Annotated in this window: 51 protein-coding genes and 1 pseudogene (1 of these 52 running past the window's edge); 32 read left to right on the top strand and 20 right to left on the bottom strand. The window is 64.7% G+C overall.

Translation table 11 applies throughout. The features are described from left to right. Positions 1 to 497, bottom strand: a pseudogene (locus tag VJ673_RS00055) (PEP-utilizing enzyme); the annotation flags it as partial. A 453-nt stretch (positions 498 to 950) separates the two neighbouring features. Between VJ673_RS00055 and VJ673_RS00060 the strand changes: the two are divergent. The 4 genes from VJ673_RS00060 to VJ673_RS00075 all read left to right on the top strand — a co-directional run bounded on the left by VJ673_RS00060 (position 951) and on the right by VJ673_RS00075 (position 5072). Further along, the gene (locus tag VJ673_RS00060) at positions 951 to 2654 is read left to right on the top strand and encodes a sigma-54-dependent Fis family transcriptional regulator (RefSeq protein ID WP_324123957.1); all 1704 of its coding nucleotides are present in this window, start codon (positions 951 to 953) and stop codon (positions 2652 to 2654) included. Beyond that, positions 2651 to 3118: a pyridoxamine 5'-phosphate oxidase family protein gene (locus VJ673_RS00065; RefSeq protein ID WP_324123958.1), complete on the top strand. Its 468-nt coding sequence runs from the start codon at positions 2651 to 2653 to the stop codon at positions 3116 to 3118. Before VJ673_RS00060 ends, VJ673_RS00065 begins: the two co-directional genes overlap by 4 nt. A gap of 74 nt (positions 3119 to 3192) precedes the next feature. Continuing rightward, on the top strand, positions 3193 to 3867 hold the full coding sequence (locus VJ673_RS00070) for a phosphoribosyltransferase (protein WP_324123959.1): 675 nt from the start codon (positions 3193 to 3195) through the stop codon (positions 3865 to 3867). A gap of 20 nt (positions 3868 to 3887) precedes the next feature. Next, positions 3888 to 5072, top strand: coding sequence for an SRPBCC family protein (locus tag VJ673_RS00075; protein ID WP_324123960.1), 1185 nt, complete (start codon positions 3888 to 3890; stop codon positions 5070 to 5072). 5 nt (positions 5073 to 5077) lie between these two features. On the opposite strand, the gene VJ673_RS00080 is transcribed toward VJ673_RS00075, so the two are convergent. Next, complete coding sequence (locus VJ673_RS00080; protein WP_324123961.1) at positions 5078 to 6148, bottom strand: ribokinase; 1071 nt, start codon at positions 6146 to 6148, stop codon at positions 5078 to 5080. 43 nt (positions 6149 to 6191) lie between these two features. Between VJ673_RS00080 and VJ673_RS00085 the strand changes: the two genes are divergently transcribed. Then, positions 6192 to 6947, top strand: coding sequence for a DUF5602 domain-containing protein (locus tag VJ673_RS00085; RefSeq protein ID WP_324123962.1), 756 nt, complete (start codon positions 6192 to 6194; stop codon positions 6945 to 6947). A 377-nt stretch (positions 6948 to 7324) separates the two neighbouring features. On the opposite strand, the gene VJ673_RS00090 is transcribed toward VJ673_RS00085, so the two are convergent. After that, positions 7325 to 9616: a diguanylate cyclase gene (locus tag VJ673_RS00090; RefSeq protein ID WP_324123964.1), complete on the bottom strand. Its 2292-nt coding sequence runs from the start codon at positions 9614 to 9616 to the stop codon at positions 7325 to 7327. A gap of 255 nt (positions 9617 to 9871) precedes the next feature. Continuing rightward, complete coding sequence (locus VJ673_RS00095) at positions 9872 to 10807, bottom strand: LysR family transcriptional regulator (protein ID WP_324123965.1); 936 nt, start codon at positions 10805 to 10807, stop codon at positions 9872 to 9874. A 153-nt stretch (positions 10808 to 10960) separates the two neighbouring features. Between VJ673_RS00095 and VJ673_RS00100 the strand changes: the two genes are divergently transcribed. The 3 genes from VJ673_RS00100 to prpF all read left to right on the top strand — a co-directional run bounded on the left by VJ673_RS00100 (position 10961) and on the right by prpF (position 14553). After that, on the top strand, positions 10961 to 11740 hold the full coding sequence (locus tag VJ673_RS00100; RefSeq protein ID WP_324123966.1) for a 3-oxoacyl-ACP reductase family protein: 780 nt from the start codon (positions 10961 to 10963) through the stop codon (positions 11738 to 11740). Between the two features lie 201 nt (positions 11741 to 11941). Beyond that, entirely contained in the window at positions 11942 to 13273 is a 1332-nt protein-coding gene (gene qhpG / locus VJ673_RS00105) for a flavin-dependent monooxygenase QhpG (protein ID WP_324123967.1), read from the top strand. Between the two features lie 86 nt (positions 13274 to 13359). After that, the gene (gene prpF, locus VJ673_RS00110; RefSeq protein WP_324123968.1) at positions 13360 to 14553 is read left to right on the top strand and encodes a 2-methylaconitate cis-trans isomerase PrpF; all 1194 of its coding nucleotides are present in this window, start codon (positions 13360 to 13362) and stop codon (positions 14551 to 14553) included. A 9-nt stretch (positions 14554 to 14562) separates the two neighbouring features. Here the strand turns inward: prpF and VJ673_RS00115 are convergent, their stop codons facing one another. Continuing rightward, positions 14563 to 15189, bottom strand: coding sequence for a LysE family translocator (locus tag VJ673_RS00115; protein ID WP_324124019.1), 627 nt, complete (start codon positions 15187 to 15189; stop codon positions 14563 to 14565). 234 nt (positions 15190 to 15423) lie between these two features. Here VJ673_RS00115 and VJ673_RS00120 point away from each other — a divergent pair, with 234 nt between their 5' ends. The 5 genes from VJ673_RS00120 (at position 15424) to VJ673_RS00140 (ending at position 20767) form a co-directional block, all read left to right on the top strand. Further along, positions 15424 to 16002: a peroxidase-related enzyme gene (locus tag VJ673_RS00120; protein ID WP_324123969.1), complete on the top strand. Its 579-nt coding sequence runs from the start codon at positions 15424 to 15426 to the stop codon at positions 16000 to 16002. A 147-nt stretch (positions 16003 to 16149) separates the two neighbouring features. Next, positions 16150 to 16581, top strand: coding sequence for a VOC family protein (locus VJ673_RS00125; RefSeq protein ID WP_324123971.1), 432 nt, complete (start codon positions 16150 to 16152; stop codon positions 16579 to 16581). 41 nt (positions 16582 to 16622) lie between these two features. Then, complete coding sequence (locus VJ673_RS00130) at positions 16623 to 17372, top strand: HAD family hydrolase (protein ID WP_324124020.1); 750 nt, start codon at positions 16623 to 16625, stop codon at positions 17370 to 17372. 127 nt (positions 17373 to 17499) lie between these two features. After that, positions 17500 to 20112: an aconitate hydratase AcnA gene (gene acnA / locus VJ673_RS00135; RefSeq protein WP_324123972.1), complete on the top strand. Its 2613-nt coding sequence runs from the start codon at positions 17500 to 17502 to the stop codon at positions 20110 to 20112. 229 nt (positions 20113 to 20341) lie between these two features. Then, on the top strand, positions 20342 to 20767 hold the full coding sequence (locus VJ673_RS00140; RefSeq protein ID WP_324123973.1) for a DUF1801 domain-containing protein: 426 nt from the start codon (positions 20342 to 20344) through the stop codon (positions 20765 to 20767). Here VJ673_RS00140 and VJ673_RS00145 read toward each other — a convergent pair. From VJ673_RS00145 to VJ673_RS00185, 9 genes are all read right to left on the bottom strand, one after another. Continuing rightward, positions 20753 to 21049, bottom strand: a complete 297-nt coding sequence (locus tag VJ673_RS00145; RefSeq protein ID WP_324124021.1) for a DUF5710 domain-containing protein — start codon at positions 21047 to 21049, stop codon at positions 20753 to 20755. The genes VJ673_RS00140 and VJ673_RS00145 overlap by 15 nt on opposite strands. Positions 21050 to 21057: 8 nt before the next feature. Continuing rightward, positions 21058 to 21915 (bottom strand): type I methionyl aminopeptidase, encoded by an 858-nt coding sequence (gene map / locus VJ673_RS00150; RefSeq protein WP_324123974.1) that lies wholly within the window; start codon positions 21913 to 21915, stop codon positions 21058 to 21060. Further along, positions 21915 to 22148, bottom strand: a complete 234-nt coding sequence (locus VJ673_RS00155; RefSeq protein ID WP_324123975.1) for a ParD-like family protein — start codon at positions 22146 to 22148, stop codon at positions 21915 to 21917. Before VJ673_RS00155 ends, map begins: the two co-directional genes overlap by 1 nt. Before the next feature lie 238 nt (positions 22149 to 22386). Next, positions 22387 to 23094, bottom strand: coding sequence for a DUF2894 domain-containing protein (locus tag VJ673_RS00160; protein ID WP_324123976.1), 708 nt, complete (start codon positions 23092 to 23094; stop codon positions 22387 to 22389). Next, the gene (locus VJ673_RS00165) at positions 23087 to 23725 is read right to left on the bottom strand and encodes an OmpA family protein (protein ID WP_324123977.1); all 639 of its coding nucleotides are present in this window, start codon (positions 23723 to 23725) and stop codon (positions 23087 to 23089) included. The genes VJ673_RS00160 and VJ673_RS00165 overlap by 8 nt, the downstream gene beginning before the upstream one ends. Before the next feature lie 2 nt (positions 23726 to 23727). Continuing rightward, positions 23728 to 25938, bottom strand: a complete 2211-nt coding sequence (locus VJ673_RS00170) for a DUF802 domain-containing protein (protein WP_324123978.1) — start codon at positions 25936 to 25938, stop codon at positions 23728 to 23730. Then, positions 25935 to 26705: a DUF3348 domain-containing protein gene (locus VJ673_RS00175; RefSeq protein WP_324123979.1), complete on the bottom strand. Its 771-nt coding sequence runs from the start codon at positions 26703 to 26705 to the stop codon at positions 25935 to 25937. Before VJ673_RS00175 ends, VJ673_RS00170 begins: the two co-directional genes overlap by 4 nt. An 81-nt stretch (positions 26706 to 26786) precedes the next feature. Beyond that, positions 26787 to 27374: a peroxiredoxin gene (locus VJ673_RS00180; protein ID WP_324123980.1), complete on the bottom strand. Its 588-nt coding sequence runs from the start codon at positions 27372 to 27374 to the stop codon at positions 26787 to 26789. A gap of 48 nt (positions 27375 to 27422) precedes the next feature. Next, the gene (locus VJ673_RS00185; RefSeq protein ID WP_324123981.1) at positions 27423 to 28319 is read right to left on the bottom strand and encodes an NAD(P)-dependent oxidoreductase; all 897 of its coding nucleotides are present in this window, start codon (positions 28317 to 28319) and stop codon (positions 27423 to 27425) included. A 190-nt stretch (positions 28320 to 28509) separates the two neighbouring features. On the opposite strand from VJ673_RS00185, the gene VJ673_RS00190 reads away from it, so the two are divergent. Together VJ673_RS00190 and VJ673_RS00195 are read left to right on the top strand one after the other, a co-directional pair. Then, complete coding sequence (locus tag VJ673_RS00190) at positions 28510 to 29412, top strand: fructosamine kinase family protein (protein ID WP_324123982.1); 903 nt, start codon at positions 28510 to 28512, stop codon at positions 29410 to 29412. A gap of 2 nt (positions 29413 to 29414) precedes the next feature. Next, positions 29415 to 29690, top strand: a complete 276-nt coding sequence (locus tag VJ673_RS00195) for a DUF2164 domain-containing protein (protein WP_324123983.1) — start codon at positions 29415 to 29417, stop codon at positions 29688 to 29690. A 24-nt stretch (positions 29691 to 29714) separates the two neighbouring features. Here the strand turns inward: VJ673_RS00195 and VJ673_RS00200 are convergent, their stop codons facing one another. From VJ673_RS00200 to VJ673_RS00210, 3 genes are read right to left on the bottom strand one after another with little or no spacing between them, the layout of a single operon-like run. Beyond that, positions 29715 to 30449, bottom strand: a complete 735-nt coding sequence (locus VJ673_RS00200; RefSeq protein ID WP_324123984.1) for a cytochrome c3 family protein — start codon at positions 30447 to 30449, stop codon at positions 29715 to 29717. Further along, positions 30446 to 31024, bottom strand: coding sequence for a hypothetical protein (locus tag VJ673_RS00205; RefSeq protein WP_324123985.1), 579 nt, complete (start codon positions 31022 to 31024; stop codon positions 30446 to 30448). Before VJ673_RS00205 ends, VJ673_RS00200 begins: the two co-directional genes overlap by 4 nt. Further along, positions 31025 to 32302: a 2Fe-2S iron-sulfur cluster-binding protein gene (locus tag VJ673_RS00210; protein WP_324123986.1), complete on the bottom strand. Its 1278-nt coding sequence runs from the start codon at positions 32300 to 32302 to the stop codon at positions 31025 to 31027. A 334-nt stretch (positions 32303 to 32636) separates the two neighbouring features. Between VJ673_RS00210 and VJ673_RS00215 the strand changes: the two genes are divergently transcribed. Then, the gene (locus VJ673_RS00215; protein WP_324123987.1) at positions 32637 to 32924 is read left to right on the top strand and encodes a hypothetical protein; all 288 of its coding nucleotides are present in this window, start codon (positions 32637 to 32639) and stop codon (positions 32922 to 32924) included. Between the two features lie 130 nt (positions 32925 to 33054). Here VJ673_RS00215 and VJ673_RS00220 read toward each other — a convergent pair whose 3' ends face one another. After that, positions 33055 to 34065: an AraC family transcriptional regulator gene (locus VJ673_RS00220; RefSeq protein WP_324123988.1), complete on the bottom strand. Its 1011-nt coding sequence runs from the start codon at positions 34063 to 34065 to the stop codon at positions 33055 to 33057. Between the two features lie 227 nt (positions 34066 to 34292). On the opposite strand from VJ673_RS00220, the gene VJ673_RS00225 reads away from it, so the two are divergent. The 4 genes from VJ673_RS00225 to VJ673_RS00240 are packed head-to-tail and all read left to right on the top strand — an operon-like array spanning position 34293 to position 41403. Then, complete coding sequence (locus VJ673_RS00225) at positions 34293 to 35933, top strand: fatty acid--CoA ligase (protein WP_324123989.1); 1641 nt, start codon at positions 34293 to 34295, stop codon at positions 35931 to 35933. A 28-nt stretch (positions 35934 to 35961) separates the two neighbouring features. Beyond that, a complete protein-coding gene (locus tag VJ673_RS00230; protein ID WP_324123990.1) occupies positions 35962 to 38358 on the top strand; it encodes a 3-hydroxyacyl-CoA dehydrogenase/enoyl-CoA hydratase family protein in 2397 nt (798 codons plus the stop codon). A 22-nt stretch (positions 38359 to 38380) separates the two neighbouring features. Continuing rightward, positions 38381 to 39577 carry an acetyl-CoA C-acyltransferase gene (locus tag VJ673_RS00235; protein WP_324123991.1) on the top strand — a complete coding sequence of 399 codons (1197 nt, stop codon included), beginning with the start codon at positions 38381 to 38383 and terminating at the stop codon, positions 39575 to 39577. Positions 39578 to 39606: 29 nt separating this feature from the next. After that, the gene (locus VJ673_RS00240) at positions 39607 to 41403 is read left to right on the top strand and encodes an acyl-CoA dehydrogenase (RefSeq protein ID WP_324123992.1); all 1797 of its coding nucleotides are present in this window, start codon (positions 39607 to 39609) and stop codon (positions 41401 to 41403) included. Positions 41404 to 41485: 82 nt separating this feature from the next. Here the strand turns inward: VJ673_RS00240 and VJ673_RS00245 are convergent, their stop codons facing one another. Further along, positions 41486 to 41782 carry a DUF2502 domain-containing protein gene (locus VJ673_RS00245; protein ID WP_324123993.1) on the bottom strand — a complete coding sequence of 99 codons (297 nt, stop codon included), beginning with the start codon at positions 41780 to 41782 and terminating at the stop codon, positions 41486 to 41488. A gap of 276 nt (positions 41783 to 42058) precedes the next feature. Here VJ673_RS00245 and VJ673_RS00250 point away from each other — a divergent pair, with 276 nt between their 5' ends. Further along, positions 42059 to 42217, top strand: coding sequence for a DUF3309 family protein (locus VJ673_RS00250; protein WP_324123994.1), 159 nt, complete (start codon positions 42059 to 42061; stop codon positions 42215 to 42217). A gap of 2 nt (positions 42218 to 42219) precedes the next feature. Next, positions 42220 to 42948: an alpha/beta fold hydrolase gene (locus VJ673_RS00255; protein WP_324123995.1), complete on the top strand. Its 729-nt coding sequence runs from the start codon at positions 42220 to 42222 to the stop codon at positions 42946 to 42948. 72 nt (positions 42949 to 43020) lie between these two features. Here the strand turns inward: VJ673_RS00255 and VJ673_RS00260 are convergent, their stop codons facing one another. Next, complete coding sequence (locus VJ673_RS00260) at positions 43021 to 43929, bottom strand: LysR family transcriptional regulator (RefSeq protein ID WP_324123996.1); 909 nt, start codon at positions 43927 to 43929, stop codon at positions 43021 to 43023. 151 nt (positions 43930 to 44080) lie between these two features. Between VJ673_RS00260 and VJ673_RS00265 the strand changes: the two genes are divergently transcribed. The 10 genes from VJ673_RS00265 to VJ673_RS00310 form a co-directional block, all read left to right on the top strand. Next, entirely contained in the window at positions 44081 to 45586 is a 1506-nt protein-coding gene (locus tag VJ673_RS00265) for an aldehyde dehydrogenase family protein (RefSeq protein WP_324123997.1), read from the top strand. Between the two features lie 64 nt (positions 45587 to 45650). Further along, on the top strand, positions 45651 to 47147 hold the full coding sequence (locus VJ673_RS00270; protein WP_324123998.1) for a purine-cytosine permease family protein: 1497 nt from the start codon (positions 45651 to 45653) through the stop codon (positions 47145 to 47147). Between the two features lie 35 nt (positions 47148 to 47182). Continuing rightward, positions 47183 to 48865, top strand: coding sequence for a choline dehydrogenase (betA, locus tag VJ673_RS00275; RefSeq protein WP_324123999.1), 1683 nt, complete (start codon positions 47183 to 47185; stop codon positions 48863 to 48865). A 94-nt stretch (positions 48866 to 48959) separates the two neighbouring features. Then, entirely contained in the window at positions 48960 to 49697 is a 738-nt protein-coding gene (locus tag VJ673_RS00280) for a TorF family putative porin (protein ID WP_324124000.1), read from the top strand. Between the two features lie 26 nt (positions 49698 to 49723). After that, positions 49724 to 50713 (top strand): agmatinase, encoded by a 990-nt coding sequence (gene speB, locus VJ673_RS00285; RefSeq protein WP_324124001.1) that lies wholly within the window; start codon positions 49724 to 49726, stop codon positions 50711 to 50713. Between the two features lie 240 nt (positions 50714 to 50953). Next, a complete protein-coding gene (locus VJ673_RS00290) occupies positions 50954 to 51985 on the top strand; it encodes a GlxA family transcriptional regulator (RefSeq protein WP_324124002.1) in 1032 nt (343 codons plus the stop codon). A gap of 156 nt (positions 51986 to 52141) precedes the next feature. Next, positions 52142 to 53275 carry an ABC transporter ATP-binding protein gene (locus tag VJ673_RS00295; RefSeq protein ID WP_324124003.1) on the top strand — a complete coding sequence of 378 codons (1134 nt, stop codon included), beginning with the start codon at positions 52142 to 52144 and terminating at the stop codon, positions 53273 to 53275. A 142-nt stretch (positions 53276 to 53417) separates the two neighbouring features. Then, positions 53418 to 54518, top strand: coding sequence for an ABC transporter substrate-binding protein (locus VJ673_RS00300; protein ID WP_324124004.1), 1101 nt, complete (start codon positions 53418 to 53420; stop codon positions 54516 to 54518). A gap of 78 nt (positions 54519 to 54596) precedes the next feature. After that, a complete protein-coding gene (locus VJ673_RS00305; RefSeq protein ID WP_324124005.1) occupies positions 54597 to 55856 on the top strand; it encodes an ABC transporter permease in 1260 nt (419 codons plus the stop codon). A 4-nt stretch (positions 55857 to 55860) separates the two neighbouring features. Further along, on the top strand, positions 55861 to 56666 hold the 5' portion of the coding sequence (locus VJ673_RS00310) for an ABC transporter permease (RefSeq protein WP_324124006.1). It continues 25 nt past the right edge of the window; the window shows 806 of its 831 coding nt (coding positions 1–806); the start codon lies at positions 55861 to 55863; its stop codon lies off the right edge, out of view.

Raw genomic sequence — 56666 nt, forward strand, 5'->3', positions numbered from 1 at the left:
CCGTCGGTCACCACGCTGATATCTTCGAGATCGGGCAGGCGCGGAATCGACAGATCCTCGACTTCCTTGATGACCCGCTTCATCTTCTCTTCCCACTTTGCTTCGAGCTCGTTCCAGTTCTTGTAGTAGTAACCGGCCCGTTCCATGAAGTTCGGGACGCGTCTGCCAATCTCCTCCGGGTCCATTACCGGCACTGGCGAGATATAGACGTAGCCGTTGATGATGCGATGGTCCACGCCGCGCACCGGTGGCACCATGAAAATGCGGTTGTTGAACTGGGACAGCGCCAGGTACCAGGCCTCATCCCAAATGGTGTCGAAGGGATACAGCGGCTCAGGATAGTGCAGACCGTCGTAGAACCAGAAGGTCTCCTTCTCGTACTGATTGCGCTCGGCGTCGTCGGTGACGAACTGGTACTGGTACGGATACATCCGCTCCCAGCCTTCGGTCCCCGGGATCGTCTTGCCCTTCACGTCGTGTGGAACAGGAAACTTCATGTTTGTGTCCCCTCGTGCTGTGTCGTTTTTTGGATTTGGCCGGACGGCATTTCGCGGCCGGTTGCCGGAGAGCCATCGCAACCGCTGTGCCAGCTGCTTATGACGCGGTGCAATAACGCGTCATGCCGTTCGGGTTGTTCGTGGTGTCGCAAGGGCCGCTGTGCATGGCGAGGAACGCGTGACGCAGTTGCAGAAAAAATTCTTCCAGGAGGGCGCGAAATCCCTTTCGCCGCGCGGAATTCGGCTTCTCGGCGAAAGCCCGCCCTTGATCATTTGATGAGCTTTCGGGGGGTGTTCACCAGGCGTTTGATCATTTGGTGAACTCGGTCCAGGACCCCTTGAATTGCAAGTAAAAAGCACGAGTCCAAATCGTTTGATTTGGGTCAATACGGCCGAGCGGGACGGCGCGTAGAAGGAACGATCCACGAGGAGACAGCACATGAGGACCAGGCAATGACCAGGGCCCAGACAAAGTCGTGTATTCAGGCGGACGACCTGCGTGCACGCGTCCATTTCTGCGCCGATACCGGCCAGATCTGGCTGCACGAGCACCGGATGCTGCTGGTGCACGCCGAGGCTCAGTCCTCGCTTCGCAAGGAGCTGATCGACACGCTGGGCATGACGCGCGCACGCGGACTGCTTCTGCGCATGGGCTATGCGTCCGGCGTGCGGGATGCGGAGCTGGTGCGCACGCGCATGCCCGAACTGAGCGAAACGGATGCCTTCATGACCGGCCCGCAGCTGCACTCCCTGGAGGGCATCGTCGGCGTGATCCCGCTACGGGTAGAAGTCGATCGCGCGGCCGGCACTTTTCACTGCGAGTTCCGTTGGATCAACTCCTGGGAAGGGCAGTCGCACCGGCGCCACTTCGGCAAACATCACGAACCCGTGTGCTGGACGCAGATCGGCTATGCCTGCGGCTACTCGTCCGCCTTCATGGGACGGCAGATCCTGTACAAGGAAGTCGAATGCGCCGGCATGGGCGACGAGAGTTGTCGCATCGTCGGCAAGCCGGTCGAGGAATGGGACGACGCCGACGAGCACATGCGCTACTTCGCGCCGGACCCCATCGTCGACCAACTCATCGAGCTGCAGACGCAGGTCGCGCAGCTGCGTTCGACGATCGCCGAGAAGGAGAACTTGCCGGCCGACATGATCGGCAATTCGCCCGGCTTCCGGCAGGCGTTGGAGCTCCTGAAGCAGGCGGCGGGCGGGCAGATCACGGTGCTGCTGCTGGGTGAGACGGGCGTCGGCAAGGAGCTCTTCGCGCGGGCGCTGCACGAGATGAGCAACCGTCGCGACAAACCGCTCGTCGCGATCAATTGCGCGGCGATCCCGCACGATCTCGTCGAATCCGAGCTTTTCGGGGTCGAGAAGGGCGCGTATACGGGGGCCCAAGTGTCGCGCGCGGGCCGCTTCGAGCGCGCCGACGGCGGCACGCTCTTCCTCGACGAGATCGGCGATCTGCCGCTCACCGCGCAAAGCAAGCTGCTGCGCGTGCTGCAGGAAGGCGAAGTCGAGCGCCTCGGCGACGACAAGGTGCGCAAGATCAACGTCCGGCTCGTTGCCGCAACCAACGCGGGCCTTGCCCAGCTCGTCAAGGAAGGCCGCTTCCGCGCCGACCTCTACTACCGCCTCAACGCCTTCCAGATCAACATCCCGTCGCTGCGCGAACGGCGCGACGACATCTCGCCGCTCGCGAAGCACTTCCTCGAAAAGTACGCCGCGATCAACGGCAAGAAGCTGCTCGGCTTCACCGACAAGGCGAAGAAGGCGCTCGTCGGCTACGCGTGGCCGGGCAACATCCGCGAGTTGCAGAACACCGTCGAGCGTGGGGTGATCCTCGCGCCGAACGGGGGACGGGTCGAGATCGACCACCTCTTCCTGTCGCGCGGCGAGGAGACGGTGGAGGAGCTGGGCCTCGCACCCGACGGCAAGCTCGACTTGGGCGGCTCGAAGCCAGCCCGCGCGCTATGCGATGCGGTGTGCGGCGGTGAAATGACGCTCGACGAACTGGAGGCGATGCTGCTCGAATCGGCGATGGACAAGGCGCGCGGCAATCTGTCGTCCGCGGCGCGCATGCTCGGACTCACGCGCCCGCAGCTCGCTTATCGGCTCAAGCGGCTGCATGAGGACGAGGTCGGAGACGGGGCGTGACCGACGAGGAACTGCGCCCGCGCGTTCTCGGCTACCTGCAGTCCCACCATACGATGACCATCGCGTCGCAGGGCGAGGAGGGCGTTTGGGCGGCCACCGTGTTCTATGTGAACGACGGCCTGCGGCTCTACTTCCTCTCCGCCCCGACCACCCGTCACAGCCGCAACATCGCGCGCGATGGCCGCATCGCGATCACGATCCAGGAGGATTGCGCCGACTGGCCGCAGATCAAGGGCATCCAGGCCGAAGGCCTCGCGGTCGAGATCGGCGGCGACGAGGAGCGGCGTGTGCGCGAACTCTACGGCGCAAAGTACCCCGTCGTCGGCAAGCTCGCCCAGGCGCCCGCCGCGATCGTCAAGGCGCTCGCGAAGGTCCGCTGGTATCGCTTCGAACCCGAACGCCTGTTCTTCATCGACAACTCCCTCGGGTTCGGCCGGCGGGACGCCGTGGAGTGCCGCAACTAGCGAGGAGACCCGGGCACACCGTTTGCACGCCGCTTCAGTCCCGGCCGCCCATTCGGCAGCAAGAGGAGAAACGGATGCATGAACGGTTTTTCGATCGCCGCGAGGCCGGACGCCGGCTCGGAGAGCGGCTGCTGTCTTATGCGGGTCGGCCGGATGTCCGTGTTCTGGGCCTGCCCCGCGGCGGCGTGCCCGTCGCATTTCAGGTCGCGCAGCGGCTGCAGGTGCCGCTCGATGTCCATGTCGTCCGCAAACTCGGCGTAGCGAGGCACCCCGAACTCGCGATGGCGGCGATTGCGAGCGGCGGCGTGCTCGTACTCAATCACCGTTTGGTCGACCGGTGGGCGATTCCGCCGGAGGACATCGATCGCGCCGCCCTTCTGGAATCCGAAGAACTGGCGCGACGCACCCGGGCTTACCGCGGCGGCCGCGCTCCACTCAATGTAAAAGGCTGCACCGCGATCGTCGTCGACGACGGGCTCGCCAGCGGCATCACGATGCGCGCCGCCGTCGCCGGCCTGCGCCATGCCGGCGCCCACCGGATTGTCGTCGCCGTGCCGATCGGCACCGGCTACGGCTGCATCGGGTTGTCGGGCGACGCGGACGAAGTGGTCTGCATGGAGATGCCGGTCCCGTTCCGCGAGCTTGCGCGGTGGTACCGCAATTTTCCGCAGGTCGAGGACCACGAGGTTCGCGACCTGCTCGACCGCGCTGCGGGCGAGAACTTGCAAGTCGATGAAATCTTTACCTGAGCGACGCAAGGAGGTGTGCCATGAAACGAGAGGTGATGGGTGGCAGGCACGGAGCGATGACCGCACTCGGCGTCGCGGGTCTGAGCATGCTGGCAATGTATCTGCTGGACCCGCAGGCCGGGCGACGGCGGCGCGCGCTCGTGACGGACAAACTGCGCAGCGGCGGCACGCAGGTCGGACGCGTGGCCGAAGTGGCATGGCGGGACGGCGTCAATCGCAGTCGTGGTCTTGCCGCTCGCGTCCGCTCGCGCATGACGGCAGACCACGATCTTTCCATTCCCCGACTGGAAGGGCGGGTGCGTGCCCGCATCGGCCGCGCCGTGTCGAATCCGCATGGAATCCACGTGCTGGCGAGCGATGACGGCACGGTCGTGCTCGAAGGGCCGATCCTCGCCGACGAGGTGGGGAAGCTGATGGGAGCGGTGTGGAGCGTGCGCGGCGTCACGAAAGTCGACGACCGCCTCGACGTCCATGACGAGCCGGGCAACATTGCCGCGCTGCAAGGGGTGGAAACCGGCCGACACAGGTCGCGCGTACCTGAGAACTGGCCGCCGTCGCTGCGCATGCTGGCGGGAGGTGCCGGAATTCTCACGGCCCTGCTGAGCCTGTCGCGCGGCCGGGCGATCGGTGCCCTCGGCACGCTCGCGGGGGGTGCCCTGGTCGCGCGTTCCGTCACCAACCAGCGCCTGGGCGAAATCGCCGGACGGCGCGGAACGCGCAGCGTGCATCTCGACAAGGAGCTCTTCATCGCCGCGCCGCCCGAGCAAGTATTCGACTTCTGGAGCCACCCCGAAAACTTCCCGCAGTTCATGCGTAACGTCGAGGCCGTGCAGATGACCGGCGCCAACCGCTGGCACTGGAAAGTCGCCGGCCCGCTGCGCCCGGTCGAATGGGACGCCGAGATCGTCGAGCGCGACGAGAACCGCCGCCTCGTCTGGCGCACCCTGCCCGGGGCCGCGGTCGAAAGCGAGGGGAGCATCGACTTCGAGCCCGACGGATCCGGAACGCGTCTGCGCGTGTCCATGAGCTACACGCCGAAGGCCGGGATTGCCGGTCATGCGGTCGCCCGGCTCTTTGGACGGGACGCCAAGACACAGCTGGACGAAGACCTGATGCGGGTGAAGTCCTTCCTCGAGACCGGAATGCCGGCGCGCGACGCGCACGCGACACGCCAAGCCGAGAGCGAGCGGACCATCCTGCACTGAGCCGCTCAACGTGAAGAGCGCTCTTCCTCCCCGGGCATCAGCGCCATGACCGCGCTGCGGTCCGGGTAGGAAGGCTGAGCTCCATACGCCATCACCGCCGCCGTACTGGCGGCCACTGCAAAGCGCGCCGCTTCCGGGGGGGCCCGGCCTTCCAGCAACGCGACCGCGAACGCGCCGGTAAAGGCGTCTCCGGCGCCCGTCGTATCGACCACTTCCACGTCGACGGACGCAACGCGCTGCTCCTGCTTACCCACCAGGAGAAGGCAGCCGCCACCGTCCAGCTTGATGCAGACGACCCGCGGCCCCCGCGCTGCGAGCGCCCTCGCGATGTCGCAGATCGCGCCCGCGCCGGCCAATTGATGCGCCTCTTCTTCGTTGGGCGTGATCACGTCGGCCATCGCCAGCAATTCATCATCGACCCGGTCCGGGAAGGTCGGGTCGAGCACGACATGCATGCCATGCCGCCGCGCACAGCCCGCCGCCGCCTTGACGACACGGGCAGGAATTTCGCAGTTGCAGACGAGCACGCTGCCCGCCGGCGCCAACTCAATGCCGTGGCAAACCTTGCCGATCTCTTCGTCCGACCACTCGTCGTTGGCATTGGCCGCGACCACGATGTTCTTCTTTCCGGACCGCGGCACCAGGACCATCGCGAACCCGGTCTGGCCTCCGGCGCGACAAACTTCAGATAGATCGACGCCGACCTCCCGCAGCGGCGTTAGCGCCTGCGCCGCCAGGTCGTCATCGCCAACCCGGCCGAAGAGCCGCGCGGCGCGTCCGAGCCGTCGCGCAAGGAAGGCTACATTCGCCGCCTTGCCGCCTCCGAGCCGACGGAAATCGTGGGCGAGCGCCAATCCGGCCGAACCCGCCGGCTTGTCGATGCGGACCTGGAAATCGGCGTTGATGCTGCCGAGAGCAAGAATGACTGCTTCCATGCTTCCCTCCCAGACGGACGTCGGAGAAGCCGAGCAATCGGGAGTCCCGAATCCCGCGTGCCGCTCGCCGAGCAGCGTTGAAGTCTTTGCGCCATGGGCTAGATTGAAACGCCGGGGTGGGAAAACAAGGGGTGCGATCATGATTCGGACTCGTGCACAAATCTGGCAGCTGCCGATGATTGCCATGGGGGCGACCGTCGCCGCACTGCTCTCGCCGTCGGCGATCGCGCAGATGAAGGCAGCGGCCTTTGAAGGCCCGCCCGTGCGGATCGGCCAAGGCGACGCCCGCACCGTCGTCCGCACCGATGCGGAGGGCAGGGTGGCTTCGATCGGTGTCGTCTTTGGCGCCGCCGCGCTCGAGGGATTGCCGAAGCCTGACGCCGGAGCCCATCCCAATTTCGCCTACCTTCTGCCGATGCCTTCCGACGGCCCGCCGACCTTGGTCGATCATGTCGTGATCAATTGGGAGGCAGCGGGTCATCCGCCGCCCCATGTCTACGATGTCCCGCATTTCGATTTCCATTTCTACTTCGTCAGCCATGCGGAGCAACAGCAAATTGCCTTCGCCAGCCCGCAGGAATCGGGCGATGCCAATCAGCAGCCGCCGCCGGAGCTCATGGCGGCAGGCTATGTCGTGCCGCCGGGCACAGCCGTGCCGCAAATGGGGGTGCATGCGGTCGATCCCAAGGCGCCGGAATTCCAGGGTCAAGGCTTCACGGCGACCTTGGTCTACGGCTATTACAAGCAGCGATTCATCTTCATCGAACCGATGGCGTCGCTCGAATTCCTCAAATCGAAGCAGTCCTACGTAGCCTCCGTGCCCCGGCCTGCGGGTTATTCGAAGGTGGGCGCGAAGACCGATGTCTTTCCGTCGCTGTATAGCGTCAAATATGACGAAAAGAAGATGACCCACGAGGTCATGCTCGAGGGATTGAAGTAGGACGAGTCAGGACACAGTCGTTCAGATACTTGCCGAAGGGGCGCCGTTCGAGTGCGCGCTCTCCCAGCCGCGTGCGCCGCGCGCTCTGGCGCTTTCCTCCTGCCTCGTACCGGTCGGCCTGCTCGGTCGCTTCGTCGTGGCGGACCAGACATGGGCTGACCGACTCACCTGCCTGGGCAGTCTGGCGATGAGCTTGTTTTCCTCGGTGCTGGTGCCGACCGTGCTAAGCCATGCCGTCCTGTTGGCCGCCGATGCTCCGTCGCTCACCGACGGCTTCGGGGGGCTGCCGGCCAGCGCCGCGACCGGATCGCTGCCCTGCGCCCCGTTCAGTTCGACGATTCTGTCGGCGATCGACAAGCCGCGGCGGCGGTCACGCTTTATGAAGATACCTTCAGATCACGAATTTCATCGTTGGATTGAGGCTGTCGGTCGTAGCAATGCGTTCTATTGCGACCGCTCGTCTTGGCTGCATACAAAGCCCGATCCGCTCGAGACAGCAGCGTCTCGAGGTCCGGGGTATCAGTCGAAAGACAGGCAATGCCGACGGAAATAGTAATGGGGACGATCGTTCCCGTATCCGAAGAGGTTTCAGCAACGGAGACCGCGTGACGTAGGCGCTCAGCCACATCCTCCGCTTGCTCACAAGACGTTTCAGGCAGGATGACCGCGAATTCCTCGCCGCCGACCCGGCCGATGATATCGACGGCGCGAAGCTCCTTCTGGCTCAGCTCTGCGAAATTCTGCAGCACGAGATCCCCGGTTCGATGGCCGTGGGTGTCGTTCACTTTCTTGAAGTGATCGATATCCACCATCAGCACGGAGAGGGGGCCTCCATATCGCTGTGCACGGGAAAATTCGAGTTCCGCCAGCACCGTGAAGTGCCGGCGATTTGCCACATTGGTCAAAGCGTCCGTCTCGGCCAGGCGCTTGAGCTCCTGCTCCGCGTTCTTTTGGGCAGTGATGTCTCGGGTGACCGCAAGTTGCCCTTTGATATGTCCATCGTGGTCCCGCAACGGCGCGGCATGAGTATCCACCCAAAGTCGGCGCCCCTTTAACCCCACGATCTCGAATTCGAGAGATCCGGACTCTCCTGAGCAGACTCGCTTGTTAAGGTCGATGAAGGACTCGCGGTATTCGGGGGCGATCAGTCGAGTTACATCCTGCCCAACAACTTGATCCTCAGAACTGGCCTCAATCATTTCAAGTCCGGCTCGGTTCATCTGCATTAAGGTCCCGTCCGGAGCGACCACTTTCACGCATTCGGGGTCGGTCTCGACAATAGTCCTCAGTTTCCGTTCGCTTTCGACCAACGCAGCCGTCGTCCGCTTGAGTTCGGTAATGTCCGATACCAGGACATAAAAGCCGAGTACACCACCGTCCGTGGAGACGTCGGGGATGTATTGGGCCCAGGTATGGCCGACGGTCCCGTCAGCCTTCGTCAGCGTGCGCTCGAAGCACTGGCGTTCGCCGCGAAGCGCGCCGCGGATGAAGGGTTCGTTCTTGTGGAATAGGGACTCGCCCATCAGATCCTGGATGCGAATTCCACGCATTTCCTCTGGAGCCTTTCCGAACCATTCCAAGTATCCCCGGTTGGCGAACTGGCAGCGCAGTTCGCTGTTCCAGTAGCCCACCATGCTCGGAAGGTTGTCTGTCAGGCTGGTGAGGAACCGTTGATGGGCTGCCAGAGCTTCCGCCGCTTCGGCCTCTCTCTTCGCGAACTCGCGTTGCCGACGCTGGAAGGCATACAGCCCGAAGACTGAGCCAATGGAGAAAAGCGCAAACAGGCCGCCTTGTTCGTAGGCATCCTGTCGCCAGCTCGCATAGATTGCATCCAGTTCGCGCGCCACGGCCACGATCAGAGCACGATCCTGCCTCACGTTTTGGGGTTGAATGGTGCTGAGAGCAATCATGAGCTCTCGGCCGGTCGCGTCTGTCGTACCGGTCATTGCACTGACCTCCCTACCGCTTTCCCGGTGGCGCGTAAAGAAGGATTCCAGTTGATCAAGATTCTTGCCTTGTGGGGCTTCCGCTGCCGGTACCATCAAAAACTGAACGCCATCTTCGTGCGCTATGGCGCTCAGCATGTCATTTGCGTAGAGCACCGAGATCATCAACGTCTTGAAATATTCTGGATCGAGTGTGGCGACGACTACGCCGGAGAAAGAACCGTCAGGTCCTGGGATGATCTTGGCTACAGTCACGCTGAAGACGCCAAGCGTGCTCTGGACGGGCGGCAAGACAAATAAGGTCGCCGGGTCGCCGACCTGCAAAGGCCGCTTGTAGTAGTCGCGATAGGCGAAGCTAGCGCCGATCAATTCGGGACGGTTGGAAGCAGTGCTCACGCCTTGCTTGTCCAGTATCCGGAGGGTGCGGACACCGGGCATCGCGTCGGTAAGCACTTTGAGGCGACCAGTCGCGCGCTCCTGGGCGCCGGGCTCTGACCATTCCTTGGCGAGATCCTCGAGCACGGAATTGACCGAAGACAGATTTGCGACCAGATTCTCCTGGATTACTCGTGTCTGCGTCAGGAGTCGACTCTGCTCCCTATCGCCCGTGCGCGCACGCTCGACCCAGAGATCGAAGCCATTCGCACACCCGATGATTAGCAGCGATATGGCCAAGAGCAGCCATTGTGCGGAATAGGGAGACTTCTTGACCCGAGGCTTCATGGAAGAATAGCGGCCGATGCGGGTGGCTCTTCGCCAAGGAGAATTGTGTCTTCATTATACTCGTGCAGCCAAGCCCTTCTTCTGCTTCACATACTATCGATCTGACAGCCAGCCACATCAATGTGGAATGATCTGCCATAAAGAAAAGTTTTTGCTGTGTCTTTCCGAGTCGTTGACACCTGGGTCAGCTCAAGACGCCTACCGCCGATAAATGCAAAGCAGTCCTTCAAGGCGACTACAAGATGCCAGTGCGCTTTAATACGCGCTGAAGCGCTGTGCCATCCTGTGCTTGCGGAAATAGGACACAACGAAATCGATGAATGCGCGGGTCTTGGCCGGCAGCAGCTTTTGCGCCGAAAAGTAGAGCGAAAGGGCACCAGCATCGGCATACCAGTCGGGCAGGACGCGAACGAGGCGTTTGGAGGCGAGATAGGGCTGGGCGTTGGGCATGCTAATGACGGCGATGCCCAGGCCCTGCTCCGCCGCTTCGAGCGAAGCGGCGGGGTCGCTCATCGTCATGCGGATCTGCATGTCTATCGGCATCTGTTCCTTGCGGCGAGGGTCCTTGCCGTTGATCAGCGCCCACGGGCGGATACGCCCGGTTTGCGGCGAGCGAATGAAAATGCCGGAGTGCTGCTTGAGTTGCTCCGGATGCGTAATTTCCGGTCGATCCGCGAGGTAGGCCTTGGAGGCGAGCAGCACGACGTGCGCCGGGGCCAGTTCGCGGGCGACGACGCCGGGTGGAAGCTCGAAGCCACCGCCAATGGCGGCGTCGAAGCCTTCGGCGATCAGATCGACCTGGCGATTTTCGAAGTGCCAGTCGGGCACGATGGCCGGGTGCAGGGCGAGAAAGTCGCTTAGCAGCGGCAGGATGTGCTCGCGCCCGAACGCGTTGCCCATGCTGACCTTGAGCGTGCCCGCGGCTTGTCCTTCGGCATCGGCGAGATTGGCGACCGCGTTCTGTATGGTCGCCAGGCTACCGCTGACCTCGGCCAGGAAGCGCGTGCCCGCTTCGGTCAGTCGCAGGCTGCGTGTGCTGCGCTGGAACAGACGTATGCCCAGGCTGGCCTCCAGTCGCGCGACGTTCTTGCCTACGGCGGCAGAGGTCAAGCCCAGGCGCCGTGCCGCTTCGGAGAAGCTTCCGGCTTCAGCGCTGCGAACGAAGCATTCGATACTTCCTAATGTTTCCATGCGCTTTTCCGGACCATTTTGGCCGGTTCATTTAAAACTTTTGGTTTAAAAAGCATAAACAGATTGGTGTCTTATCACAATGCAATGAACGGCGGATAGTTCTCTCCATGGCGCAGCGATATTGCGAAGCCAAGCCCCTCAAGGAGAAACGTCATGTCGAGGCAAGCTCAAAGCGTACAAGCTCAAGTCAATCATCTGGCCGGTAAGGTCGCCTTCGTTCAGGGTGGTTCGCGCGGCATTGGCGCTGCCATTGCCAAGCGGCTGGCTCGTGACGGTGCCGCCGTGGCGTTGACCTACGCCAGCTCGGCTAATCAGGCGCAGGAAGTCGTCAAGGAGATCGAAGCCGCCGGCGGTCGCGCCATTGCAATCAAGGCCGACAGTGCGGATGCCGCGCAGATCAAGGCCGCCGTGCAGGTGGCCGCCGACACCTACGGCAAGATCGATATCCTGGTGAACAACGCGGGCGTGCTGGCGCTGGGCAATGTCGCCGAAGCGGAGATCCCGCTCGAAGACATTGATCGCACCCTGGCCGTGAATGTGCGCAGCGTGATCGTCGCCTCGCAGGCGGTGGTCAAGCACATGGACAAGGGTGGCCGAATCATCACCATCGGCAGCACCAACGCCGACCGCATGCCCTTCCAGGGGGGCTCGGTGTACGCCATGAGCAAGTCCGCCATCGTCGGTCTGACGAAGGGGCTGGCGCGCGATCTCGGTCCGCTCGGCATTACCGTCAATAACATTCAGCCGGGCCCCATCGACACCGAAATGAATCCGGACAGCGGGGATTTTGCGCAGACCTTGAAGGGCCTGATGGCACTGCCGCGCTACGGCACGGTGGAGGAAGTGGCGAGCTTCGCGGCTTATCTGGCCGGCCCCGAGGCCGCCTATATCACCGGCGCCAGTTTATTGATCGATGGCGGATTTTCTGCCTGATTCGTCACGGGAACGCCGGGTGCAGGAGCAGCGTACTCGGCGCCCATTAGGCGGACGGGCGCGGCGTCGCGCGGCGGAGGGAATTGCCGATCCGGGCTAACTCGCATTCGCGACGCCTCATACAATCCGCTCATCCCGCGCCGCGGCGTGCGAGCAAGCGATGATCGTCCCCACCCCCGTCCTCTCGTCAAGTCCCCCTGTATGAGCGCCAATCGCATCCTCGTGCTCGGCGCGGGGCCCGCGGGCATCGCGGTCGCAATGGGGCTACGGCGCGCGGGTGAGGACGTGATGCTGATCGGAGAGCCGCGCCGCTTTGCCGCGGTGGAAGGCGTTTCCGTACGCGTCCTGGAGGCCCTGCGTAATGCCGGTTTCGCGCGGGCGCTGCAATGCTTCGCGCCGCCTTCACCGCGCTGCGTGACGTGGAACGGTGTGCTGTCGCAGGCCAATACCGAAAGCCTTGTCGATCGCCAGCGCTTCGACCTCGCCGCCCTCGAAGATGCCCGGAACGCCGGCGTGCGCGTCCTATCGGCCCGGATCGTCTCCTGCGCATCCTCGCCCGATGGCCATCTCGTACAACTGGAGCACGGCGGCGCACTGCAGACCGTGGAAGCCGGCTTCATCGTCGAGGCGCGCGGCCGTGCCGCGCCGAGCACGGGGCAGGCGCGCGTGCGCGGTGCGGAGACGGTTTCCCTGCTGCAGTACTGGCAAGGGCCGGCCGGGGCCGCCCATTCGGCGGTAGAGAGCTGCCCCGACGGTTGGGCGTGGATGGCGGCGCTCGCCGACGGTCGCCGCTATCTGCAAATCACCCTCGACGTTGCAAGCGCCGCACTGCCACCGAAGAAGGCGCTCGGCGAGTTCTGCCGCGCGCGCTTCGAATCGATCGAAGCTGCGCGCCCCTTCCTGAAAGGCGCCGAGCCGATCGGCGAACCGCATGCACGTACGAGTACTCCCGTGCTGCAGGAAGCCATTGTCGGCGACAACTGGATTCGTGTGGGCGACGCTGCGATGGCGGTCGACCCCTTGTCGGGGAACGGCATCTTCCAGGCGCTCTCGTCCGCGCTGCAGGCCCCCGCCGTGATCGCGACCCTGCTGCACCAACCGGCTGCTGCGGCGTTGGCCCAGCGCTTCCACCGCGAGCGCATCGAAAACCTCTTCTACCGCTTCGCCCGCATCGGCCGCGATTTCTATCAGATGGAGTCGCAATGGTCCGAGCACCCTTTCTGGCGGACACGGCGAAGCTGGCCCGACGCCGAACCGATCCACGCCGCGACCTCGCCGGACGAAGTGCAAATCGCGCGCCGGCCCGTCGTGAACAAGGGGCGGATCGTCGAAGACGAAGTCGTCGTCACCCCCGACAACCCGCTCGGCACCTGGCACCTGAACGGCCTGAAGCTCGCCCCCTTGCTGCGCGCCCTCCGTGCCCGCGCACCGCAGATGACTGCCGACGAGGCGTTGTGTATGGAACTCGGCGGGAACGCCGCCCGCGCCGCTCAATTGGCGGGTTGGATGCGAAGCCAGGGCTGGCTGGAGTGAGTCGATGAACGAGCTCATCGCCTCTTGAGGCCAGAGCGCTCTGACGGTACCGTGATCGCCGCCCACGATCTCCACCAGGCAGACTCATGACCCAGATTTCCGGCCAGATCGCGATTCGCGCCACCTACATGCGGGGCGGCACCAGCAAAGGCATCTTCTTCACGTCCGACGATCTCCCCGCGGAAACGCGCACCGATCCGGCGCTGCGCGACGCCCTGCTGCTGCGCGTCGTCGGCAGTCCCGATCCTTACGGGAAGCACATCGACGGCATGGGCGGCGCGACCTCCAGCACCAGCAAGGTCGTCCTCGTCAGCCGCAGCACCCGGGAGGACTGCGACGTCGATTACCTGTTCGGCGCGGTCTCGATCGACAAGCCGGTCATCGACTGGAGCGGCAACTGCGGCAACCTCACATCCGCCGTCGGTCCCTTCGCGATCCAGCGCGGCCTGGTCGACGCTCCGCGCGAGGGCGTCGCCGTCGTCCGCATCTGGCAGGCCAATATCGGCAAGAAGATCATCGCGCACGTGCCGATGGCCCACGGCGAAGTGCTGGAAATCGGCGACTTCGAGCTCGATGGCGTCGCCTTCCCGTCCGCCGAAATCAAGCTCGAATTCCTGGACCCCGGCGCGAACGAAGACGGGGAGGGCGGCGCGATGTTTCCGACGGGCCGCATGATCGATATGGTCGATGTGCCGGGCGTCGGTCGGGTCGAGGCGACCCTGATCAACGCCGGCAATCCGACGATCTTCGTCGATGCGGCGACGCTTGGCTTCCGCGGTACCGAACTTCAGCCCGACATCAATCGTGACGAGACCGTGCTGGCGCGCTGCGAAGCCATTCGCGCCCATGCGACTGTCGCGATGGGCCTCGCCCGAACCGCAACGGAAGCGACGGAGAAGCGCCCCCATACGCCCAAGCTCGCCTTCGTCGCGCCGCCGGCGGCGTATACCGCCTCCAGCGGGAAGGCGGTGAAGGCCGACGATATTGACCTCTGCGCCCGCATCTTCTCGATGGGGAAACTCCATCACGCCATGACGGGCACCGGCGCTGTGGCCATCGCAGTCGCCGCCGCGATCCGCGGCACCGTCGTTTCCCGGCTGCTAGGGGAGGGCGGACGCCGGGACGAAGTGCGCTTCGGCCACCCCTCCGGAACAATGACCGTCGGCGCCGCCGCGTCGGAAATCCAGGGTGAATGGAAGGTCGAGAAGGCGACGATGAGCCGCAGCGCTCGTCGCCTCATGGAAGGACAGGTCTTCGTCCCCGCGAATTACGCGGGTTGACCCGGCCGATCAGCGGTTAACGATCAGCCGCAAGCCCAACGCCACGAACACGGTCCCGGCGACGCGGTCGAGGACGGCGCTCGCCTTCGGCTTGGTATTGAGCCACTGCCCGATCGCGCCGGAAAAATAGCCCAGCATGCCGAACAGCACTGCGGCCTGCACGGTGAACGTCACGCCCAGCAGCGCCATCTGCAAGCCGACATTGCCATTCGCGGGAATGACGAACTGCGGCAGGAAGGACAGAAAGAACAGCACCACTTTCGGATTGATCGCATTCGCGAACACGCCCTTGAGGAACAGCTTCGACAGCGATGTCTCGTCCGATTTCACTGCCCCGACGCGGGCGCCTCCCAAACTGCGTAGGGCGTTCACGCCCAGCCAGATCAGGTAAAGACCGCCGCACACCTTGAGCAAGGTGAACGCCGTCGGCGACGCGGCAATCAGCGCGCTCACGCCGACGACCGCCAGCACTGTATGGCTCAGGCAGCCCAGCGCGCAGCCAAGGCCGAAGGCGATGCCCTGCCTGCGGCCCTTCGAAATCCCCATGCTGAGCACCATCAGATTGTCGGGTCCCGGAGACGCCGTGATGAGGATCGCGGCGAGCAGAAAACCGATGAATTGTTGAAAAGTCAGCATACGGCCCCCGCGTTGCAGAAGGGGTCGATGGTACGCCGTTCTTCTGCGATCGGTTGGCGCGTTTTGTATTTTAGAGACGACCAGTCTAATATCGACCCATGGCGATAAAAGCCGAACCTCCCGTCGACGCGATAGGCCGTCCAGATAGCGTGAACGCATGATGGACACGGATGAGCCGCCGTTGCGTCGGCTGATTTTTTGCACAGCCAGTGTTGCCACTAGAAGGAGAGAAGCATGACCCAAGCATCACAAGCCGCAGTCAGCCGTTTCCCTGTCCCGGAACTGAAGGACATGCCCGAAGACATTCGCGCCCGGATCCTCGCCGTACAGGAGAAATCCGGTTTCATTCCGAATGTGTTCCTGACACTCGCCCACCGTCCTGACGAGTTCCGTGCCTTCTTTGCCTATCACGACGCCCTGATGGACAAGCCTGGCAATCTGACCAAGGCCGAGCGGGAAATGATCGTCGTGGCGACGAGCAATGCCAACCAGTGCCAATATTGCGTAGTCGCGCACGGCGCCATCCTGCGCATTCGCGCCAAGAACCCGCTCATCGCCGATCAGGTCGCGACCAACTACCGCAAGGCCGATATCACGGACCGTCAGAAGGCCATGCTGGACTTCGCGATGAAGGTTTCGCAGTCGGCACATCTGGTGGGCGAGGCCGATTTTGAAGCGCTCAAGGCGCATGGATTTACCGAAGAGGACGTTTGGGACATCGCCGGCATTTCGGCCTTCTTCGGCATGTCCAATCGCCTCGCGAACGTCACTAGCATGCGACCCAACGCGGAGTTCTATTCGCTGGGCCGCTGAGCCTTGGTTTGGACGGTGGCCAGTGCTTGCGCGGGCTGGCCCGGCCACATTCCACATCGCCTGTGCCGAGCAGCACTTATCGCAAGCATCGGCGCTTCCGACTGTAGTATCGGCGCAACGACCCTCAGCGCCGGAGAATCTCACACCATGACTGAAGTGACTGGAATCGACCACATCTACATCACGGTGTCGGACCTTCAGCGTTCCGAAGCCTTCTACGATCGCGTGTTGATCGAAGTGCTTGGTTTCCGAAAGAACACGTTTGCGCTTGGCGGCGATCCGCACGTCCAGTACTACAACCGGCATTTCGGCTTTGTCCTGCGTCCATCGCGAAGCTCGGCCGCCCACGATTCCTACGCACCGGGGCTGCATCATTTTTGCCTTCGCGTGGACTCTGTTGCGGACGTCGTAACGGCGGCGAATCAACTTCGTGCCCTCGGCGTCGACGCGTCGGAGGCGAAGCTCTATGCCGAGTACGCGCCGGACTACTGGGCAACGTTCTTTGCCGATCCCGATGGCGTCCGCTTGGAGCTGACAAACTACCGGCAGGAACGCCGCGATCGTCATGACAAGTGGTAAGCGGGGAGCGGGGGACTGCCGGATCGCACAAGGGCTTGCCGGTGACGCGCCCAGAACGGCAGCGATCCTGTCGATCGGGTAATATCGCCCACATGCTTAAGCTCGATCAAATCAAAGCGATCTCGCTGGACCTGGACGACACGCTGTGGCCCGTCTGGCCGATCATCGACCGTGCCGAGCAGGTGCTCCACGAATGGCTCGCAAGCAACGCCCCATTGACCGCTGCGATGTACGCAAGTCCCCAGGCGCTGCGCGCGATTCGCGACGCCGTGGGGCGGGAGCGGCCGGATCTGGCGCACGACATGACGGCGCTGCGCCGCGAGTCGATCCGGCTGGCGCTCTCCAATGCGGGAGAGGACCCGCAGTTGGCGGGGGTGGCGTTCGAGGTTTTCTTCGCCGAGCGCCACAAGGTGAGCTTCTATCCGGATGCGCTCCCCGCGCTGGAGTTCCTGGCGGCGCGTTATCCGCTGGTGAGCATTTCCAACGGAAACGCCGACGTGTCGCGCCTCGAAGTGGCGCCGCTTTTCGTGGCGAGCGTCTCGGCGCTGAAGGTGGGCGTGTCGAAGCCCGATCCCCGCATCTTCCGGGTCGCGGCCGAAGCCGTCGGCGCGCAGCCGCATGAAGTGCTGCACGTGGGCGACGACGCGGTGCTGGATGTGCTCGGGGCGCGCGACGCCGGCATGCAGGCGGTGTGGATCAATCGCGAGCAGAAGCCGTGGCCGCAGGCGGAGAAGCGGCATCCCGAATTCGCCGACTTGAGCGAGTTGGTGGCGGCATTGCTGTCCGCCTGACGTTGCGGAATCCGGGCGCAGGTCGCGCCGCTCTGCAACTCGTCATGCAGATCCGCGAGGCCAAGGACAAAGCCTCCGGCGCCGTCACTGCCTGATCTCCTGCAAATTCCGATTCATTTACGAAACCATGCCCTCCGATATTTCGATCCAGGAACTTCGGCTCGGCGACGAACGGCTGGTGATCGTCGATCTCCCCGCATTGTTCGACGACCGGTTACAGCGGCTGCCGATCGTGCTGCGGCTGCTGCTCGAAAACGTCATCCGCAATACCGAGGGCGAGGAGCGAAGCGCTGCCGCCGAGGCGATCTTCGAGTGGCTGAAGCGCGGTACGAGTGAAGCGGAAATCGCTTTCCAGCCCGACCGCGTGCTGATGCACGACACCACGAGCACGCCGGCCCTGGTGGATATCGCCGCGATGCGCGACACGCTCGCCGAGCACGGCGTCGACCCGACGGTGCTGAACCCGCAGCTTCCGGTGGACGTCTCGGTCGACCATTCGCTCGCGGTGGAGGCCTACGGACGGAGTGACGCGCCCGAGATCAACCTCGCGCATGAACTGCGACGCAACGAGGAGCGCTATCGCTTCCTGCGCTGGGCGGGCAGCGTGCTGAAGGGCGTGCGCATCAACCCGCCCGGCACGGGGATCATGCACACGATCAACCTCGAGCAACTGGCGACCGTCGTCACGCGGCAGCAGCGCGGCGACACGACCTGGGCCGTTCCCGACGTGATGATCGGCACCGACAGCCACACGCCGATGATCAACGGCATCGGCGTGCTGGGCTGGGGCGTCGGCGGGCTGGAGGCGCAGACGGTGATGTTCGGCATGCCGATCATGCTGCGCATTCCCGACGTGATCGGCGTGCGTCTGACCGGTGCGCTGGAGGCGGGGGCTTTGGCAACCGACCTCGCACTGACGGTGACGCAGCGCCTGCGCGCGATCGGTGTCGCGGGCGAATTCGTCGAGTTCTTCGGGCCGGGTGTGGCGACGCTCACGGCGGCCGAGCGCGCGGTGGTCGCCAACATGGCGCCGGAGTATGGAGCGACGACCGGCTTCTTTCCGATCGATCAGCGCACGCTCGACTATCTCGCCGAGACCGGACGTGCGGCGTCGCAGGTCGAGCTGGTCCGTGCCTACACGCAACGTGTAGGCCTGTGGTTCGACCCCGAGGCCGCGCCGCGCTATACGCGCACGATCGAGATCGATCTGTCGACGATCGGCACGCACATCGCAGGGCCCCGGCGGCCGCAGGACCTGCTGCCGGTGTCCGAGGCACGCCGTACGCTTTCGGCGCTCGGTTTCGACCCCACGAGCCCCGACGCCGCAATGCCCCGGCATCCGGTCGCGATTGCCGCGATCACGAGCTGCACGAACACCTCGGACCCGCGGCTGCTGCTCGCCGCCGGCCTCGTCGCGCGCAATGCGCAACGTCGCGGGCTGCGGGTGCCGGCGTGGGTGAAGACTTCGTTGAGCCCCGGTTCGCCAGCGGCCGCGGCCTACCTCGTCCGTGCCGGGCTGCGCGACGCGCTGGCGGCGGTCGGCTTCGACATCGTCGGCTTCGGCTGCGCCACCTGCATCGGCAATTCGGGCGCGCTTCCCGAGGTCGTCCGCGAGGCGATGGCCGCTGGCTGCATCAAGCCGGTCGCGGCGCTGTCGGGCAACCGCAACTTCCCCGGCCGCGTGCATCCCGACCTGGAACTGGGCTTCCTGATGTCGCCGCCGCTGGTCGTCGCCTTCGCGCTGGCGGGCGACGCCGAATGCGATCTGACACGCGAGCCGGTGCAGCACGATGCGGAAGGCCGGCCCGTGTTCCTGCACGAGTTGTGGCCGACACGCGAAGAGATCGAAGAACACGTGCAGCGTGCCGCGGACCGCTCCGATTACCGCCGTGCCTTCGAACTGGCGTCGCGCAATCCGGGCTGGCACGAGCTCGCCGCGCCCGAGTCGCCGCGCTACCCATGGGAAGAGACATCGAATGCGCTGCGCCGCCCGCCGTTTGCCGCTGCGAGCGAGGGCAGTCAGCTCGGGCACTACGTCGCGTGGCCGCTGCTGGTGCTTGGCGATGACATCACCACCGACCACATCTCGCCTGCGAGCGCGATCCCGCCGGACAGCCTCGTCGCCGATTACCTTGTTGAACGCGGCGAGGACCGCGGCGACCTGAACGTCTTCGCGTCGCGCCGCGGCAACTGGGAAGTGATGCTGCGCGCGGCTTTCCACAGCAAGTCGCTGGTCAATCTGCTGGCGCCGGACGCGCCGGTTGCGCACACCTTGCACGTGCCGAGCGGCGAGCTGCTGCCGATCTGGGAAGCGGCCCGTCGCTATCGAGAAGCGCGGCAATCGGTGGTGTTGGTTGCAGGCGAACGTTACGGCACCGGGTCGTCGCGCGACTGGGCGGCAAAGGGGCAGCGACTACTCGGCGTGCGAGCCGTGCTTGCATCGAGCTTCGAACGCATCCACCGCTCGAACCTCATCGGCATGGGCATCCTGCCGCTACGCCTGCCTGCCGAGGCGCACCCGAACGCGCTGAAGCTGCTCCCGGGCGATCGCATCGAGGTCGATGTCTCTGCCACCCGACTCGCGCCACGGTCCCGCGTGCCGGTGCGCGTCCTGAAAAAGGACGGCGGAGTGGAGGACATCGAATGCATCGTAGCGGTCGAGACCCAGCTTGAGGTCGAGCTGCTGCGTAATGGCGGCGTCATTCCCACGATCCTGAAGAAACACCTGCAAGAGGCTTGAACATGAACGTGACGCGATCCATCGTCCCCAGCCTCGCGCCTCGCGGCCTTCGTCGAATCGGCCAAGGTGAGTGGTTTTGTGGCCGAGGGGCTGGTGCGGCACGGCATTCAGGGGCGTTGGTCGCGCCGCAAGGCTGAAGGCTGCGGGCGCGGCCAAGCCTCTAGAACCGGATCACCGACCCACTGTCGAAGCGAATCACGGTCAAGGCAGCGTAGATCGGGAGGAGAACATGGAAAAGTCAGGTTCGGCCGAGGTGCAGTCGGCATCCGCATTGATCGACAAGAGAGTCGCCGAGCTCGGTGGCTGGCGCGGGGAGACCTTGAGCAGGATGCGCAGGCTCATCAAAGAGGCGGATCCGGACGTCGTCGAGGAGTGGAAGTGGATGGGCACGCCCGTGTGGTCGCACGACGGGATCCTCTGCACCGGCGAGTCCTACAAATCGGTCGTGAAGCTGACCTTCGCGAAGGGCGCTGCGCTGGAGGATCCGGCCAAGCTCTTCAACTCCAGCCTCGACGGGAAGGTCAGGCGTGCCATCGACATCCATGAGGGCGGGGAGGTCGACGCGGCCGCGTTCAAGGCGCTCATCCGCGCCGCGATTGCCCTCAATGCTTCCGCCGCAAAGGCCAAGCCAAGGCGCCGCTCAAGCCCGGCTTGACAGGGCCAGGGGCCGGCATTTGTCGCACTCCTCCCACGGAGGGCAGTCACACACACGCGGCTGCTCGACGTACTCGCTGCCCACATAGGTCTTGCTCTGCTGCGTCTGCTGCTTCGGCGGCACGGCCGTCGCGGCATCGTGAGGCGTGGGCGACCACGTGGAAAACGCGCTGACGTCGTCCTTGCCCTCGACGTACCAGATCTTCCGGCCCGCGTCCCAACGGGCGCCAAGCTTCTTGGCCTGATCCTTTTCGGCGAAGGGAACCTTCAGGTTGAATCTCATCTTGTCGGTCACGCGGCTTCAGCGGCGCCGCCGCGCTCTTCGACAAGGCCCGTGGGCGCGGTCTGCGGGACGCCAATCGCCGGATACTCCCCATACCCGTCCGGCCAAGGCGTGAGGATCTCAAAGCCCTCGGCGGTCACCGCCACCATGTGCTCCCACTGCGCGGAAAGCGAATGGTCCTTGGTGACCACGGTCCAGTCGTCGGCCAGTTGCCGTGTTTCCGCGCGGCCTGCGTTGATCATCGGCTCGATCGTGAAGACCATGCCGGGTTCGAGCGTCAGACCGGTGCCGGGGCGGCCGTAGTGCAAGACCTGGGGTTCGTCGTGGTAGATGTCGCCGATGCCGTGGCCGCAGTACTCGCGCACGACGCTGAAACCGTCGCGGTGGGCCACGGTCTGGATCGCGTGGCCGATGTCGCCGAGCGTGGCACCGGGGCGGACGGCGAGGATGCCGGCGCGCATGGCTTCGTAGGTGGTGTGGACAAGCCGCTTGGCCAGCACGCCGGGCTTGCCGACGAAGTACATACGGCTCGTGTCGCCATACCAGCCGTCCTTGATGACGGCCACGTCGATGTTGAGGATGTCGCCGCTGTTGAGGCGCTTCGAGGACGGGATCCCGTGGCAGACGACATGGTTCGCCGAGGCGCAGATCGTCTTCGGGTAGCCGTGATAGCCGATGTTTGCCGGGATCGCCTTCTGCACGTTGACGATGTAGTCGTGACAGAGGCGATCGAGCTCATCGGTGGTGACGCCGGCTCGCACGTGTTCGCCGATCATGCGTAAGACATCGGCTGCCAGCGCGCCGGCGCGCCGGGACATCTCGATCTCGGCCTGCGAGCGGATGGGGACTTGTCGTTTCTTCGACATCACGCCACCTTGCCCAAATTCGTTACCAGAGAAGGGGTCCCGGACGCAGCTTGCGCCTCTTCTTCCTGGATCAGCAGATGGCAGATTTCGGTGTAACTCAGCGTCGGATTGCGCTCAGCCAACATGCCGACGCGCAGCCAATGTTCGGCCTGGCTATTGATGGAGCGGCTCATCGCACCGCTGGTCCTGCGCAGCGTCTCATGCATCTGCTCTGAGATCTTGACGATTCCCACGGTCCTTACCTTATGTACGATTTGTATATGGTCCGTATATTATCATCGTCGCTATCTTGTCGCACCTTGTATCTGTTGGCTCGGCGGGATTGCCCGGGGGCGAGGCCGATACGATGTCGCCAACGGCGAAGGTCCATGGTCTGGGGGCCGCCCATGGCGAGCCCGCCGGCGGGCCCGAGGGATTCAAGACCTTCTTCGCGTTGACGTAGTCGTCGTCGTCCAGGTGCCGTCCCTTGGATTAACCGGCGCTGCGGCCGGAGAACTTTCGCTTCTTGTTCGCTTCGCTCCGTACAGCGTTCTTTTGCGCCGGGGCGCGGCCGCTCTCCGCCTGATCGAGCCAAAGCAGGGTGTCCGCGTACGACATGAACTGCTCGAGGTATTGCGGCGAGATGTCGCGCATCTGCTTGAGCGACTGCAGTACGAGGAAGTGCGAGTTGAGCGGGCCCGCGTTCTCCGGCGCTTGCGCGAAGGACCGGGTGAGCTGGCGGTTCAGGCTGAGCTTCGACCAGGTGCTGCGGAAATAGCTGAGGGATTTCAGCTCGCGTCGGGATTCGACGACGACTCCACTCGGAGTGGCTGCCGTGTCGGCCGTTGCGTCGCTGCTCGCTTGTCGGATGTCGGCGAGCAGTTGGGCCAAGGGGTTGCAGCCGTCGGGGGTGTCTGAAATCTGTGAGGCGTCATGGGCCCGCGTTTCCCCAGCGTCGCGCTGGGCGCGATCGAAGCGCTCGCCATATTCCGCCACCGCCTTTGCCAGCCTGCGGTCGAGTTCGCGTCGCGCGCTGTCCTGGTAGCCTGCGGCGCGTCGAGCGAGGGCTTCGATGAAGCGGAAGCCGACGGGGTCGAAGTGCTCTGCGTTGCGGGCGCGCAAGGCCTCGATCAGCACGGCCGGATCGGCGTCCGGGGGCGCGCTTGCATCGGGGATTTGCGACTTCCCGAGTTCAACCATGGCTGTCCGTCTTCGCCGACTTCGGCACCGGCGCCATTTCGACGCGGCGGTTTTTCGACCGTCCGTCGGCATCCGCGTTGGAGGCCACGGGTTGCTCAGCCCCGAAAGCCGCGGCGAACACCGACGAGGACGGGATGCCGTCGTCGATCAGCGCGCGCGTTACGGTCAGCGCGCGCTGGGCGGAGAGCTCGAGGTTGTCGGCGAACTGCCGGTTCGTGTCGCGCACGGGGCGATCGTCGGTGAAGCCGCTCACCATCAGCATTTCGTCGCGCGAGCCGAGATAGGCGGACAGCGGCGGCGCGAGGCTCTTCAGCAGTTGCCGACCCTCGGGTTGCAGCTCGTCGGAGTTGAGCGCGAAGAGCACGCTGCCGCTGATGCCGATGCGACCGTTGTTGAGCGTCACGCGCCCGGCGGCAAGCGGGACGGCCAGCGCCTTTTCGAGCGCCTCGCGCCGTTGCTCCTCGACCCGGCGCTTCTGCACCTCGGTTTCGAGGTTCGTCACCAACTCCAGCTGCACGCCGAGGACGCCCACGAGGATCAGCACGAAGGCGCCCAGCAGGCCGGACATCAGGTCGCCGAAGACGGCCCAGACCGGCGTCGAATGTTCGATCGCGGCGTCGATGTCTTCCATCGTCACACCTCGCTGGCCGCGGCAGCCTGGTTGCCGGAAATCTGCTGCAGGTCTTCGACGATCTGCCGCTGTGACATGATGCTGAGGTCGATGATTTCGCGGGCCTGGGCGACGTAGTAGGCGAGCTGCTCGTCGCTGCGCGTCATCGATTTCGCCAGCGCGCCTTCGATGCGTGCAAGGGTCGCCATGAGTTTGTCGTTGGATTCGCTGAAGAGCTGCACTGCGAGGCCGAAAGCTTCGCTCAGGCTCGCGACCTCGACGGCGCCGCCGGTGATCTGGCCGGCGACGTCGGCGATCCGCGCGGACTCGGCATCGATGCTTGCGGCGAAGCGCTCTCCGGCGCATTCGAGCATCGTCGTGGAGGACGCCACGAGCGCATCGATCGCCGTGCGCTGTTCGGTGGAGGCGTGATTGATGGCGTCGAGCAACGCGCCCAGCGTCTCCATGATGCGGCTGCGTTCGGCGAGGAGGGTGTTATCGCGGGCGATGCTCGCGGAGAGTTCCTGGCGCAGCTGGCCGATGACTTCGGCGGCGGCGCGCGGCGCTTCCGCGGCGGTTTCCATGAGGCGGGAAACCTCGTCGATCGTGCTCGTGGCCTGCGCCTGCGCCGTCGCGGCGATGTCGCGGGCGGTGTCGCCGAGGGTCTTCGTGATCTGTTCCTGCTGCGCGAGAGCGTGTGCGCCGGCCTGCTGCCATTCCTGCTGCAGCGACGCGGCCATCGCTTCCAGCGCCTGCGTCAGTGCCGCCTGCCGCGCTTCGTCCTTCGCCGCCAGCTCGGTCTGCAGACGCACGGCCGTGTCGCCGACGGTCGCGAGCAGGGAGGCCGAGCGTTCCGCGAAGGTGGCGGTGAAGGCATCCAGGGACCGGTGCATCTGGCCGCTGAGTGCTTCGCTTGCGCTTTCATGCTTGGCGAGCGCCGCGGTCCAGGTGTCCGTTACGGTGCCGACTGCGGTGTCGAAACGCGCAGAGACGCCGTCGAGTTGCATTTCGACGGTGCCGGCAAGTCTGGCGTGCAGCGCACTCGTCTCCTGTGCCATCGCCGTCGTCGTCGCCGCGAGATTCGCACGCAGCGCGGCGTGGGCGCCTTCGACCGAGCCGAGGAGGGCGGCCGACCGCTGCTCGAAGGTATCGGTGTAGGCCGCGAGGGCGCCCTGCAGCTGCTGGTTGAGGTGTTCGCCTGTGCGCTCATGGCTTGCGAGCGCTGCGGTCCACGTGTCCGACACCTTCGTGACACTCGTGTCGAAGCGCTCGGAAATGCCGGCGAGCTGGCTCTGGACGGCCTCGGCGACGCGTTCCTGCAATGCAGACGTCTCGCGCGCGATGCCCGCCATCGTCTCGGTCACGACGGGCTGGATCGTCTCGCCGGCAAGGCGGGCGCTTTCGGTCAGGCTCGACTTGAGGGACTGGTCGACAGAACCGGCGAGCTCCGAGTACATGCCCTTGGCTTCGCGGTAGAAGCGCTCCTGCTCGGCGATCAAGCGCTCGTTCAGCTCGCGGGTCTGGCGCTCCATCTGCGCCATCATCGCCTGCATCGTCGTCGCGAGCTCGGGCAGTGCCGTGGCCTGAAGTTGCAGGGCCTTGTAGGTTTCCTGGCGCTGATGTGCGAGCGAGAAGCCACGCAGTGCCGTCGCGACCTTGGTGTCCAGCAGTTGCGCCGTCTGCAGCCGTTCGCGCCGGCACAGGGCCGAGATCAGGCCCAGCATTGCAGAGGCAGCGACGCCCGCGACCGAGGTGCCGAACGCGACGCCGAGGCCCTTGACCGGGGCCGCGAGCGCCGCGCGGATGGTCTGCAGGTCGGTCGTGCTTTCCAGTGCGAGGACTGCCCCATTGAGCGTGACGACCATGCCGAGGAAGGTGCCGAGCATGCCGAGCAGCACCAGCAGCCCGACGAGGTAAGGGGTGACGGCCGGTCCGGGCAGGCCGACGCGCTCGCCCTCGATGCGCAGCCGCACAGCGTTCTGCAGCGACGCGGGGAGTTTGGCGAGCCATTCGCCCGGATGCGACAGGTCTTCCGGAATCGATTTCAGCGCCTGGGCGAGCGCTTCCGTCGCGCGATGAAAGCGCAGCATCTCGGTGCTGCCAGTGACGTACACGGCGGCGATGATCAGGGTCATCGTCAGAGGAAGCAGGCCGGAGCCGATATAGCCCGATCCCACCCAGCAAATGGCGGCCAAGCCGATCAGGAAGGCCGCGGCGCAGATCTTTCTGTTCATTGCTTACTCGTTACCTCAGTGTCGAACGCAGCGATCAGCCCAGCGGCCGGCTGCAATCGAAGATCCAGTTCCGCCTGCAGCATGGACTGCATGTCCGAGCAGAACGCCGCGAGCCAGCCTCCCGGCTGCATCCACTGCATCGGGTCGTCCGCCGTTCCGGCTTCCGCCTGTGCTGCCTGATGCGCCTTGTACAACTGCTCGAAGCGCTTTCCCAGCAGCGTCGGCACCGTCGCGATCAGGCTGCGCTCGCGGGCTTCAAGCGCCTTGTCCAGCACGGCGTCGAGCGCGGCGAGCCGCTTCAATCCGGCCGAGTGCTTCGCCATCGCGCTGCGCACCGTCGCCCGCAAGGGGCCGATGTTCGCGCTCATGTCGCGCTGGTGCGCGAGGTAGTAGCGATGGTAGGGCGCGAAGTCGGCCGCGGTTTCGATGGAGTCGTTGGGCGTCGGGACGGGGAGTTCGATGCGGGCTTTGCCGGGCTTGGACACGCCGTCCGTGAGGATCGAATCGAGCAGGGCGTCACGGATGCGCGTGAACTGCTTGCGTACGAGCGCTGCACCCGGGGAAGGCGCGGCGGAAGACTCCGCGTCGCCCGCCGCACCGGCATTCAGCGCGGAGTAGAGCGTGAGCGCATCCGTGAAGTCCAGCCACTGCCCGAGCCGTTCCGCGAAGGACTGCTTCGACTCGGGCACGTCCGCATCCGTCAGCTCGGTCAGAACGCGAACCAGCTTGGAACTATTGAAGTGCGAACGCGGCAAACCTTGCGCCATGACCCAATCGACGCCCGATCGGCGAAAAAGGGGCAAGGCTACTACAAAGCGGCCGGACGGTCAGCCGCGCTTACATCGGGATTACATCGCCGGTCGCTTTGCCGAGAGCTTCTGCACGGTCTCCAGCGCTCTGGCAACGTTGTCCTGCGGCGCGAGCCCGCCGATGGTCGCGGCGATCTTTCCGTCCGGCGTGACAATGAAGGTCGTGCGCTCGACGAAGCCGTGGTCGACGTTCGTGCCCCGGGTATCCTTGATCGCGACGGGGATCTTCGCGACGCGCAGGTCGTAGGACTTGGCAATGCGGCCGTCCGCGTCGGATGCGACCGGCACTTTGCCGCCGCAATATTGGGGATCGGCCGAGAAGGCGTTGAGGCGAGAGATGTCGTCGAGCGAAACGCCGATGACGGTCGCGCCGGCGGCGGCGAACTTGTCCTGGTGGACGGCGAATTCGTGCGCCTGGATGTTGCATCCCTCGGTGAAGGCGGCTGGGTAGAAGTACACGACCACAGGGCCCTTCTTCAGTGCTTCCTTCAACGAGAAGTCAAAGGCATTGCCAGCGAGGGAGGCTTGCGCGCGAAAATCCGGCGCAGCGTCGCCTTCCTTGAGAGCCGCCCAGACGGGCGCCGCGAGGGCCCCCGCCAGCAGACAAGCGATCGTGAAGCGGATCATCTGGAACCCCTCGGTGAATGGCACGCCCTTGGGACTGCGGACCGCTCCTCAGGTTCCGGTCAGCCCGCTGTCTTCGGACGACGAGAGCTCGATCGCCATCCAGTCCATCGCGCCGCGGCCCTTCGCGAGGGCAGTCAGCAGCCGGGCGTGGAGCAGGTCCGCCAGCGGCATCGGGACCTGAGCGGCTTCCGCGACGTCGCGCACGAGGCGCATGTCCTTCATCCCGAGTTCGAGCTTGAAGCCGGCGGGTTCATAGCTGCGCTGCGCGAGCATGCGCCCGTAGTTCTGGTAGATCGGGCAGTTGAAGATCGTTTCGCCGAAGAAGCTGGCCATCACTTCCCGGTCGACGCCGTTCTTTTCCGCCAGCGCGAGCGCTTCGGCCTGCGCTTCGATCGCGGAGAAGATCAGGAAATTGCCAGCGAGCTTGACGACGTTCGCCGCACCGGGATCGGTGCCGAAGTCGTAGACCTTCTGGCCGAGCGCGGCGAGCACCGGCTTGGCGCGTTCCTTTGCCTCGTCCGAGCCGGACTGGCAGATCCAGAGTTTGCGCCCCGCAGCTGCTTCGGGACGGCCGAAGACTGGCGCCGCGAGGAGCTTGCTGCCGAGTTTGGCATGCTCGACCGCCAGACGTCGCGAGGTCTCCGCCGACACGGTGCTCATCGAGATATGCAGGCCGCCGGCCCCCAGGCGGGCCGCAAAGCCGCCTTCGCCGAGGGTGACGGCTTCGAGCGCCGCATCGTTCGCGAGCATCGTGACGACGATGCCGCCGGCTTCGACCGCGTCCGCGGGGGACGTGGCGATCCGCACGCCTTCCGCGGCGAGCGCTTCGGCCGGGCCAGGGCTGCGGTTATAGATGGTGACCGCGAATCCGCCGGCGATCAGGTTGCGGGCCATGGGAGCACCCATCGCGCCGAGGCCGATGAAAGCAACAGTGGGCTTCTTCATTCGTGTGCCTTCCTATTCAGATTGAAGCGATACACATGCCGGATATCGTCGCGGCATTCCTGTGCTTCCGACCGGCGTTTGCCGGCGCAGTTTCCTTTCCAGACCCCATCGCATCTTGCCGAACAGGCGAGCGCAGGAGGATCATTTCGCACGCTGCCCATTACTGACCCCCGAAACGAGGCATCCTTCAGTGGAGCACCCTGCTATCCCCAGTCCCGCGCTTGCCCAGGCGCTCAAGACCGCGAGCGGCATCGACTTTTCCCGTGCAGACCTTCGCGCCATCGGCGGCGGCTGCATCCATCGCGCCCTTGAAGTCCGCGCCGGCAGCGAGCGCTACTTCCTCAAGCTGAACGACGCGGCGACGCTGCCGATGTTCGAGGCCGAAGTCGACGGCCTGACTGCGCTGTCGGCTTGCGACGCCTTCCGCGTGCCGCGCCCGCTGGCCTTCGGCGCCACCGAAAACGAAGCCTTCCTGCTCCTCGAACACATCGAAATGCGTCCGCTCGCCGACGCTACGGATGGACAGCGCTTCGCCGAGGCCTTGGTGGCACTGCACCGCGACAGCGACGAGCACTTCGGCTGGCCCCGCGACAACTTCATTGGCGCCAACCCGCAAAGCAACGCGCAGGAGGACGGCTGGGCCCATTTCTTCATGAACCATCGGCTGACCCCGCAGTTGAAGATGGCTCGCGCCAAAGGCTACGCGGGCGCTATCGGACGCGAAGCCGATCACCTGCTCGAACGCATCCCCGCCCTGTTCCTCGACTACCGCCCGCGACCGAGCCTGCTGCACGGCGACCTATGGAACGGCAACGCCGCGATGGACGCCCAAGGCCGCCCCGTGATCTTCGACCCCGCCGTCTACCGCGGCGACCGCGACGCCGACCTCGCGATGAGCGAGCTCTTCGGCGGCTTCCCTTCAGCTTTCTATGCTACCTACCGCACCGCCTGGCCACTGGCGGACGGCTACGAGCAACGCAAGACGCTCTACAACCTCTATCACGTGCTGAATCACCTCAACCTCTTCGGCCGCGGCTACCTCGGGCAGGCGGAGCGGATGATTCGGGCCCTGTATTTCGAACTGCGGCGGTGAACATGGCAATTGAACTGACAGATGTGGCGAAGAAGGAAGCCATCGCTTCGATCGAAAGATACTTTCGCGAAAACATGGAAGAGCCGATCGGCAACCTCACGGCAGGCGCGCTGCTGAGCTTTTTCCTGGAGGAAATCGGCCCGAGCATATACAACCAGGGCGTGGCGGATGCTCAGCAGCGCATACAGGAAAGAGCCATGGAACTGGACATCGAGGTCCATGAAGAGGAGTTCCAGTATTGGCGCAGACAAGCAAGGGTGGGCAAGGGGCGCAAGTAAGGTCGCCGGACCCGGAGCGACGTTTCAATCGTCGTCCTTCCCGCCCCGTCCCTCTCCTTCGCGACCGCCCCGGATGTCATGCTCGTCCGCGCTGATATGACACGCCACGCAGTCGTCGAATTTGCGGATGCCCTCTTCGATGTGCTTCCGGCGAATGTTCTCGGGGGTGTGTTCGTGGCAGCCGTAACAGGTATAGCGACTGTAGTCATTGCGCTCGTGGCAGGTGACGCATTTGACGTTGTGGTCGCGATCGAGTCTGAAGTACTTGTCATGATCGAAGGTGGCGGGAGCCCATTTTTCCTGCCCGTGGCATTCTCCACAGTTGCCCGTGATCTTCCGATGGAGCGCGTCCGTGGGCGCCTTGTGACACGTTTCACATTGGTCGCGTGAATCGGGTTGGAGCAGCGCGTGACTGAAGCGTCCTTGCTGCCGGTAACGTTTGACGCCGGCATGGTCGCTGTGGCACGCCACGCAATCGTCCTTGACGAGTTTCTGGTGAAACGGCGTCTTGGTCAGCGGCTTCGCGATGGGTTGCCCCTTGGTGGTGAGGCGGCCAATATTCTCCGGCTCATGGCAAGTCATGCAGCGCTCTGCGGAAGCCCCGACAAATGACTGGTGGCAAGCAAAACAGTCCCCCTCTAGCTCCCGGTGTCCGGGAATCAACTTCCCCGGTCCGACCATGAGATCCGGGAATGCGAACGTCAGCACGGCCAGCACCGCGAGGTTGATAGCCAGGATGAACTTCACAATCCGGCTCATCTCCATCCCCAGAAAAGAAAGATGCTGATGATGTGACCGAGTCCGAGCACCGCAAAGGCGACGAAGATCGGGATATGAACCTTTCGCCAACGTGTCATCGCATCCAGCGTCACCGCATCCCAGAACACCGCCTGTTCGACCTCCGAGCGTGACAATCCGCGCAGCTGGTAATGGTCGCGCTGCGCCTGAACGTGCTCGCGAGAACGGCCCAGAAGCAGTTTCCCGACCAGACCGCTGATGGTGTTGATGCCCATCGCGACGGTCGCAAGCCACGGAAGAATCGCGTTGAAATGCACTCCCGCATGGATCAGGACGAGCAGGGATCCGAGCCATGCGGAAAATTCGTGCATGCTCAAGAGCGACTTCGGGCTCCCCGAGCTGATCATCTTGCGTTTGCGCAAGGAGTACGCCAACGATCCGATGATTAGCAGTGTGCCGGGGATACCCAGGTAACGGCCGATCCACACCAGGTCAAGGCGATGCAGGACATAATCGCCCAGCACCGTACCCACACCCAGAAGCCCCACCAGCACCGCAAAAGGCAGGATGTGTTTGCGCCAGAGGGTTTTCGTCATTCAAGCCCCCAATGTCACGGCGGTCTTGGGAACACAGACGCACAGCAGGCACGTGCCAGGCTCCGGATCGAAGTCCGGCTCCTGTCGATAGCTGACTTCGCCCGACTCGATCTGCGTCTGGCAAGTTCCGCAGCTGCCGGCACGGCACCCGGAAGGAACATTCACGCCGCCCGCCTCCGCGAGCTCGAGCAGGCTGCCGCTACCCGTGTTCCACGCCAACTCCCTGCCCGATTTGCCGAACGTGACCGCAAGGCTGGTCTCGGCGACGGGGCTTTCCGACACCGCGCTTGCCGGCGCACTTTTCGCACGTCGCTTGATCGACGCCGGACCGAAGGCCTCGAAATGAATGCGGTTGTCGGGAACGCCCCAGTCCTCCAGCGCCGGAACGAGACTTTCCATCATTGGCGTGGGGCCGCAGACATAGAAGTGATAAGGCTTGAGCGGCAATTCCATACGCAACAAGGCCACATCTACACGTCCGCGGCGAACGTAGGCCGATTCGGATTCCTGCTCGGTGCCGGGGTTGCTGACGCAAAGACGCAGATGCATGTTCGGATGCTGCTCCGCGAGCTCGCGCAGATGAGAGAGCATCACGGCCTCGCGTTCATCCCGAACACCGTAAAAAAGCCATAGCTCCCTTCCGGGTTGTTCCGCCACGCACCAATTCGCCATGCTCAACATTGGGGTAATGCCGATCCCCCCAGCGATCAGAACCATAGGGGCGTCGCTCCGGTCGATATGAAAATGTCCCGATGGCGCACGAACCATCAGGCGACTGCCCGGCTTGATGTGATCGTGGAAATAACTCGACGAACGTCCCGCTGGCAGGGCACTGCCAGACGGCGCAGGAACCCGCTTGATCGACACCCGGTAAAGGTCATCCCGCGGGGCGTCCGACAGCGAATAGCAGCGGGTGATCTCCTCCGTCCCACCCGCGGGCGCGGGAGCTTCGAGGCGAAAGGTCAGAAATTGACCGGGGAGGTAGGGTGGGAGAGGCCGTTTGTCCTCGGATTCAAGATAGAACGAGCACACGGACCCGGCCTCGTCCTCGACCTCTTTTCGCACCACCTTGAAGGGAAGGAAGCCCGTCCAGGACTTCCCCGCAGCGTCATTGGATGATGGTGCCGCCTCCGGAAGCAGCACCGCTTCGTCTGGATCCGAGCGGAGGCGCAGCGCGGTGTACTTCTTCCAGTGCCGCCAAAACTCGACAGCAAGAAAGATGGCGAATTGAACGGTGATTCCGAACGCTATCCACAACAGGAGGGTGAGCGAAGTCATGTCAGGCACCCATCAGGCAAACAGATCGGCCGGTGTGGCTTCAATATGCATCATGTGACGTTAACAGAATAAAGACATATTCCCGCACGGGTTGAAGATTCAACACAAAGTCATCCAGACGAAGCGTTCAACGACCTTCATTTTTCCGCGATCTGGATGAATGTGGAATGAACAGTATTCCCGCACGGCTTCAATCGTTCATACAGCGTTCATTCCCCAGCACTTACATTTGCCCTCGTGGCTTGGGGAGCGGCGACGGATTTTCCGGATCGCCTAGTCCCCTCGGCGTGCACCTTCCGCGCATATTTACGTGCCGAAATCGGGGAGTAACCAGATGCGTCGTTTTTTCAGTCCTGGCAATTTTCTGTCTGCCGCGTTCACCAGCGTCATTATTGCCGGCAGCATGCCGGTTACAGCGGCAGCGCCGTATCCGGTAGAGACGTGCGAGCAGATCAGAACGCTCATTGGGCTGCTGCCTCCCGCGAACGCCGAGTTCCTTCGAAAATTGGCTGTCCGCCGGGACTGCGGATTCACTTCAGCCGAGGTCGCGCGCGCCGCTTACGGGGAGCGACTCGTGGCCATCGACGAGTCCGAACGCCGGGACACTCAGGACAAGGACTGACGCCGCATGAAGAGATCAGGATGGGCGGTCGACATGATTTTGGGCGCCGGATTGTCCGATCAATACTTCCGGAATCCTCACCGCCGGCCAGGGCGAAATGGGCCGGCGTCGCCGACACCTATGGCAACTGTCACCTCGGGCGATAGGCCCCCGGCGTGCTGCCCGTCCATTTCCTGAACGCCCGGTGAAAGGTGTTCGGGTCCTCGAAACCGATTTCCTGGCCGATGACCGCGATTGGCGTGTCCGTTTTCGTCAGCAGTTGAATCGCCGCATCCCGGCGCAGTTCGTCCTTGATCGCCTGGAAGGTGGTCCCTTCCTCGGCCAGCCGGCGGGTCAGCGTGCGCAAGGACAGGTGCAGCGCGCTGGCGCTCTGGCCGGCGGTAATCGGGTGGCTCAAGCGCGGGCGTAAGTGCTCGCGGACCTTCTGGGTCGTCCGGTGCTTCTCGAAGGCCACGAATAGCCAGTCGCCGGGGGCGCGGGCGAGGAACCGGGCGAGCGATCGTCGATCCTGACGGATCGGGGTGGCCAACTGGGCGGCTTCGAAATAGAGCGCCGAAACAGGTTGCTCGAAGAATGCCGGGCCGGGATAGAGAAATCCGTATTCCGATGCGTGGCTCGGGCGTGGGTAGCTGCAGTCGACGCGCGCCAACGTCATGCGGTGCCCGGTGAGCCACGAGGCCAGGCCATGGATCAGCTTGAGCATGATCTCCTGCCCGAAGGTATTGGCCGACGCATGCGCCACCTGCGGGATCAGCGCCATCCGGACGAGCTCGCCGTCGCGGGAAAGTTCGATGCTGAAGTCGTCCAGAACCAGGTGGAAGAAGCGGGTGAAACGGAACAGGGCGGTCTGCAGGGTCGCCGCATCCATCAGGCTCAGACAGAGAAATTTCAACGACCCCGAGCGCACGGGGCGGGAAAACATCCCGGGCAATTCGTCATCCAGCTGCCTAGCCAGTTGCCGGTAGAGGGCGGCGAATTGTTCCGTCGTCACCCTGGCCGTTTCTGCCCCTAGCAGGACCGGAGCGATCCCTGCGCGCGCCAGCGCGTCCGCCTGCGCCTCCGGATCGAGCGGCGTGCCCCCCAGCAGATTCAGGACGAAGGACATCGGTACCGTGCCGGCAGAGACTTCGGTCGGAGTCATGGTCTTGTGCGTCGCGTCGCGATAATGGCCGATTATGCAAGTTTTTCGGCGCAAGCGGTGATCGGTGCCACGGGTGATCGTTCATAGAATCGCCAGTGAAATCCATAGTTTGTTCGGATTTGATCGCCCGGCGGCTGGTTCGTCGCAGCGGTTTTCTGGCGACGCGGCAAGCCTGCTTCAGGCGCAAATCGCATGTCGTCAGGCGTTAATTATAAGGAGACTCGCTCGTGCCCACAGAATCCATCCAGGTTGCGCCTTCGGCCTACGCCTACCCGCTCCTGATCAAGCAGTTGCTGCATACGCCGATGGCGACCGCCGCGGATCAGGAAATTGTCTACCGCGACAGCCACCGCCAGACCTATCGCGACCTCGCCGCCCGCATCAGCCGCTTGGCCAATGCCCTCCGCGCCACCGGCATCCGCCCCGGCGACACCGTCGCAGTGATGGACTGGGACAGCCATCGCTATCTCGAATGCTTCTTCGCCGTGCCGATGATGGGCGCGGTGCTGCAGACGGTGAATGTCCGCCTGTCGCCCGAGCAGATCCTATACACGCTGAATCACGCCCGCGCCGACATCGTGCTGGTCAACGCCGACTTCATTCCGGTGCTGGCGGCGATCAAGGACCAGTTGGAGACGGTGAAGCAGTTCGTGCTGATCTCCGACTCCGGTAGCGACTCCTGCGAGGTTCCCCTTGTAGGCGAGTACGAGGCGCTGCTGGCGCAGGCTGCAAGCGAGTACGACTTTCCCGATTTCGACGAGAACACGCGCGCGACGACCTTCTACACGACTGGCACGACGGGCCTGCCGAAGGGTGTCTATTTCAGCCATCGGCAGCTGGTGCTGCATACGCTGGCGGTCGCCGCCCATCTCGGCACCGCGCCGGACCAGGGCCGCCTGCATCGCGGCGATGTGTACATGCCGATTACCCCGATGTTCCACGTCCACGCCTGGGGCATGCCTTACATCGCGACCCTGCTCGGTCTCAAGCAGGTCTATCCCGGCCGCTATGCGCCTGAGACCCTGGCCCGCTACATCCGCGACGAGAAGGTCACTTTCTCGCACTGCGTGCCGACGATCCTGCAGATGTTGCTGACCAATGCCGAGGCCAGCACGGTCGATCTCACGGGCTGGAAGGTCATCATCGGCGGCGCGGCCTTGCCCAAGGGGCTCGCGGCTGCGGCGCTGGAGCGTGGTATCGACGTATTCGCCGGCTACGGCATGTCCGAGACTTGCCCGATCCTGACCATCGCCCGGGTGCCCGACGACATGGCGGCGGACGATCTCGACGGTCAGGCCGATGAGCGCATCCGCACCGGTTATCCCTTGCCGTTGGTCGACCTCCGCACGGTCGACGGCGACCTGCTCGACACGCCCCGCGACGGCAAGAGCTCCGGCGAGATCGTCGTCCGCGCGCCGTGGCTGACCATGGGCTATCTGCACAACCCGGCCGCCTCGGCCGACCTGTGGGCCGGCAGCTACCTGCATACCGGCGACATCGGCGTCATCGACCCGGCCGGCTGCCTGCAGGTGACCGATCGCCTGAAGGACGTGATCAAGACCGGTGGCGAGTGGGTGTCCTCGCTCGAACTCGAAAACATCATTTCGCAGCATCCGGCGGTCAGCGAGGCTGCGGTGGTCGGGGTGAAGGACGACAAGTGGGGCGAGCGTCCGCTGGCGCTGGTCGTCCTCAAGCCGGGGCAGACGGCCAGTGCCGACGACATCAAGGCGGCCGTCATGAAATTCGCGGAGGCGGGGCACATCTCGCGCTACGCGGTGCCGGACCAGATCCGTTTCGTCGATGCATTGGAGCGCACCAGCGTCGGCAAGATCAACAAGAAATCCATTCGCGAACAGCTGGCCGCCTGATGGCCATCGCAAACCAGGAGACCATCGCGTGAACAGACTGCAAGTCAAGAAAGCCGCCGTGCTCGGCGCGGGCGTCATGGGCGCCCAAATCGCCGCCCATCTTGCCAATGCCGGGGTGCCGGTCGTCCTCTTCGACCTGGCCGCCAAGGAAGGCGACAAGAACGGCGTCGTCAAGAAAGCCATCGACGGCCTGAAGAAGCTCGAACCGGCGCCGCTCGCCAACAAGGCGGCGCTGAAGCTGATCTCGGCCGCCAACTACGACGAGCATCTGGCGCAGCTTGCCGGCTGCGACCTGATCATCGAGGCGATCGCCGAGCGCATGGACTGGAAGAACGAGCTGTACGGCAAGATCGCGCCGCACATCTCGCCCGATGCCATCGTCGCCTCCAATACGTCCGGGCTGTCGATCGATGCGTTGTCGCAGGCGCTGCCGGCCGACGTTCGGCCGCGCTTCTGCGGCATCCATTTCTTCAACCCGCCGCGCTACATGCGCCTCGTCGAGATCATCGCGACGCGCACGACCGACGCGGGCACGCTCGATTCGCTCGAGACCTGGCTGACTTCGCGCCTCGGCAAGGGCGTGATCCGTGCGCTCGATACGCCCAACTTCGTCGCCAACCGCATCGGCGTGTTCTCGATCCTGGCAGTGATGCATCACACGCAACGCTTCGAGCTCGGCTTCGATGTGGTCGACGCCCTGACCGGACCGAAGATCGGCCGCCCGAAGAGCGCCACCTACCGCACGGCCGATGTCGTCGGCCTGGATACCCTGACCCACGTCGTACGCACCATGCACGACACGCTGCCCGACGATCCGTGGCATCGCCACTTCAAGGCGCCGGCTTGGCTGGAGCAGTTGATCGGGAAGGGGGCCTTGGGCCAGAAGACCAAGGGCGGCATCTTCCGCAAGGTCGGCAAGGACATCCACGTGCTCGACGTCGGTCTGCAGGATTACCGTCCCTCGACGGGCGAGCTGAGCGCCGACGTGGCGGCCATTCTGAAGGACAAGAACCCGGCGAGCCGCTTCGCCGCGCTGCGCGCTTCGAAGGACCCGCAGGCGAAGTTCCTGTGGGCGATTTTCCGCGACGTCTTCCACTATGCCGCCGTGCAGCTCGAATCCGTGGCCGACAACGCCCGCGATCTCGATCTCGCGATGCGCTGGGGCTTCGGTTGGGAGCGGGGACCGTTCGAAATATGGCAATCGGCGGGCTGGGCCGACATCGCGCAAGCTATTGCCGCCGACATCGCCGCCGGCCATACGATGAGCGACGCGCCGCTGCCGGCTTGGGTGCTGGACGGGCGTGACGGCGTGCATACGCCGCAGGGCTCGTGGTCGCCGCGCCGCAAGGCTGACGTGCCGCGTTCGGAGCTCCCGGTCTATCGGCGTCAGCTCTTCCCGGATGCCGTTCTCGGCGACGGTTCGCTCGCGCCGGAGCAGTCCGGCGAGACGCTGTTCGAGAACGACGGCGTCCGCCTGTGGCGCCTGCCGGCGGTCGATGCGGGCATCGGCATCCTCTCCTTCAAGTCGAAGATGCACGCCATCGGCTCCGAAGTGGTGGAAGGCGTCGTCGCGGCCGTGCGCCAAGCCGAGCAGAACCTGGCGGGCGTGGTCATTTGGCACCAGCCGCCGTTCGCCGTCGGCGCCAATCTGGCCCAGGTAGCCGAGGCGTGTGCGGCCAGCGATTTTGCCAAGCTCGACGGCTATGTCACTGCCTTCCAACAGGCCGGCCAAGCACTGAAGTACGCGCAGGTGCCGGTGGTGGCGGCGGTCCAGGGTATGGCGCTGGGCGGCGGCTGTGAGTTCGCGATGCAAGCATCGCGTCGCGTGCTGGCGCTGGAAAGCTACATGGGCTTGGTCGAAGCCGGGGTCGGCCTGATTCCGGCCGGCGGCGGCTGCAAGGAATTCGCCCTGCAGGCGGCGGAGTGGGCGGCGCGTACCGCGACGCCGGCCGACCTGATGGCCTTCCTGCAACCGGTGTTCATGAACGTCGCCACGGCCAAGGTCTCGAAGAGCGCCGCGGAAGCGGTCGACTACGGTTTCGCCCGGGCGACCGACACGGTGCTGTTCCACCCCAACGAACTGCTTTCCGTCGCGATCCGCGAAGCCCGTGCGCTGGCCGAATCCGGCTACGCACCCCGCGCCACGGCACGTGCGGTGCCGGTCGCCGGCCGAGCCGGCATCGCGACGCTGGAGATGACGCTGGTGAACATGCGCGATGGCGGGATGGTTTCCGCCTACGACTACCAGGTCGCCCGCGCCGCCGCGGTCGCCCTGTGCGGCGGCGAGGTCGATGCCGGCAGCCTGGTCGACGAGGCCTGGCTGCTCGCGGTCGAGCGCCGCCTGTTCGTTGATCTGCTGAAGAACCCCCAAACCCAGGCCCGGATCCAGCACATGCTCGAAACCGGCACGCCGCTCCGCAATTGATCGGCCGACGAGGAATACCCAAATGAGCAAACAGATTCAGGAAGCGTACATCGTCGCCGCGACCCGCCTGCCGGTCGCGAAGCGCAATGGCATGTTCAGGAACGCCCGGCCCGACGACATGTTGGCCCACGCCATCCGCTCGGTGGTCGCACAGGCGCCGGGCATCGATCCGGCCCGCATCGGCGACGTCATCGTCGGCTGCGCGATCCCCGAAGCCGAGCAGGGCATGAACATCGCCCGCATCGGCGCGCTGCTCGCCGGCCTGCCGAACACCGTCCCGGGCATCACGATCAACCGCTTCTGCTCCTCCGGCCTGCAGGCCGTGTCGGATGCCGCCAACCAGATTCGTCTCGGCCTCGCCGACGTGATGATCGCCGCCGGTACGGAGTCGATGACCGCGATGTCCAACATCATGGGCAACAAGGTGACGCCCAACCCGGCCTTTTTCTCCGACGAAAACATCGGCATCGCCTACGGGATGGGCCTGACCGCGGAGAAGGTTGCGCAGCAGTGGGGCATCAGCCGCGAGGCGCAGGACACCTTTGCCGACGCGTCCCACCGCAAGGCTTGCGCTGCGATCGCGGCCGGCCATTTCAAGGCCGAGACCTCGCCTTTTACGGTGCGCGACTACAAGCCCGATCTCGCGACCGGCGAAGTCCGCCAGCGCGACCGCACGCCGACTGACGACGAAGGCGCGCGCGCGGACATATCCGTCGAGAAGCTCGCCAAGCTGCGCCCGGTCTTCCACGCCGAGGGCTCGGTCACCGCGGGTAACGCCTCGCAGATGTCCGATGGCGCCGGCGCCGTGATGCTGGTGTCGGAGAAGGTCCTGAAGGAACACAACCTGACCCCGCTCGCCCGCTTCGCCGGCTTTGCCGTCGGCGGCGTGGCGCCGGAGATCATGGGTGTCGGCCCGATCGTGGCGATCCCGAAGGTGCTGCAGCAAGCCGGCATCCGCAAGGAAGACCTCGACTGGATCGAACTGAACGAAGCCTTCGCCGCCCAGGCGCTCGCGGTGATGAAGGAACTCGACCTCGATCCGTCGAAGATCAACCCGCTGGGTGGCGCGATCGCGCTCGGTCATCCGCTCGGGGCCACCGGCGCCATCCGCACGGCGACGCTGCTGCACGGCATGCGCCGCACCGGCGGCAAGTACGGGATGGTCAGCATGTGCATCGGTACCGGCATGGGTGCCGCCGGCATCTTCGAAAGCATCTGAACAGAAAAATACAGAGAGAGAACATTACTATGAGCGATTACATCGCCCCGGTTAAGGACATGCGCTTCGTGATGGACGAGATCGTCGGTCTCGACGCCATCGCAGCGTTGCCCGGTTTTGAGGAAGCCACGCCCGACATGGCTGACGCGATCCTCGACGAGGCCGCCAAGTTCGCCAGCGGCGTGCTGGCGCCGCTCAACCATAGCGGCGACGTTCAGGGCTGCAAGCTCGGGCCGGAAGGCGTCGTCACGGCAGACGGGTGGAAGGAGGCCTACAAAGCCTTCTGCGAGGCCGGCTGGAACGGCCTGGCCTCGCCGGCGGAGTACGGTGGGCAGGGGCTGCCGGAGACCTTCGGCATCGCGGTCAAGGAAATGGCGGCGTCCGCGAACCTCTCGTTCTCGCTCGGCCCGATGCTGACCGGCGGCGCCGTCGCCGCGCTGCTGACCTGCGCCAGCGACGAGCTGAAGGCCATCTACCTGGAGAAGATGATCTCCGGCGAGTGGACCGGCACGATGAACCTGACCGAACCGAACGCCGGTTCCGACCTGGCTCTGATCCGCAGCCGTGCCGAGCCGCAGGCCGACGGCAGCTACCGCGTCTTCGGCCAGAAGATCTTCATCACGTATGGCGACCACGACATGACGGACAACATCGTCCATCTCGTCCTCGCCCGCCTGCCGGACGCGCCGGCCGGTGTGAAGGGCATCTCGCTCTTCCTGGTGCCGAAGTTCCTGGTCAATGCGGATGGCTCGCTCGGCGAGCGCAACGACGCCTACTGCGTGTCGATCGAGCACAAGCTCGGCATCCACGCCAGCCCGACCTGCGTCATGGCCTTTGGAGACCAGGGTGGTGCCGTCGGCTATCTGTTGGGTGAGGCGAACCGCGGCCTCGAGTACATGTTCATCATGATGAACGAGGCCCGCATGGGCGTCGGCCTGCAGGGAGTTGCCGTCGGCGAGCGCGCCTACCAGCAGGCCCTTGGCTATGCCCGTGAACGCAAACAGGGCCGCGACGCCGTGACCGGCGAAGCGCTGGTAACGATCGACAAGCATCCGGACGTGCGCCGCATGCTGATGCTGATGAAGTCGCGTATCGAAGCCTGCCGTGCCGTCACCTACTTCACGGCCGGCCTGCTCGACCGCGCCCACGCCGGTACCGATCCCGAGCAGAGGAAGTGCGACCTCTTCCTGGCCGAACTGCTGATTCCCGTGGTCAAGGGCGGCGGTACCGAGATGGCGGTCGAGGTGAGCTCGCTGGGCATCCAGGTGCACGGCGGCATGGGTTTCATCGAGGAGACCGGCGCCGCGCAGCACTGGCGCGACTCCCGCATCACGACGATCTACGAAGGCACGACCGGCATTCAGGCCAACGACCTGATCTTCCGCAAGCTGATGCGCGACCAGGGCGCGACCGCCAAGGTTGTCTTCGGCGAGGTGCGTGGCACGGCCAAGGATCTGCTGGCTTCCCCCCGGCCGGAACTGCGCGCCATCGGCCGGCATCTGCTGGCCGCGACGCAAGCTTGGTCCGACAGCACCGAGTGGGTACTGGGTAATGCCAGGGCAAATACGTCTGCCGTGCTGACTGCGGCGGTTCCCTACCTCAACCTCGCCGTCATCGTCTGCGGCGGCTGGATGATGGGCAGGGCGGCGCTGGCGGCTGCGGCGCGACTCGACAAGGAAGAGGGCGACCAGCGCTTCTACCGCAACAAGATCGCCACTGCCGGCTTCTACGCCGACCAGCTGCTGACCCAGGCCGATGCCTGGAGCAAGGTAGTGATCGCCGGCGACGCCGCGATCCAGGGCATCGGCGACGAGCTGTTCGAGTAAGCCCTAGCGGGCGCCGCGATTCGGCTTTCAAGAAAAAGGGCGGCCTTTGAGCCGCCCTTTTCGATGATGAGCCTGCCGAAAGTCAGCAGTTGCCCTTCTTGGCCTGCCCCGGCGGGCAGAAGCCGCCGCCCTGATGCGGAACGCCGTTGCCGCGGCCGGTGTAATACTTTTCCCCACGGGGACCGTTGTGACGGCGCCAGTAATCGGGGTCGCGCCACTCGCCGCCGTCCCAGTAGTAGCCGCGATCGTTGCGCGCGCCGAACGTGATCGAGACGCCCGGCGCGTCGATGCGAACGGAGGGGAGGTTGATGTTGAGATCGACAGCCCCCGCAAACAGCGGAAGCGCTGTGAGGGTGGCGGCGAGCAGGATTTTCTTCATCGGAAAGCTCTCTATCGAAATTTGGCCTACACCCTGAAGCATATTCGATCGACGACCGGTCGTCGCCTCTCCTGCGGCCGATGCGACGAAATGTTGCGTGGCTGTCACGGTACGAGGCACCGCGCAAGTCCCGCGGGTGAACTCCGGGATCGTCAACGAGCAAAATTTTCCATCCGCGCACCCGGACCGGCAGGCGCGGCCCGGGAACGGCGATTGCATGCGTGATGGGCCCTGGGCCGCGGCGGCATCGTGCGGCCGGAGATCGGGAGAAATGAAATGACGCTCGGAACAATCCTGTTGATCATTCTGGTCATCGCGCTGGTCGGCGCGATTCCCACCTGGCCCTATAGTCGGGGCTGGGGGTACGCTCCTAGCGGAGGCTTGGGTCTGGTGGTCCTGATCCTGCTCGTTCTGCTGCTGATGGGCAGATTGTAGCGATGGAAAAACCCAACCTCATCATGCTGCCCGGCCTGCTCAACGACGCGAACGTGTTCGCGCACCAGGCCGGCGGCCTGGCGAACCTCGTGGCAGTGACAGTCGGCGACCTGACGGGTTCGGACTCGGTCCCCGCGCTCGCCGCCGACGTCCTGGCCCAAGCGCCGGCGGGGCCGTTCATGCTGCTCGGGATGTCGATGGGTGGCTACGTCGCGTTCGAGATCATGCGCCAGGCCGGGGAACGGGTGCACGCCCTGGTGCTCTTGAGCACCACCGCGCGCCCCGACACCCGCGAAGCTACCGCGGGGCGCGAGGAGCTGATCAAGCTCTCCGAAACCGACTTCCCCGCGGTCATCGAGAAGCTGCTGGCGCGGATGGCGCATCCGGACCACGCCAACATACCCGAGGTGGGCGGCACGTTCCAGTCGATGGCAACCGAACTGGGGCGGGAAGTCTTCGTGTGCCAGGAACGCGCGATCATCGGCCGCCCCGACAGCCGCGCCAGCCTCGCTGCCATCCGGTGCCCGACGCTGGTCATCTGCGGCGAACAGGATCAGCTCGCCCCGCCCGAGGTGCACGAGGAGATCGTGGCGGGCATCCCCGGGGCGCAGCTCGTGCGGATCGAGGAGTGCGGCCACCTCTCCCCGCTGGAGCAGCCGGAAAAGGTGACCACGCTCGTGCATGACTGGCTGTACGAACTGCTCGGTTCGCCGCAAGTGAGTCCGAACTGAGGAGCCTTCGGTGTCAATGGCGAACGCCTTTGGCGGATGCTCTCGAGCGCGCGGCCTCTCACATCGTGACTTCTAACGGGCTGTGGTTCCTCTGAACCGCAGCCCGTCGATGAAGGCCCGCAGCAGGGCCGGCATCGCCATTCCGCGGCGGGTCACCACCGTAAACGGCCATCTCGTCTCGAGGCTTTGCGGCCGCAATCGGCGCATGCGGCCCGAATCGACCCAGCGCTGCGCGTAGTGCAGCGGCAGGAAACCGATGTAGGCCCCCGACAGGATCAGTATCGCCTGCGCCTCGACGTTATCGACGGTCGCCGACGCCGCGCGTGCCTTGAGCAGGCGCAGATCCCTTTCCTGCAGGAAGGCGCGAGCGACGACGCGACTGGTGGAGATCAATTCCTGCTGTGCGTCGCTCTCCTGCTGCGTTGCATGGAGCGGATGGTCCTTGCCGCAAAACAGGCCGTCTGCTTCGTCGTAAAGCAAGGAGTAATCGAGCCCGGCCACCTGCAAGGGGAAATGGCCGATGGCAACGTGCAGTCGGCCGTCGAGCACGCGCGCTTCCAGTTCTGCCGGACTGCCGATGTAGATGTCGATCTGCACGTCGTGGCCGAGCGCCACGAAGCGCTGCAATGCGGCCGGCAGCGGTGAAGCTTCGTCCGTGACCGTGTTGTCGATGAGGCCCAGTTGCAGGCGTCCGGAAATGCGTTGCGCCAGGATGCTCGTGTCCATGCAGAAGCTTTCCACGGCGAGCAATAGGCGCTGAGCCGCCTCGTAGGTCGCATGTCCGTGCTCGGTCAGCCGGAAACCTCCCCGCCCGCGTTCGCATAGCGTCAGTCCCAGGCGCCCTTCGAGCGTCGTCATCTGCTCGCTGATCGTGCTCTGGCTTACGTTCAGCGCCGCCTGTGCGGCGGAAAAGCCGCCGTGGCGGACCACCGCCACAAAAACCCTCACCAGCTTCAGATCGACATCGTGGAGCTGCTTCATCTCACTTCTCCGCGGATTGCATCGGAAGTTCCGATTTGAACATCTTGTCGCGACTATTTTTCCGAAACAAGCCCGGAAATATAGTCCGTCCACGCCTGACACCGGGCTGTTTCACGCACCGCCAGAGTGCGTATCTATACGGAGACAACGCATGGACAGCATCGTCGAAGCCTATCTGCGGCGCTATGAAGTTTCATCCGCGGCGCAGCGATTCCTCAGCAAGACCCAGAAGATGTACATCAACGGCGAGTGGATGGCCGCGAGCGACGGCGCCCTCGCCGACGTGATCGAGCCCTCGACGCAAGGCCGCATCACCCAGATTCCGCTCGCCACCGTGGCGGACCTGGATCGTGCCGTCGCCGCCGCCCGCGCAGCCTTCGATTCCGGCCCGTGGCGCACGATGAAGCCGCTGGCGCGCGAATCCCTGCTGCACAGGCTCGCCGACCTGATCGAGGCCAATGCGACGGAACTCGCGGAGATCGAGTCGGTGGACATGGGCAAGTCGGTCACGAGCGCACGCGACATCGACGTGCAGGGCACCATCGACACCTTCCGCTATTTCGCCGGCTGGGCCACCAAGCTGCATGGCCGTACCGTCGAGCCCGCGTCGTTGCCGGGCGACTACGTGGCCTTCACGCGCAAGGAACCGGTCGGCGTCGTCGGCGCGATCGTGCCCTGGAACTTCCCCTTGCAGACGATGGCGTGGAAGCTCGCTGCGGCGCTCGCTGTCGGCTGCACGGTCGTCGTGAAGCCGGCCGAAATCACGTCGCTCTCCACCTTGCGGTTTGCCGAGTTGGTCGAGGAGGCCGGGTTTCCGCCGGGCGTCGTCAATATCGTGACCGGCACCGGACGCGACATCGGTGCGGCCATGTCGACGCATCCCGGCATCGACAAGCTGAGCTTCACCGGCTCGACACCGGTCGGGCAGGAAGTCGGTCGTGCCGGCCTCGGAAGCCTCAAGCGCCTGACGCTCGAACTCGGCGGCAAGTCGCCGGTGCTGGTGCTCGACGATGCCGACCTGAAGGCGGCGGCGCGCGCGGTCGCGAACGGCGTGTTCTTCAATTCCGGCCAGGTGTGCGACGCGGGCACGCGCGTGTATGTGCAGCGCGACGTCCACGACGCCTTCCTGCACGAGCTCATCGAAGTCACGCGCACGCTGAAGATGGCGCCCGGCCTGGACCCCGAATGCTTCATCAGCCCGCTCGTTTCGATGCAGCAGAAGCGCAGTGTCGCGAGCTACATCGACGCCGGGATCACCGAGGGGGCAGAACTCGCCTACGGCGGACGCCCGCAGGATGGCTGCTACGTCGAGCCGACGATCTTCGCGCATACCCGCAGCGACATGCGCGTCGTGCGTGAGGAGATCTTCGGGCCGGTGCTCGTGACGGCGCCCTTCGATGACCTCGATGCGGCAGTCGCCGAAGCCAACGATTCGCCCTATGGGTTGGCCGCTGCGATCTATTCGAACGATCTCGGCCGCGTCCATCGCCTGATCCCGCGTCTGAAGGCCGGCTCGGTGTACGTCAATGCGCATAGCACGATCGACCCGGCGATGCCTTTCGGAGGCTTCAAGCAGTCGGGCTTCGGGCGTGATCTGGGACCCGAGCAACTCGATTTTCTGACCGAAACGAAGGCGGTGTGGATCACCTTGCCTTGAGATCTGACGATGCACTGACAAACAGATGAAAACGAAACTATAAGAAGGTTAGAGGAGACATCAAATGAAACCAGATCCGCAAAGGACGGTGACTCAGGACCCGGGCAAGCTGGAGATCGAAGGCCGTTCGATCGACTTTGTCCCGGACCACGAGAGAACGGACAAGCTGTCCGCACAGGGGCCGTTCTGGTTCGTCGGCAACTTCACGTTCTTCACGATGACGATCGGCTTTGTCGGGCCGAGCGTGGGTCTCAATTCCCTATGGACCACGATCGCCGGCACGCTGGGCATCATGTTCGGCACGCTCTTCATGGCGTTTCATGGTTCGCAGGGGCCGCATCTCGGCCTGCCGCAGATGATCCAGTCGCGAGCCCAGTTCGGCTATCGCGGGGTGGTGCTGGTGCTCTTTGCGACGCTGTTCGTGTTCGCGGGCTTCAACATCGTGAACCTTGTGTTGATGATGCAGGGGCTCAACACCCTGTTCGAGTGGGGGCCGATGCAGGTGGCGCTTGCGGTGACGGTGCCGGCAACCTTCCTCGCCATCATGGGGCACGACTGGATGCACAAGACCTTCAAATGGTCCTTGTACCTGTCGCTGCCGCTGTACGGGCTGGTCACGGTTGCCGTCTTGATGGGCTGGATCCAGGATGCGCCGGCTGCCGCAGAAGCTGCGCCCGACCTGGGGTTCAACTGGACGGGTTTCGTCGCGCAATTCGCTGCGGGGGCCAGCTACAACATCGCCTATGCGCCCTACGTATCGGATTATTCCCGCTACCTGCCCAAGAACACGCCGAGCGGCAAGCTGATTGCGGCGGTCTTCCTGGGAGCGTCGATTTCCGGCGCATGGATGATCGCGGTGGGCGGCTGGCTGGCAGAGCATCTGCATGCGACCGATGTGCTGGTGGCACTCAACAGCGTCGGGGCGAACGTAGCTCCCCAGCTGGGCTCGGTGGTCGTCGCCATCACGATCCTCGCCTTCCTGCCGGTGATCGCGATGAACATCTACAGCGCCAAGCTCACGGCGATCACCGGCGTCGATTCCTTCAGGAAGATCACGCCGACCGTGAAGGTTCGCGTATTGGCGGCGCTCGCGGTGGTGTTCCTGCAGCTGGGGGTGGCGATGAGCATCTACACCTCCGGCTCCGGCCTGTCGGTGTTGAACATCTACCTCGTGGTGATGCTGTATTTCCTGGTGCCCTGGACCGCGGTCAACCTCACCGACTACTTCTTCGTGCGCAAGGGGCGTTATGCGATCCCGCACTTCTTCCTGCCCGACGACAACATCTACGGGCACTGGGGGAGCCGCGGTCTCATCGCCTATGTGATCGGCTTCGTCTCGATGATCCCGTTCTTCACGATCTTCAATGGTCCCGACGAGGTGTATGTCGGCCCGCTCGCGAGAATGATCGGCAGCGTCGACATGGCATGGCTGGTGGGTTTGATCGTTTCCGGCGTGGCGTACTACGTCGCTTGCCTGACGCTCGATCTCGAAAGGGAAGAGCGGGTGATCCGGCATATCGAGAAGACGTCGCCCTGGTTTACCACCGGTGACGGCTGGTAAGCAGCGCGCCTCACGACAATCTACTGGAAACGATCATGAATGAATTCGACTACGTCGTCGTCGGCGCGGGTTCGGCTGGCTGCGTTCTGGCCGCCCGGCTGACCGAGGATCCGAATGTGAGCGTGCTGGTGCTGGAATACGGCGGCAGCGACCGCAGCGTCATCATCCAGATGCCCAGCGCCTTCTCGCTGCCGATGAACACCCGCCGCTACAACTGGCACTACGAGACTGCGCCCGAAACGCATCTGCAGGGTCGCCGCCTGCACTGTCCGCGCGGCAAGGTGCTGGGCGGTTCCTCGTCGATCAACGGCCTGGTGTACATCCGCGGCCATGCCTGCGATTTCGATGAATGGGAATCCCTGGGGGCGGAAGGCTGGGGTTACCGCAACTGCCTGCCGTACTTCAAGCGCGCCGAGCACTTCAAGTTCGGCGGGGACGACTACCGCGGCAGTTCCGGGCCGCTGCATACCAACAACGGCAACAACATGGCGAACCCGCTGTATGGCGCCTGGGTGGAGGCCGGCGCGCAAGCCGGCTACATCAAGACCGAGGACTGCAACGGCTACATGCAGGAAGGCTTCGGCGCGATGCACATGACCGTCAAGGACGGCGTGCGCTGGTCGACGGCGAACGCCTACCTGCGTCCGGCGATGAACCGCCCCAACCTGAAGGTCGTGACGCATGCGATGACGCGCGAGATCCTGATGGAAGGCAAGCGCGCGGTTGGCGTGCGTTACGAGGTCGACGGCAGCGTGCAGACCGTGCGGGTTCGGCGCGAGGTCCTGGTCTCGGCCGGCCCGATCGGTTCGCCGCACCTGCTGCAACGCTCCGGCATCGGCCCCGGCGAGGTGCTGCAGCGGGCCGGCGTCGCGGTGCGTCATGAGTTGCCGGGCGTCGGCGCCAATCTGCAGGACCACAGCGAGATCTATATCCAGTGGGCGTGCAAGGAGCCCGTCACGCTCAACAGCAAGATGGGGCTCATGGGCAAGGCGGCCATCGGTGCGCGTTGGTTGATGTTCCGCGACGGACTGGGTGCCAGCAATCACTTCGAGGCGGGCGGCTTCATCCGCTCGGCGCCGGGGCTGCGCTGGCCGGACATCCAGTTCCACTTCCTGCCGGCGGCGATGCGCTACGACGGGCACAAGCCGATCAAGGGGCATGGTTTCATGGTGCTGACCGGGCCGAACAAGCCCAAGAGTCGCGGCTATGTCCATCTCACGTCAGCCGATCCGCACGTGCATCCGGAGATCCGCTTCAATTACCTGGAACACGAGGCCGACCGCGAAGGCTTCCGCCGTTGCGTGCGACTGACGCGCGAGATCGTCGGCCAGCCGGCGATGGATCGCTACCGCGGCGAGGAACTCGCGCCGGGGCCGGACGTGCGCACCGACGACGAGATCGATGCCTTCGTGCGCGAGAACATGGAGTCGACGATGCATCCCTGCGGCACCTGCCGCATGGGCGAGGACGAGATGGCGGTCGTCGATTCCCAATTGCGCGTGCGCGGCGTGGAGGGCCTGCGGGTGATCGACTCGTCGGTGTTCCCGACCGAGCCGAACGGCAACCTCAACGCGCCGACCATAATGGTCGCCGAGCGTGCCGCGGACATCGTGCGCGGCGGGCAGATGCTCGCGTCGGACGACGCGCCGGTGGGCTTCGTCGAAGACTGGGAGAGGAAGCAGCGCAGCCGAAGTCCGATGCGCCGCGTCGCGGTCTGATCCGCATCTCCTGACACCCCTTGCCGTACCCGCGGAGGTGGCCTGCGCGCCGCCTCCGGGGACCTCTACGCCCCGAATTCCGAGGAACTCACACATGAAGCTCCGCACCCTTGCCCGCGTATTGGGCTTTAGCGCCATGCTGGCTGCCGGCCAGGCGCATGCCGACCTGATCCTGAACGTTGCCGGCGTCAGCGAGTATCGCGCCCGCGGTCTGTCGCAATCCCGCTTCAATCCCGCGCTACAGGCCGGCGCGGACTATACGGACGGCGGCCTCTACCTGGGCGCCTTCGCGTCGACGACGCAATGGATCAAGGACATCCCCGGCGGCAATGCCGACTACGAACTCGACCTATATGGCGGCTATGCCGGGGAGCTCGTCGACGGCATCGGCTACGACGTCGGCTTTCTGCGCTACCTCTTTCCGGACAACAACCTGCATCCCACTGCCGATACCACCGAGCTTTACGCGGGCCTCACCTACAGCGTCGCGAAGCTGAAGTTCAGCCGTACGGTCAGCAAGAACTTCCTCGCGATTCCCGACAGCGGCAAGAGCTGGTACGCCGAGCTCAGCGCGACGCTCGATGTCGGCGACGGCTTCACGCTGGTGCCGCACGTCGGCTACCAGTACATCAGCGGACCGTTCTCCAGCGATGCGAGCTACGCGGACGTCGCGCTGACGCTTTCGAAGGACTTCAACGGCCTCGTGCCGAGCATCGCGCTGATGACGACCAACGCGCACCGCGATTTCTACAACCCGGGTGCCGGGATGACCGGCGACTCGCGCAACCTCGGCCGCGGCACGATCGTGCTCGGTCTGAAATACAACTTCTGACCCCCAGCTTCGACAGGAGACCGAACATGTCCAACAACGCATACGAATCCGGCCGTCTAAACCTTCCCTTCGTCGGCCACTGCACCTTCGCGAAGTCGCCGCCATGCCTCGATTGGGAAAGCCTCGATGCCGATGTCGCGGTGCTCGGCGCCCCGAACGACATGGGCACCCAATGGCGCTCGGGTGCCCGTTTCGGGCCGCGCGGCATCCGCGAGGCTTCGACGCTGTTCTCGTTCGGCCATTCGGGTGCGTACGACTTCGAGGACGACGTGATGTACCTGACGCAGGACGAGGTGCGCATCGTCGACGTCGGCGACGCGGACATCGTCCATACCGACATGGCGAGGAGCAACGCCAACATCGAGTTCGCGGTGCGCAAGCTCCTCGAGAAGGGCGCGATGCCGCTCGTGCTCGGCGGCGATCACTCGATCCATGCGCCAGTGATCAAGGCCTTCGAAGGCCGCGGGCCGATCCATATCCTGCACGTCGATGCCCATCTGGACTTTGTCGACGAGCGCCACGGCGTGCGCTACGGCCACGGCAACCCACTGCGCCGCGCCTCCGAGATGGACCACATCGTCGGCATGACGCAGATCGGCATCCGCAACGTCTCGTCGTCGAACCGTGCCGACTACATGGCCGCGCGCGAAGCCGGTTCGCAGATCCTGTCGGTGCGCGACGTGCGCCGGTTGGGCACGGAGGGCGTGCTCGCGAAGATTCCGCAGGGCGTGTCCTACTACATCACGATCGACATCGACGGCTTCGACCCGTCGATCGCGCCCGGCACCGGTACCCCGAGCCACGGCGGCTTCCTGTATTACGAAGTGCTCGAGATCATCCAGGCGCTCGCCAAACGCAGCCGGGGCAACATCGTCGGCATGGACCTCGTCGAGGTCGCTCCGGCCTACGATCCGACCGGCACGACCTCGATCCTCGCCGCGCAATTGCTGATGAACAGCATCGGCTTCATCTTTCACGCGCGTGGAGCGAAGGCTGGCCGAACACCCTTACCGTGACCTTGTAGGTTAGCGACGCTGGCGGGCGGCCGTGGAAAACGTGCCGTTCGCCGTCGTGTGCAGACAAGTTTCCTCCGACCCGCTCGCGTACTTTCGGGGGGCAACATGGAGGAGAGCCTCGATCGTATTGCTCAACGGTTCGCGTTCCGTCGTACTACCATAGACGCAGGGGCGCCGGCCCGTGTCCGGCGCCGCTCGTATCGCTCCCCGTGATCCGGAACTGCTTGCTGCGACTCGACGATGGCCAAAATTCTTCCTGACGAAAGCTCCCGGCATTGGTCCGGGCGAGGCGGCGACGCACCGATCCGCTTCGGGTTTCTACTCGTGCCCGATTTCACGCTGATCGGCTTCGGCGGGGCGGTCGATCCGCTACGGCTGGCGAATATGGTCGCGCGGCGCACGCTGTACCAGTTCGTCACCTTGACGATGGATGGACAGCCGGTGCGCTCCAGCGCGGGCATCTGCGTGCAGCCGGACATGGCCGCGAGCGCTGCGACGGATCTCGACGGCGTTTTCGTGGTGGGCCCGAATCCGATTCCGACCACGGGCAACGAGCCGATCATCCAGTGGCTGCGCAATCTGGCGGCGAAAGGCGTGCCGCTCGGCGGCGTCGATACGGGAAGCTACTTCCTTGCCTGCGCCGGTCTGCTCGACGGCTATCGCAGCACGATCCACTGGGAAGACATGGACGCGCTGCTCGACCGTTTTCCGCGCCTCGTGGTGTCGAACAAGCTCTACGAGGTCGACCGCAATCGCTGCTCCTGCAGCGGCGGCATCGCGCCGGTCGAGATGATGATCCACCTGATCGGGCTCGGGGGCGGCGGGCGCAAGACCTCGTCGGCGGTCGCGGAGCTCCTGATCTATGAACTGCGCGGCCCCGACGAACGACAGAAGACCTCGCTGCGCGACGTTTCGGCAGCTTCGCACCCGAAGCTCGTCGAGGCGATCAAGCTGATGGAGTGCAACATCGAAGAGCCGCTGTCGATGGAGGAGCTCGCCGAGCACATGCAGTTCTCGGGGCGCCAACTCGAAAGGCTCTTCCGCGACACGCTCAACTGCACGCCGCGCCAGTATTACCTGCAGATTCGCCTCGAACGCGCGCGCCAGCTGCTGACCCGCACCAATCGGCCGATCGCGGACATCGTGATGGCCTGCGGCTTCGTCTCGTTCGCGCACTTCTCGCACCGCTATCACGCCGGTTTCGGGATCTCACCGAGCGCGGAGCGGCGGCGTCAGACATCCGAGGACAAGTCGGCCGTGAAGCCGATCTGACTTGTCGAAACGCGACATCGGTTTCACGAAAAAATCTGTCGTTTTCCGAAATGTGGGCGCCTCTCCGGCCCCATAGGATGCGCTTGCAGGCAGGTGAAGCCATCGGACGAATGGCGCCTGTCCGTACCGAGTGCAGTGCAACGGCAGGAGACACCGATGGAAGCTGCAAACCGGCGGAGCGCCCTGGGCGCGTCCGCAGACGATGCGCCGTACGTGCGTTTCAAGAACGTCCAGAAGACGTACGATGGCGAAAACCTGGTCGTCAAGAACCTGAACCTCGACATCGCGAAGGGCGAATTCCTGACGATGCTCGGGCCCTCGGGTTCGGGCAAGACGACTTCCCTGATGATGCTGGCGGGCTTCGAGACCGCGACCCACGGCGAGATCTACCTCGACGGGCGCCCGATCAACTCCCTCGCTCCAGAGAAGCGCAACATCGGCATGGTGTTCCAGAACTATGCCCTGTTCCCGCACATGACGGTCGCCGAGAACCTCGCCTTTCCCTTGAAGGTGAGGAAGACGCCGGCCAGCGAGATCGATGCCAAGGTCAAGCGCGCCCTCGAGATGGTCGGGCTGGGCGGCTTCGCGTCGCGGCGTCCGGGACAGATGTCAGGCGGCCAGGCGCAGCGTGTGGCGGTCGCACGGGCGCTGGTGTTCGAGCCCAAGCTGGTGCTGATGGATGAGCCGCTGTCGGCGCTCGACAAGCAATTGCGCGAGCAGATGCAGTACGAGGTCAAGGCGATCCACGACCGCCTCGGTGTGACCATCGTCTATGTCACGCACGACCAGTCCGAGGCGCTGACGATGTCCGACCGCATCGCAGTGTTTAATGAGGGCGTGATCCAGCAGCTCGACACGCCCGAGCGCCTGTACGAAGCCCCGGCCAATTCCTTTGTCGCCCGCTTCATCGGCGAGAACAACCGCATATCCGGCGACGTGCTGCGGCTCGACGGCGACGAGTGCGTGGTCGAGATGCAGGGCTGCGGCTCCGTGCGTGCGGCGCGCGTGGCGCCGCTGCAGACCGGTGCGCCGACAATGCTGTCGTTGCGACCGGAGCGCGTGCAGATCGACCCGCCCGACGGCTCGGTGCCCAACGCCTTCGATGCCACGGTGCGCGACCTCGTCTATCTCGGCGACCACCTGCGCGTCGGGCTCGATCTCGGCGGTCGCCACACGCTGATAGCCAAGATGCCCAACAGCTCCCGCCACGGGCGGCTCGCACCGGGCCACCGCGTACGTGTCGGCTGGCACGCGGCGGACTGCCGGGCGCTCGATTCGTCCCACGCCTGACGGCTTTCCGAACCCGAAAAACCCGAGGTTTCATCAACAGGAGGATCCGCGCGACGCAGCCATCGAAGGCGCGTCCGCCGATGACTCGCGCGAGCAGGGCGGGCGCAGCCGGTAACACCATAACAAGGGGTAGGAGACATCCATGAAAACGAAGATGATCAAATGCATGACCCAGCACGGCGGCCTGCCGCTGAAGACCTTCGCGGCGGCGCTGGCTGTGGCGCTGATTTCCGGCGCCGCAGCGGCGGAATCGGCGATCACCGTGACCTCGTTCGGCGGCACTTACGGTAAGAGCCAGATCGAGGCGATGCACAAGCCCTTTGTGGCCGCGAGCGGCGTGAATGTGCTGTCGGAGGACTATAACGGCGGGCTCGCGGAGATCCGCGCGCAGGTGCGCACCGGCAACGTGAAGTGGGATGTCGTCGACGTCGAGACCGCCGAGGCGATCCGTGGCTGCGACGAGGGGCTGTTCGAGCGCGTCGACCCGGCTGCGCTGCCGAAGGGCGCCGACGGAAAGGCGGCGACTGAGGACTTCTTCAGCGGCGCCATCATGGACTGCGCGGTGCGCAACATCAGCTGGTCGAACATCGTTGCCTTCGACTCCAAACGCTTCAAGGGCGAGGTACCAACGACGCTTGCGGACTTCTTCGACCTGAAAAAATTTCCCGGCAAGCGCGGCCTGAAGAAGGAGCCGAACGTGAACCTGGAATGGGCGCTGATGGCCGACGGCGTCGCGCCTGAGCAGGTGTACGCGGTGCTCGGCACGCAGGAAGGCTTGCAGCGCGCCTTCCGCAAGCTCGATTCGATCAAGGGCAGCATCGTGTGGTGGCAGGCGGGTGCGCAGGCGCCGCAACTCCTCGCGGATGGCGAAGTGGTGATGACCTCGGCCTACCACGGCCGCATCTTCAACGCCGTCCGCAATGAGAAGCAGAGCTTCGTGCCGGTGTGGGACGGCCAGATCCAGGTCTCGGACCAGTTCGCGATCGTGAAAGGCTCGAAGAACCTCGCGGCGGCGAAGGAGTTCCTGAAGTTCGCGACCGGCACGAAGCCGCTCGCCGAGCAGGCGAAGTACGTCGCCTATGCGCCGGGACGGCGTTCGTCGCTGCCGCTCGTCGATGGCTCGGTGCGCTCGTGGCTGCCCAATGCCGGCCATTCCGGCCGTGTGCTCGTGAGCAACGCGGAATGGTGGGCGGACCACGCCGACGAGATCAACCAGAAGTTCGCCGCCTGGCTCGCGAAGTAAGTCCGCGTTCCCTCCGGCGGCCGGCCGTGCCCCCTGCGGCGCCGGCCGGCCGCCGCCACCCCGCACAGAGTCCGAGCCATGACTGCCACCCTTCTCGAAGCCGAACCGATCAGCGCCGCCGGGCGCCGATCGCTCAAATCGCGGCTGCGCCGTGCCGAGCGGATGGGGCGCGTGCGCGCCTATGCCGCCGTCGCGCCGCTGCTCGCGTTCATCCTCCTCGCCTTCGTCGTTCCGATCGGACTGATGCTGGTGAACAGTGTCCAGAACCCCGTCATCGCGACGCAGTTCCCGCACACCCTGGAGGCGCTCGCGACGTGGAATGCCGACGAGCCTTCGCCGCCTGAGGCGGTGTTCGCCGCCTTTGCCGCAGAAATCCAGGACAGCCGTCGCACCGGCGAACTCAGCAAGGTCGCCACGCGCCTCAACTATGAGAGCGGCGGCATGCGCAGCCTGCTGATGGGCACGGCCCGCCGCATCAAGGGTGGCGACACCGGCCCGTGGAAGGAGCGCCTGCTCGCGCTCGATCCCGCGTGGGGCCAGCGCGAGACCTGGAGCGTGTTCCGCCAGGCCGGGGAGCCGTTCACCGCCGGCTACTACCTCGCCGCGCTCGACCTGCGCCGCAATGCCGACGACGAGATCGTCGCCCAACCCGAGGACCAGCGTCTCTATGTCGATGCGATGCTGCGCACCTTGTGGGTGGGCGCGCTGGTGACGCTCTTCACGCTGCTCACGGGCTACCCCGTCGCCTACCTGCTGGCGACGCTCCCGCCGAAGACCGGCAACCTGCTGATGATCTGCGTGCTGCTGCCGTTCTGGACCTCGCTCCTCGTGCGCACGACCGCGTGGATCGTGATCCTGCAGCGTGAAGGGCTCTTCAATGACCTGCTGCTCGCGCTGGGCCTGATCGATGAGCGCGTGCAGCTGATCTTCAACCGCGTCGGCGTGGTCACCGCGATGACCCACATCCTGCTGCCCTTCATGATCCTGCCGATCTACAGCGTCATGAAGCAGGTGCCGCCGAGTCTCGTGCGCGCGGCGCGCTCGCTTGGCGCCGGCCCGGTCACCGCCTTCTTCAAGATCTATGTGCCGCAGACGATGCCGGGCGTCAGCGCGGGAGCATTGCTCGTGTTCATCCTCTCGCTCGGCTACTACATCACGCCGGCGCTGGTCGGCGGACCCGCGGACCAGATGATCAGCTACTTCATCGCCGACCACATCGGGCGCTCGCTCAACTGGGGCCTCGCGTCCGCGCTCGGCGGCGTACTGCTCGCCGGCGTGCTCGCGCTGTATGCCGTGTATGACCGACTCGTCGGTGTCACCAACGTCAAGCTGGGGTGAAGCGATGACCCAATTCCCTCCCTATGTCGGGCTCGGCGGACGCGCGTGGTTCTATGGCTACCGCAGTTTCTGCGGCCTGGTGCTGCTGTTCTTGATGGCGCCCATCCTCGTGATCGTGCCGCTCGCGTTCAATTCGCAGCCCTATTTCACCTATCCGATCCCCGGCTTCAGCCTGCGCTGGTTCGAGGCGATCTGGCAGGACACGATCTGGCTGCAGGCGATCCGCAACAGCATCGTCGTCGCCGTCGCATCGACTGCGATCTCGACCTCGCTGGGCACGCTCGCGGCGATCGGGCTGATGCGCAAGGACCTGCCGGGCAAGGGTCTGATCACGGCGATCCTCGTGTCGCCGATGATCGTGCCGATCATCATCACAGCCGTGGGCTCGTACTTCTTCTATTCGAGCGTCGGTATCGCCAACAGCCTCACCGCGATCATCCTGTCGCACGCGGCGCTCGGCACGCCCTTCGTCGTGATCACGGTGACCGCGACGATGGTCGGTTTCGACCAGTCGCTGACGCGGGCCGCACGCAACCTCGGCGCGTCCCCGCTGTATGCCTTCCGCACGGTCACGGTCCCGCTCGTGTGGCCGGGCATCCTCTCGGGGGCGCTGTTCGCGTTCGCGACCTCCTTCGACGAGGTCGTCACGGTGCTCTTCCTCGGCGGCGTCGAGCAGCGCACCGTGCCGCGCCAGATGTGGTCCGGCGTGCGCGAGCAGCTGAGCCCGACGATCCTCGCGGTCGCGACCGTGCTGATCGTGATCTCGGTCGCGATGCTGCTGACGCTCGAATTCCTGCGCCGGCGCAATGC

The sequence above is a fragment of the Aromatoleum sp. genome (assembly GCF_035254505.1).
Classification (GTDB): Bacteria; Pseudomonadota; Gammaproteobacteria; order Burkholderiales; family Rhodocyclaceae; genus Aromatoleum.

Excerpts from the sequence above, each read along its gene's own strand:
- VJ673_RS00060 (WP_324123957.1), top strand. The coding sequence starts at position 951 with ATGACCAGGGCCCAGACAAAGTCGTGTATTCAGGCGGACGACCTGCGT.
- VJ673_RS00070 (WP_324123959.1), top strand. The coding sequence starts at position 3,193 with ATGCATGAACGGTTTTTCGATCGCCGCGAGGCCGGACGCCGGCTCGGA.
- VJ673_RS00075 (WP_324123960.1), top strand. The coding sequence starts at position 3,888 with ATGAAACGAGAGGTGATGGGTGGCAGGCACGGAGCGATGACCGCACTC.
- VJ673_RS00080 (WP_324123961.1), bottom strand. The coding sequence starts at position 6,148 with ATGATCGCACCCCTTGTTTTCCCACCCCGGCGTTTCAATCTAGCCCAT.
- VJ673_RS00085 (WP_324123962.1), top strand. The coding sequence starts at position 6,192 with ATGGGGGCGACCGTCGCCGCACTGCTCTCGCCGTCGGCGATCGCGCAG.
- VJ673_RS00090 (WP_324123964.1), bottom strand. The coding sequence starts at position 9,616 with ATGAAGCCTCGGGTCAAGAAGTCTCCCTATTCCGCACAATGGCTGCTC.
- VJ673_RS00095 (WP_324123965.1), bottom strand. The coding sequence starts at position 10,807 with ATGGAAACATTAGGAAGTATCGAATGCTTCGTTCGCAGCGCTGAAGCC.
- VJ673_RS00100 (WP_324123966.1), top strand. The coding sequence starts at position 10,961 with ATGTCGAGGCAAGCTCAAAGCGTACAAGCTCAAGTCAATCATCTGGCC.
- qhpG (WP_324123967.1), top strand. The coding sequence starts at position 11,942 with ATGAGCGCCAATCGCATCCTCGTGCTCGGCGCGGGGCCCGCGGGCATC.
- prpF (WP_324123968.1), top strand. The coding sequence starts at position 13,360 with ATGACCCAGATTTCCGGCCAGATCGCGATTCGCGCCACCTACATGCGG.
- VJ673_RS00115 (WP_324124019.1), bottom strand. The coding sequence starts at position 15,189 with ATGCTGACTTTTCAACAATTCATCGGTTTTCTGCTCGCCGCGATCCTC.
- VJ673_RS00120 (WP_324123969.1), top strand. The coding sequence starts at position 15,424 with ATGACCCAAGCATCACAAGCCGCAGTCAGCCGTTTCCCTGTCCCGGAA.
- VJ673_RS00125 (WP_324123971.1), top strand. The coding sequence starts at position 16,150 with ATGACTGAAGTGACTGGAATCGACCACATCTACATCACGGTGTCGGAC.
- acnA (WP_324123972.1), top strand. The coding sequence starts at position 17,500 with ATGCCCTCCGATATTTCGATCCAGGAACTTCGGCTCGGCGACGAACGG.
- VJ673_RS00140 (WP_324123973.1), top strand. The coding sequence starts at position 20,342 with ATGGAAAAGTCAGGTTCGGCCGAGGTGCAGTCGGCATCCGCATTGATC.
- VJ673_RS00145 (WP_324124021.1), bottom strand. The coding sequence starts at position 21,049 with ATGAGATTCAACCTGAAGGTTCCCTTCGCCGAAAAGGATCAGGCCAAG.
- map (WP_324123974.1), bottom strand. The coding sequence starts at position 21,915 with ATGTCGAAGAAACGACAAGTCCCCATCCGCTCGCAGGCCGAGATCGAG.
- VJ673_RS00160 (WP_324123976.1), bottom strand. The coding sequence starts at position 23,094 with ATGGTTGAACTCGGGAAGTCGCAAATCCCCGATGCAAGCGCGCCCCCG.
- VJ673_RS00165 (WP_324123977.1), bottom strand. The coding sequence starts at position 23,725 with ATGGAAGACATCGACGCCGCGATCGAACATTCGACGCCGGTCTGGGCC.
- VJ673_RS00170 (WP_324123978.1), bottom strand. The coding sequence starts at position 25,938 with ATGAACAGAAAGATCTGCGCCGCGGCCTTCCTGATCGGCTTGGCCGCC.
- VJ673_RS00175 (WP_324123979.1), bottom strand. The coding sequence starts at position 26,705 with ATGGCGCAAGGTTTGCCGCGTTCGCACTTCAATAGTTCCAAGCTGGTT.
- VJ673_RS00180 (WP_324123980.1), bottom strand. The coding sequence starts at position 27,374 with ATGATCCGCTTCACGATCGCTTGTCTGCTGGCGGGGGCCCTCGCGGCG.
- VJ673_RS00185 (WP_324123981.1), bottom strand. The coding sequence starts at position 28,319 with ATGAAGAAGCCCACTGTTGCTTTCATCGGCCTCGGCGCGATGGGTGCT.
- VJ673_RS00195 (WP_324123983.1), top strand. The coding sequence starts at position 29,415 with ATGGCAATTGAACTGACAGATGTGGCGAAGAAGGAAGCCATCGCTTCG.
- VJ673_RS00200 (WP_324123984.1), bottom strand. The coding sequence starts at position 30,449 with ATGAGCCGGATTGTGAAGTTCATCCTGGCTATCAACCTCGCGGTGCTG.
- VJ673_RS00205 (WP_324123985.1), bottom strand. The coding sequence starts at position 31,024 with ATGACGAAAACCCTCTGGCGCAAACACATCCTGCCTTTTGCGGTGCTG.
- VJ673_RS00210 (WP_324123986.1), bottom strand. The coding sequence starts at position 32,302 with ATGACTTCGCTCACCCTCCTGTTGTGGATAGCGTTCGGAATCACCGTT.
- VJ673_RS00215 (WP_324123987.1), top strand. The coding sequence starts at position 32,637 with ATGCGTCGTTTTTTCAGTCCTGGCAATTTTCTGTCTGCCGCGTTCACC.
- VJ673_RS00220 (WP_324123988.1), bottom strand. The coding sequence starts at position 34,065 with ATGACTCCGACCGAAGTCTCTGCCGGCACGGTACCGATGTCCTTCGTC.
- VJ673_RS00235 (WP_324123991.1), top strand. The coding sequence starts at position 38,381 with ATGAGCAAACAGATTCAGGAAGCGTACATCGTCGCCGCGACCCGCCTG.
- VJ673_RS00240 (WP_324123992.1), top strand. The coding sequence starts at position 39,607 with ATGAGCGATTACATCGCCCCGGTTAAGGACATGCGCTTCGTGATGGAC.
- VJ673_RS00245 (WP_324123993.1), bottom strand. The coding sequence starts at position 41,782 with ATGAAGAAAATCCTGCTCGCCGCCACCCTCACAGCGCTTCCGCTGTTT.
- VJ673_RS00250 (WP_324123994.1), top strand. The coding sequence starts at position 42,059 with ATGACGCTCGGAACAATCCTGTTGATCATTCTGGTCATCGCGCTGGTC.
- VJ673_RS00255 (WP_324123995.1), top strand. The coding sequence starts at position 42,220 with ATGGAAAAACCCAACCTCATCATGCTGCCCGGCCTGCTCAACGACGCG.
- VJ673_RS00260 (WP_324123996.1), bottom strand. The coding sequence starts at position 43,929 with ATGAAGCAGCTCCACGATGTCGATCTGAAGCTGGTGAGGGTTTTTGTG.
- VJ673_RS00265 (WP_324123997.1), top strand. The coding sequence starts at position 44,081 with ATGGACAGCATCGTCGAAGCCTATCTGCGGCGCTATGAAGTTTCATCC.
- VJ673_RS00270 (WP_324123998.1), top strand. The coding sequence starts at position 45,651 with ATGAAACCAGATCCGCAAAGGACGGTGACTCAGGACCCGGGCAAGCTG.
- betA (WP_324123999.1), top strand. The coding sequence starts at position 47,183 with ATGAATGAATTCGACTACGTCGTCGTCGGCGCGGGTTCGGCTGGCTGC.
- VJ673_RS00280 (WP_324124000.1), top strand. The coding sequence starts at position 48,960 with ATGAAGCTCCGCACCCTTGCCCGCGTATTGGGCTTTAGCGCCATGCTG.
- speB (WP_324124001.1), top strand. The coding sequence starts at position 49,724 with ATGTCCAACAACGCATACGAATCCGGCCGTCTAAACCTTCCCTTCGTC.
- VJ673_RS00290 (WP_324124002.1), top strand. The coding sequence starts at position 50,954 with ATGGCCAAAATTCTTCCTGACGAAAGCTCCCGGCATTGGTCCGGGCGA.
- VJ673_RS00295 (WP_324124003.1), top strand. The coding sequence starts at position 52,142 with ATGGAAGCTGCAAACCGGCGGAGCGCCCTGGGCGCGTCCGCAGACGAT.
- VJ673_RS00300 (WP_324124004.1), top strand. The coding sequence starts at position 53,418 with ATGAAAACGAAGATGATCAAATGCATGACCCAGCACGGCGGCCTGCCG.
- VJ673_RS00305 (WP_324124005.1), top strand. The coding sequence starts at position 54,597 with ATGACTGCCACCCTTCTCGAAGCCGAACCGATCAGCGCCGCCGGGCGC.